Source organism: Paraburkholderia aspalathi, from assembly GCF_900116445.1.
GTDB lineage: Bacteria > Pseudomonadota > Gammaproteobacteria > Burkholderiales > Burkholderiaceae > Paraburkholderia > Paraburkholderia aspalathi.
This window is the reverse complement of record NZ_FPBH01000009.1, coordinates 172,458-229,179: the sequence shown is the minus strand read 5'-3', so window position 1 is coordinate 229,179 and position 56,722 is coordinate 172,458. Positions and strand designations below refer to the sequence as shown.

Here is a 56,722-nt window from a genome sequence, read left to right as displayed (position 1 = left end):
GATCTCGATCGTCGCGTGCTTGTTCATGCCGCCTGCGTAATAGCCGGCGTGACCGGCGATCGTCACTCGCACCGGCGCATCCACACCAACCGCGAGGTTATGCGCGCCGTTCGGTGAGACGATGGTCACCGCCTGACCCTCCAGTTCGCTCGCCGGTTTGTGCAGGAACTGGTTCAGCTCACGGACCGTCGTACGCTCCAGATCGAAAGTCAGGCTTTCCATACATACACCTCCTCAGGTGCGGGTTCGAAGACCCTGGCGTTCTTGATGTCGGGCAGATGCGCGAGCGAGCGGAACTCGGATGCGATCGCGACGTAGTCGTCGTTTTCCGCGACCACCGCCGGCTTGCACGCGAACGGATCGCGAATCAGCGCAAGTTCGGTCGAGGTGCCCATCAGGAACGTGTAGAAGCCGTCGAGTTCTTCGAAACCCTTCTGCAAGGCGACCGGCAACGTGTCGCCTTCGCGCAGCCGCCATTCGAGAAAGCGGCAGGCGGCTTCGGTGTCGTTGTCGGTATCGAAGTGAATGCCTTGCGGTTCGAGCTTGCGGCGCACGCCATGCGCATTCGAGAGCGAGCCGTTGTGGACGAGGCAGAAATCATCGCCGGCCGTGAACGGATGCGCGCGGTCGGGCGTCACCGCCGATTCCGTCGCCATGCGTGTGTGGCCGACCAGGTGCGAGCCTTTCAGGTTCGCAAAGTCATAACGCTCGGCGACTTGCGACGGCGAGCCAATATCTTTGTACAGATCGATCGAGCGGCCGCTCGACAGCAGATACAGCTTCGGATAGCGCTCGCGCAGCCACGTCTTCACGCGCTCGACATTGCCTTGCACCGTCAGTACCGCATGATTGCCCTTCGCATCCACACGGGCGGTCACGTCCATCGCCGCGTTCAATGCGTCCAGCAGCGGTTGCCATGCAAAGTCCGCGCCTTCGTCGGTGAAGCCCGCGTAGATGCTCAGCTTGCGCTGGCTCGCATCCACCTGTTTGCCGAACACCGCGAGGCCCGCCGAATCCGGTCCGCGCTCGGTCATGCCGATCAGCATCGGCACCATCAGTTCGCCGAGCCGTTCGCGCAATGCCGGCGTCTTGACCAGCAAGCCCACAATTCCGCACATGGTGCTTCTCCTTAGAAGAATTCGAGGTAGGTCTTCAGTTCCCAGTCCGAAACGTGGCGCATGTATTCGATCCACTCCATCCGTTTGAGCTTGAGGAATTCATCGGCAACCGGGCCGAGCGCGTCGCAGATCACGCGGTCGCTTTCCAGCGCGTCGAGTGCTTGCTCGAGGTTTTGCGGCAGCACGCCGATGCCGTGTTCGGAGAGTTTCGCGGGCGACCACTCGTAGAGATTCTCGTTAGCCGGTTCGCCCGGCGACAAACCACGGTCAACGCCGTCCAGCCCCGCGGCAATCACAGCCGACGTCGCGAGATACGGATTGCACGCCCCATCCGGCAAACGCAGTTCGATACGCTCGCCGGGCATGCGCACCATCGTCGAACGGTTGTTGTCGCCGTAGCTGATGTAGGCCGGCGCCCACGTTGCGCCTGTCAGCGAGCGGCCAACCACGAGGCGCTTGTACGAGTTCACCGTCGGATTGCACAGTGCGGCCAGCGCGGGCGCATGCGCGAGCAAACCGGCGGTGAATTGATAGCCGAGCGTGGACAGGCCCATGCCGAGCTTGTCGCTCTTGTCAGAGAACAGGTTGCGTTCGCCGTCGCCGATCGACATATGCATGTGCATGCCATTGCCTGGACGGTTCGCGAACGGCTTCGGCATGAACGAGCAGATCATGCCGAGTTCATTGGCGATCTCGGAGGCGGCCATCTTGAAGAACACGTAGTGATCGCACGAGGTCAGGCAATCGGTGTACGTGTAGTTGATTTCGAACTGACCGTTCGCGTCTTCGTGATCGATCTGATAGACGTCGATGCCGACCGCGCGCATCGATTCGGTGAGCGTTTCCAGGAAGACGCGCGTACGCGAGAGTCCCTTGTAGTCGTAGCACGGCTTGGCGAGCGTATCGCTCGGATCGCATGGCTCAAGCGTGCCGGACGCCGAACGACGCAGCAGCGAGAATTCCGGCTCCAGACCTGTGAAAAGCGTCCAGCTGCGCTCGGTCATCCGTGCGACCTGTTTCTTCAAGGTCACGCGCGAATCGTATTGCCATGCTTCGCCATCCACATGACCGTCGCAGACGATCCGTGCCAGGCCCGGCTGCCACGGCACCGGCGTGAGCGTCGCCAGATCGCCGACGGCCATATAGTCGGGACCGTTCGGCTCGATCCCTACTCCCCAGATCGCAAACCCCGCGAAACCGGCACCCGCCGTCAACACGCTCTTCAGATGACTGACCGGCACCGACTTCGCCTTGGCCACGCCGTGAATATCGACAAACTGCGCCAGCACGTACTTCACGCCCTGCTGCGTCAGATACGCTTGCGCCTCTTCCGCCGAGCCGAAACGCGGCACGCATCCGAGCTCGTTGACCGGCAGCTTGCTCGCATCGTTCAGGTTCATCGCCACTCCTTGCAACTGCATCTTTCGTGGTTTGGAAAGCCACACGCAGCGCGTGTGACCGGGTTGCGCAACACGCTCCCGAACGCCGCTTGTGCCGCGCTTCGAGCCTGTTTTCAATCGGTCGGATATTTTATTGGTGAGAAACAAAGATTCTTTTTGTGAAACTCTTTGCGCGTGACTCAGCGCTGCAATCTGCTACGCTTTCGTTTTACGTGAGGCTTACATGCAAATCGGTGAAGATAATAAAACGCCGCTTGAACGCTATCTCGGCAACACCCTTCGCGAATTACGCCAGCGCCACGGTCTGACCATCGCTCAGGTTTCAGCTCAGGCCGGCATCAGCCGCGGCATGCTCTCGAAGATCGAAAACGCGCAGACTTCCGCAGGTCTCGAGGTCCTCAACCGCATTGCACAGGCGCTCGGCGTTTCGCTCTCCATGCTGTTTCGCAATTTCGACGTGCCACAAGGCGGTGCACAGCTCGTCAAAAAAGGCAGTGGCATGGAAGTGGTTCGCAAGGGCACCAAAAGCGGCCACACCTATCACCTGCTTGCCTATGACCAAGGTCCTCGTAAGCTTTTCGAACCCTTCCTGATTACGATGGAGGACGAAGCCGAACGCTTTCCCGTGTTTCAGCATCCGGGCACCGAGTTCATTCACATGCTCAAGGGCGTGATCGAATACCGTCACGGTCAGCAAACCTACATTCTTCATCCTGGCGACACGCTCACTTTCCAGGGCGAGATACCCCACGGTCCGGAACGCCTCATCAAGACGCCCATTCAATTCCTGTCGATCTTTGTCTATCCGCAATCGAGTGCAGCTGACTGATCGCTCGCCGCGGCCGTCCCAGTCAATGCCTTTAACAATGCAACGTTTGTGCCATGTTTATCTAAGTGAATCAAAGATTCCCACCAATAAACGCTTTGGACGCCATGCGTCGTTCCTGATTTCGATACTGAAAGGTTCATCAGCCTGACTCCGGTGCACATCGTCGCTGTGACTGGTGCGACTTTGCACAAAAACGAGGTGGGCGGTTAAGCAGCGTTAAAAGCAACGCTTATACAAACGCGTGCTATGGCGCCTGAATCAGCGCAATGCATCGTCCGGCAGATCGGGTAGCGCCCGCGCGAGCGACGGTTGAATCGCGTTGTCCAGCACGCCGCGCGTCAGCATGACGATGTCGCCGGCGAACTGTTCCCACTCGCCCTGGCGATGCAGCAGAAAAAAATCGCGCCGCCCGAGGCGGCTCGGCGGCAACGGCATCACCGCGATATCGTCCAGATAGTGCCGCGCCTGCCACAGACACAAAGGCGTCGAAATTGCGAACCCCGCCCGCGCGGCCACCAGACTCAGCAGCGGATCGGTCGCATCGAACTCGTAACGCCGCGGACTGTTAATGCCCAGATGCCGCACGAAACGTTCGATCTGCTGGCCGATCACCGAGCGCGCCGTATAGCGGATCAGCGGCAGCTCGAGCGCAAGTGTGCGCCAGTCGATATTGCGGCGTCCGTTCAACTGGCTGCGCGCAACCACCACCACGAATGCCTCGGAAAACAGCGGCACTTCGACGATCCGTGGGTCGCTCAGCGTGGTCTGCGTGCAGATCGTGATATCCAGTTCGCGGTCGTGCAACTGCTTGCTCAAGCCCGGCGTGAGACCGGACCACATCGAAATCTGCCGCTCTGAATTCGACACCGCACGAATCAATTCCGGCCCGACAGTGGCCGCGAACGAATCGACGCAACCCAGGCGCACCGGCATCTTGCCGGTATGCGAGGCATCGCCGATCCGCGCGCTCACCATCTGCGCGTGTTCAATCAACGGCCCTGCCAACTCCAGCAACGCGCGCCCCGCTACATTCGGGCGCGGCGGACGGCTCTCGCGATCGAACAGCGTCAGGCCCTGATCTCGCTCCAGCGCGGCAATCGACTGGCTGATGGCGCTCTGGCTCACGCCCAGCTGCTTCGCCGCGCCCGTCATCGAGCCGCTGTCGCAGACAGCCACAAACGCCTGCAACGCGCGCAGATCGATCGGGGTCGGGGTTCGTCTCATGAGATGCTCCGCTCGCATGGGTGACATGCAGGTCATCCCGTGCGGTACGCGCGGCTCGGTGCCGAGGTTCGCAGGCTTGCTGCACAGGATGAGAAATTGCATTGGCTCGCCATAAGTTTGCCTAATACAAAATTGGCGCGGCCAACGTTTTCCTAGAATTCGCCTCATTGCCTACACAGAGGTCCACATGAGCCACTACGATTTCATCGTGATTGGCGCTGGCGTCATCGGCGCGTCGGTCGCCCATCATCTCGCCGCACTGGGCGCGCAAAGCGTGCTGGTTATCGAACAGGGCACGATCGGCGCGGGCACCACGTCACAGTCGTCCGGCCTGTTGCGCACGCACTATTCGGTGCGCCAGAACGTGGAACTCGCGCGCTCTTCGTGGTGGGCATTCAATAATTTCGCTGACTATCTCGGCGACGACGAAGCGTCCTGTGGTCTCGTCAAGTGCGGCTATCTGATCTGCGCGCCCGACGGCGACAAGCTGGAGCCGCTGCGCGCCTCGCTCGCCGCGCAGCAGGATATGGGCATCGAAGTGCAACTGCTCGACAAGGCTGAGGCGCACGAGCGCCTGCCGATTGCGCACTTCGACGACGCCGCGCTGATCGGTTATGAACCTGAGGCGGGTTTTGCGGATGCCTATCTGGTGGCGACCGGCTTCGCCCGCTCTGCGCGCCGACGCGGTGTCAAGATCATGGAAGGCGTGACGGTTATGGGGCTCGTGCGCGAAGGACGCCGGATCACCGGGGTCGCAACCAGCGCGGGTAACTTCAGCTGCGGCACGCTGATCAGCACGCAGAACATCTGGACGTCGGAACTCGCCGGCTGGATCGGTGTGCCGCTGCCGGTCAAGCCGGAGCGACACACGGTGCTTGCGCTCGAGTGCGACGGTGCCGCCTACTCGTTCAAGATGCCGGCGTTCAAGGACCTGGGTTCGGACGGCATGCTCTATTACCGCAGTTACGGCGGCAGCCAGATGCTGGTGTCGGAAGGTGTGGTCGGCGAAACGTTGAACTCGCCGGAAACCGAACAGGGCGATATCTCGCTCGACTATGTTGCCGAAGTCGGCGCTCAGGTGGTGGAACGCTTTCCGGCTTACGAGGCCGCTGGTCTCGCTTCGTCATGGACCGGTGTGTACGACGTGACGCCCGACTGGAATCCGGTGTTAGGCAAGGTCGGCGATATCGACGGACTCATTGTCGGCTTTGGCTTCTCCGGGCACGGCTTCAAGCTGTCGCCGGGCATCGGCAAGATCCTCGCGCAGCATGCGCTCGGTCTGCCCACGGATGTTTCCCTTGCGCCCTATGCGCTCGACCGGTTCGCCAGCGGCGAGCTGCTGGTGGGCAAGTACGGTTCGGGCGCAGTCTCCTGACTCCGAATCCCGATCTCTGAATCGCTCGCCATCGGATTCGGGCAGCGCATCGCGTTGCACATACGTCACGTCGTCTCACCACGAGCGATCGGCTAATCGCGCAACGCGATTCCAGCGCCGAAAGAACGTTCACACCCTCCCCCTCCGATTTGCACTCAGGCCACAAACCTGATGTGCGAGTGCCGACTTTCCCTCCGTTATCGACGCCGAAAAAAAACTTGGCTATTTTTTTTGTTGCAGTATAGTCCGGTCTAGACCGCATCGCGAATGGATTTCATCGAGGTATCGCGGACGCGCACAACGTTTCCCCAGCCGTTCCCTTTCTGACCGGAGTGTTCGCCATGAATCGTCTGATCGCGTTATGTGCCGCCGCCGTCCTGTCCAGCTCCGCATTTCCGGTCGCCGCGGGCTGTCTGGACGACGTGAAGTCGAGCGGTGTCCTGACAGCGGGCAACGGCCTGATGGGTACCCGCCCTTTCGTCTGGCAAAACGAAGACGGTAGCTATGGCGGCTTCGAGGCCGATATGCTGAAGGAAGTGGGCAAGCGCATCGGCGTGCCGAAGACGGACTTCGTCGTCACCGAATGGAGCACGTTGATTCCCGGGCTGAAATCGAAGCGCTGGGACATCATCTTTTCATCGATGTCGGCCACGCAGGAGCGCATCCAGAGCGCCAACGTGCGTTTCTCACGGCCCTACTTCCTGCTCTACGACGAAATCATTGTCAAAACCGATTCGCCGATCCAGTCGTTCGCAGATCTGAAGAACCGGAAGGTTGCCACAACGCTCGGCACCAACGATTCGGTGAACGCACACCGGCTCGCGACCGAAGGCCAGATCGGCGAAGTCATGGACTTCAATTCGTTCGGCGAGCCATTCATGGCGTTGCAAAACGGCCAGGTCGACGCGGTACTGCTCGATCAGGGCACCCTGCTCGGCCAACGCGAGAAGATGAAAAATCTTCGCGTTGTCGGTCAGCCGATCTACTACCACCCGAAGCCCGAATGGGTCGACGCCGAGAACAAGGCGAACTATAAATTCGGCACGAGTGCCGCAGCGGTGCGCGCAGAGTGCAGCGATCTGCTCACCGCGATCAATGGCGCGCTGCAATCGATGGATCAGGACGGCACGCGCCAGAAGATCCTGACGAAGTACGGTGCATGGTCGCCGGAGCAAGCGGTGCTGACGAAGTAATCGCGCCGATCATGAGCGAGTTCTTCTTTACGCTGATTCCGCGCTACTTTCCGTTCCTGTTGAAGGGCGCGTGGGTGACGATCGAACTGTCGGTCATCAGCATGACGTGTGCGATTGCGCTCGGACTCGCGGTCGCGCTAGGCCGGCTGTCGTCACGGCGCTGGCTTGACTGGCTGCTGCGTGCCTATGTCGAGATCTGGCGCGACGTACCGCTGGTGGTTCAATTGCTGGTGATCTACTTCACGTTGCCGCAGGTCGGCTTGACCTTGCCGGGATTCTGGGCGGGCGTGCTCGGCCTCGCGCTGAACCTCGGCGCGTATCTTTCGGAAGTGTTCCGCGCGGCGATCCAGGCGGTAGACAACGGCCAGCGTGAAGCGGGACTGACCATCGGCATGTCGCACACGATGATCTACCGGCGGGTGATTCTTCCTCAAGCGCTGAAGGTTGCGCTCCCCACGATCGGCGGTTATTTCATTTCGTTGCTGAAGGATTCGTCGTTGGTGTCGTTCATCGCGGTCAACGAATTGCTGAGGCACGGCACGATTGTGATCGCCGATACCTTCATGAGCATGCAGGTCTATCTGATGGTGGCGATCATCTACTTCGCGATGAGCTTTGCTGCGGCACGCGGCGTGCGATGGATCGAGCAGAAGTTCACCCCGGTACACCGCGGCGGCAAGCGCGTGTCGACACAGATTCCCGCAAGCAAGGCCGGCGCAACGAGCACGGAGCCCAATCTTGAAACCTGATCTGAACGGGACGGCGAACCCTTCAACGTCTATTCTCGAAGTGCGCGCACTCGAAAAATCGTTCGGCGCGGTACGGGTGCTCAAAGGCATCGACCTGCGTATCCGGCCCGGCGAGGTGAGCTTCTTCATCGGTCCGAGTGGCGGGGGCAAGTCCACGTTGCTCCGTTGCATCAATTTTCTGGACATGCCGACCGGCGGTGAAATCCATTTCGACGGCGAACGGCTTTGTCATCAGGATGGCGCCACGTTTCGCACGAAGCCGGAAGCGCAACTGCGCATTGCACGGCGCAAGATGCCCATGGTGTTTCAGCAATTCAATCTGTTCGCTCATCGCACCGTGCTCGAAAACGTGATCGAAGGGCCGATCCACGTGCAGCGTCGCCAACGCGACGAAGTCATCAGTGAGGCCTCGGCGATCCTGCATCAGGTTGGCCTCGGCAATCGCCTTGGCTACTACCCCGACCAGTTATCGGGCGGCCAGCGCCAGCGCGTTGCGATTGCACGTGCACTGGCGATGAAACCGAAAGTCGTCCTGTTCGACGAGCCGACCTCGGCGCTCGATCCGGAGCTTGTCGCGGGCGTGCTCGACACGATTCGCACCCTTGCCGATGCGGGTTTGACGCTTGCCATCGTGACCCATGAGATGGCGTTCGCACGCAAGCTCGCCGACACGATTCATTTTGTCGCCGACGGCGTCATTCTGGAGTCAGGCACCCCTGACTCGATTCTCGGCGCGACAGGAAACAGCCGCATCGCCGATTTCATTCGGGCAGTTGAGCGGTGAGCAGCGTGCAATGTCAATCACATATAAAGGAAACGGAGATGTCTGAAACCATTCAACAGCGCGTCGCGCGCGCGGTGACCGACGATCTGGTGCGGGCGTTTCGCGTCGACGGCGCGGTGTGTATTCGCAACATTTTCTCCGAGGATGAACTGGCGATGTTGCGCGAGGCCATCGACCACAACATCGCTCAACCGAGTCCGCGTGCAAAAGTGGCGAGCCGGCCGGACGATCCAGGCTGGTTTTTCGAAGACTTCTGCAACTGGCAGGATAACGACGGTTATCGCCGTTTCATCATGGAGTCGCCTGCGCCGAGCGTTGCGGGTGCGTTGATGGGCGGCGAAGCGGCCCGTTTCTATCACGATCATCTGCTGGTGAAGGAGCCCAACACGCGCCAGCGCACGCCGTGGCACCAGGACCAGCCGTACTACAACATCACCGGCAACCAGAACGTCAGCATGTGGATTCCCGTCGATCCGGTCGCGCGAGCATCAACACTCGAATTTGTCGCAGGTTCGCATCGCGGGCCATGGCTGATGCCGCGCACGTTCATTGCCAACGAGGCGAAGTGGTTTCCCGAAGGCAGCCTGACCGATTTGCCCGACATCGAAAGCAATCGCGACGCGTATCCGATCATTGGCTGGGAACTCGAACCTGGCGATATGGTGTGCTTTCATATGCTGACGTTGCATGCCTCGGGCGGCGTTGGTGGTAACCGTCGGCGCCGCGCGTTTTCGCTGCGCTTTATCGGCGACGATATCCGTCACCAGCCCCGCCCGTGGCGCACATCGCCGGAGTTTCCGGGTCTGCGCGAGACGCTAGCCGAAGGCGCGCCGATGGCGCACCCGCTGTTTCCGATAGTGTGGCGCGCAGAACAAGGACAGGTGGGCGTATGAGCGAAACGAAAAGCGAGTTGGACGATACCGTGAAAAACGCACCGGTGCCCGCGCATATCCGTGCGTTGCCGCTCTATGTACCGGGCCGCTCCGAGCAATCGGTTGCGCGCGAATATGGTCTTGCACGCATCATCAAACTGGCGTCGAATGAAAATCCGCTCGGCTGCAGCCCACATGTCGCGCAAGCGTTGGCCGAGCAGTTCAGCGGCGCGGATACCGCTCTCGCGCGCTATCCGGATAGCGATGCATTCGATCTGCGTAACGCGCTTGCCCGCTATCATGGTGTGCCGGCCAACCACATCGCGGTGACGAACGGTTCCCACGAACTGATCGATCTGTGCGCGGCGTTGAGTTTGCGTGCCGGCACCGCCGGACTCTATTCGCAGTACGCATTTCAGGCCTATCCGATCAGTATCAAGGCGCGCGGCGCCACCGCAATCGAAGTGCCGGCGTCCGATTACCGTCACGATCCTGCCGCGATGCGCGCGGCGTTGACCCCCGCAACGCGCCTCGTCTACATCTGCAACCCCAACAATCCAACGGGCACGCTGCTGTCCCCGGCAGAGATCGAAGTCATTCTGGATTCGGTCGGTCCGGATACGCTCGTCGTACTCGATGAAGCGTATATCGACTACGTCGACCCCACGCTGCGCCCCGATTCGATTTCACTGCTTGCGCGTTATCCGCAACTGGTCGTCGCGCGAACGTTTTCGAAGGCGTACGGGTTAGCGTCGCTGCGAGTCGGCTACGGCATCATGCATCCCGATCTTGTCGATGCCATTGCTCGAATCCGCCCGACGTTCAGCGTCAATGCACTCGCGCAGCGCGCGGCACTGGCGGCGCTCGCCGATCGCGTGTTCCTGCAACGCACGCAGAGTCTGAATCGTGCAGGCATTGCGCAAATCACCCAGGCGCTGGAGCGTCAGGGCATTCCGTTCATCCCTACACACGCGAACTTCATTGCGATTGGCCTGAACGACGCAAAAACGGTGGCCCAACGGCTGCTACAAGCCGGCATCGTGGTCCGGCCGCTCGGCGCATACGAACTGGACGACCTTGTCCGCGTGACCGTCGGTACCGAAGAGGAAAATGATATGTTTCTGCGCGCGCTGTTCGCGGCGCTTGGGCGAGACTGAAAGCGTAATAGAATCGGTGTCGCTCAATTCGGAATCGAAGGGTAGTACATATGGCTCAAAAACCCGGTGCGCCGTTTCAGCAGATCAAGGCCGTTGTACGCGACAAGGTTCGTGCAGGCGAATGGGGCGTTGGCGAGCGCATCCCGTCGGAGATCGATCTGGCGACGGCGTTCGGGGTCGCACGCATGACGGTCAATCGCGCATTGCGCGAACTGACCGCCGAGGGTGAACTCGAACGCGTGGCCGGCGTCGGCACGTTTGTCGCCGAAGGCAAACCGCAGTCGAACCTGCTGATGATCGCTCATATTCGCGATGAGATTCGCTCGCGAGGGCACGAATATGCGTGCAAGGTCATTACGCTGGTGCGCGAAGCCGCTTCGATCGAGGTCGCCGCGGCGTTCGGGCTGCCGAGGAATACGCCGGTGTTTCATCTGACCTGCGTACATCTGGAAAACGGGCGGCCCATTCAGTTCGAAGACCGGTATGTGAACCCCGCCGCCGCACCGGATTTCCTCACGCAGGATTTCACGGCCGAGCCGCCATCGCAGTATCTCTACAACAACGTGTCCCACTACGAACTGGAAATCGAGCATATCGTCGACGCCTGTTTGCCGACGCCTGAACAGGCAGCGCTGCTCGAGATGCGAACCGACGAGCCTTGCTTGATGCTGACGCGGCGCACCTGGACCGGCGGCACGCCGGTGACACTCGCTCACTTCGTGCATCCAGGAAAGCGGTATCGGCTCGGTTCGCGCTTCAAACCGAATTCGATGCCGAGCCAGGGGTTGGCGAGAGGCCGCTGAAGCGCATGCAGGCGTCAGTCGAGTTTGTTGGGCTCGAGAAGCGCCAGCGCCGGCCGTACAACGCCCTCCAAGAGCGCACGTTCCGGCCTTGTCCGGGCAAGCACCCGTATGCCGAGATGGAGTCCTAGCAGCAAGCGCGCAAGATCGTCCGCAGACTGGGCAGTCGAAATCTCGCCAGCCTGCTGACCCGCGTGCACACAGCGCCGGAAAAACGCTTCTACCGCCACCAGCACATTGGCGATCATCGTCTGGAAACCAGCGTCGTGTGGTGCAACCTCAAGTGCCGAATTCACCAGCAGGCATCCCTTACGGTCCCTGTCGCCGACCGATCGCTCGACGATTTCCCGAAAGAATGCCTTGATGGCATCAAGAGGCGGCAGGCTCCGCTCGAATCTCGACACCCGGTCGCCGAAGCTATTTTCTATGTAGTGGGCCAGCGCCCGTTGAAACAGCGAACGTTTGTCCCCGAACGCGTTGTAGAGGCTCGCCCCCGTAATGCCCATGCACTGCGCAAGATCCCGCACAGAAGTCGCCTCGTAGCCATAGACCCAGAACTGGTGGGCGGCTGCATCGAGGACCGCATTTTCATCGAATTCCCGTGGTCGGACCATGCTTACTCCAGCCATCGCGCAACGTCTTCCCGGTCGGGATTGCAACGTCACACACGTTGCGATATTCTAAATCATCCGATCTAAAACAACCTGGAGCCTTAGCAAACCTGCTTTGGTGCCGCACGACAGCCAGCACGCGCGCATCAGGCGGTCTGAGAACGCAACGCACAGGAACATCATGACCGTGTACTCCGCAGAGGAGCGTCTGAAAACGTTGTTCGTCTCGGGCCTGGCAGGCAACGCATCCGAGTACCGCGCGTTTCTGTCCGAACTGACGCGTCACCTGCGTGGCTATCTTCGCAAACGGATTCCCCAACTTCACGATGACGTCGAGGATCTCGTTCAGGAAATCCTGCTGGCCGTGCATAATGCACGTCATACATACCGGCCGGATGAGCCTCTGACCGCGTGGGTTCACGCGATCGCGCGCTATAAACTGATGGATTTCTTCAGAACGCGTGCGCGACGGGAGTCGCTGCATGACCCCCTTGACGAGCACGACGACATTTTCGCCGAGTCCGCCGACGAACCGACCGATGCCCATCGCGACATCGGGAAACTGCTCGATCACCTGCCCGACAAGCAGCGGCTCTCGATCGTGCACGTCAAGCTGCAGGGACTTTCAGTCGCCGAAGCCTCCCGCTTGACGGGGCTATCGGAGTCGGCCGTCAAGGTCAGCATCCATAGGGGTCTCAAGGCTCTGGCCACATACGTCCGGAGAATGGCATGAGAACAGATGACCTCGTCGGATTGCTCTCGACCGGCATAGCGCCCGTAAAAAGCGGCACGGTGGCCCGTCGGTTCGGCATCTCATTGCCGGTTGCCGCCCTTGGCGCGACGGCGTTGATGGCTGCCGTATTTGGCATTCGCCCCGATCTGAGCACCATCGCCAAAACCGCAATCTTCTGGGAAAAACTCGCGTTTCCGCTGTGCCTCGCAATCGGCGCCCTGATTGCAACCGTTCGGCTCGCGCGCCCCGGCGCCAAGGTCGGAACTGGATGGCCCGTCATCGCTATACCGGTTGTAATCGTCTGGATTGCAGCCATAGCGGTGCTCATCAGCGCCGCACCGCAAGAGCGGTTGCCCGCAATACTCGGGCAGACCTGGCGCACATGCCCATTCAATATCCTTCTGCTGGCCGTTCCAGGCTTCATTGCGATCTTCTGGGCTGTCAAAGGACTGGCGCCGACCCGTCTACGGCTCGCCGGCGCCATCTCGGGTCTGCTCGCAAGCTCAGTCGCCACGGTCGCGTACTGCTTTCATTGCCCCGAGATGAACCCTGCGTTCTGGAGCATCTGGTATGTGGTCGGCATGCTGCTTCCAGTCGCGCTCGGAGCGGTGCTGGGTCCCAAACTGCTTCGGTGGTGAATGCTCAGGCCTCTCGTTGATCGAGCGGCTTGATTTTGTTGCGCGCAAGTCGAAAGCAAAAAAAAGATGACTTGCCTGTAACCGGACGTCTCCAGTCCACGAATTAGATGATGTATCCAGCACGGGTACTCCTCTATCTCAACTTCTGGAGAAATTCCATGTCCGCTAAAGCCACTGTCAGTTCCGCCCTCCTCGCCGGCGTAGTCGCTAGCCTGCTCGCATCAGTCGCCCACGCAGCACCGCTTACGAGTGCGGAGGCAAGCGCCGCGGTCGCCGCTCACAAGGAAAAGTGCTATGGCGTCGCCCTGAAAGGGCAGAACGATTGCGCCGCCGGTCCTGGCACCACGTGTCAAGGTACGTCCGCAATGGATTTCCAGGGCAACTCATGGAAGTTCGTTCAAGGTGGCACCTGCACGAGTATCGCCGTGCCGGGTGGCGGCCATGGCTCGCTCACCGCTCTGAAGTCCTGATCCGGCAAACGACAACAGGAAAGGGGGCGGCCATGACCGATTTCACCCGAACAACGCCAGTCGGAATCGACGAGCGCGGCTGCCCCTCCGGTGTGACCGCTGCGGAACGGCAGTTTGTCGGCACCAGTTTCAAGCATGAACATCTCGCCGCGATTCTCGCGGACGAACTGAAAGACGGCTTCTTCGAAGTCCACGCTGAAAATTATATGGGCGCTGGCGGTCCGCCACATCGGGCGCTTGCGGCTATCCGCGAGAACTACCCGATCTCCATTCACGGCGTGTGTATGTCGATCGGCGGCCCTCATGCGCTGGACGCTGCTCATCTCGCACGCTTTCGCGATCTGCTTGCACGCTACCAACCCAAGCTGGTGTCCGAGCATCTGGCGTGGTCTTCACATGGCGGAACGTTTTTTAACGACCTTCTGCCTTTGCCGTACACGAAAGAAACGCTCGAGCATGTGTGCGAACACATCGACCAGGTTCAGCACGCGATCAAACGCCCCATGCTTCTTGAGAATCCGTCGACCTATGTGGCTTTCGAGTCGTCGACAATGAGCGAAACCGAATTCATCGGGGCCGTCGTTCAGCGTACCGGCTGCGGCCTGCTACTGGACGTCAATAACGTTTTTGTTTCGGCAATCAATCATGGTTTCTCCGCCGCAGCGTACCTTGACGGATTGCCCCTTGAGGCCGTGGGCGAAATACATCTGGCCGGGCACAGCGAGCAACGCGACGACGAAAACGAACCGCTGCTTATCGATAGCCACGACCGCGCCATCGCCGATCCGGTCTGGAATCTTTACAGGCATGTCGTATCGCGGATTGGCCCGAGGCCGGCATTGATCGAATGGGATAGCAATCTTCCCGCGTGGCCCGTGTTGCGGGATCAGGCAACGACAGCACGGCGAATCATGGCTGAGCACGGAATGTCACTCGCGCAGGAGCTCAGCCATGACGCCTGAAAATCGTTCGTGCCAGTACGCCACAGCGTTTGCACCGGGACTGATAGACCCAGCGATCGCAGCGCCTGAAGACCTAGTGGCCGCACCAGGGAAGCGTGTAGTGAAGCGCTACAACGTTTATCGCAACAACGTCACGGTCAGGCTCATTGATGCACTGGCAGCGATCTACCCTGCTATCCAGCGCATCACTGGCGTCGACTTCTTCAGGGCGATGGCCCGTTTCCATATCCGCGAGACGCCTCCCGTTTCGCCGTTACTGTTCGAGTACGGGCGGGATTTTCCTGCCTTCATCGAATCCTACGAATACGCCCGCGAAATGCCGTGGCTTGCGGACACGGCGCGCGTCGAGCGTGCGTGGCTGGATGCCTATCACGCTGCGGACCTGCCTGTGCTCGCTACCGAGGCGCTAGGAGATATCGAGGCCGCGTCGCTGGCCGGGCTGCGTTTCAGACCGCACCCCGCGGCGCGGATCGTGCGCTCAGCCTATCCGGCCGTCGCAATCTTCGCGATGAACCGCACGGATGGTCCTGTTTCCCCGCTACGGTCAAACGAACCCGAGGATGCACTTGTGACACGACCGGAGCAGGACGTCATCGTCTCGCGTCTGCCGGCGGGCGGTGCAACGTTCCTTATCACCCTTCTCGCGGGCGCCTCACTGGGCGAAGCGGTCGCTGCTGCATTTGAAGAAACCTCTTCCTTCGATCTCCAGGCCAACATGGCAGGGATGATCTCGGCTGGCGTTTTTTCTGCCATTCAACATGGAGATTGATCAAGATGACACCGGACACTCAACAGGCAAAACTGCCATTTCCAGGCGTAGTGATATCCGCGATTGGTGCGGCGAAGCGGCTGATCCAAAACCTCGCGCAACCGTGGCTCGTTCAACTCGTGCTTCGTATTGCGCTGGCCGTACCGTTCTGGAAATCGGGCATTCTTAAATGGCACGGCTTCCTTCAACTGAACGACACGGCAATCGATCTGTTCACTCAGGAGTTCCAGTTGCATCTGCCAGGCGGCCCGTACCCGTTTCCCGCTCCGGCCGTGTTTGCATTTCTGTCGGGCTGCGGCGAGGTGACATTCCCGGTGTTGCTCGTGCTGGGCTTTGGAACGCGATTCGCCGCGGCCGGCCTGATACTGATGACGTGCATCATCGAGCTGACGGTCCCGGACGGCTGGCCTATCCATCTCACCTGGGTAGCCATGGCATTGGGAATCGCAGCCTGGGGACCAGGCCGGATATCCATTGACTATCTGCTGGGTGACAGGTCGTTCAGACCCTGACCCGAAGTTTTCGTCGAATCGTCGGCCTCCCCACTGAACAACATGAGAACTTCGGATCTGATACTCAGGCTGACGAGTGGTCTTACGACGATTGAGCCGAATTCCGTTTCGAGGAGACTCAATCGGTCGTTGAGCGTGGGGCTTGCCGGCAGCATGGCGATGCTGGTGATCATTTACGGCATCCGCAGCGACATGCCGGAATTGCTGTTGACGACGATGTTCTGGATACGGCTCGCGTTCCCGGTAGCAACGCTCATCACCGCATTGAAACTGGCCGGACGTCTTGGACGCCCCGGCGTACCCGTCAAGCTCGCATGGTTCGCGGTCACGCTGCCATTCATTGCCATGTTGTTCGTCGCCTCGCTCATGCTGATCGCGACTCCGCCGGGCTATCGCCTGGAGCTGATGCTGGGCACAACATGGCGGGTCGCCACAGCGAATATCGTGCTGCTCTCCCTGCCTTCACTTGCCGCCGTGATGCATGCCATGAAGGGGCTTGCACCTACCCGCCTGGCACTGGCGGGCGCCGGCGCCGGGCTGCTCGCCGGCGCGCAAGGTTCGCTCGTGTACTCCCTTTACTGCTCGGAGATGTCCGTACCGTTCTGGGGGACCTGGTACGTACTGGGCATTGTCATAACCGCCGGTATAGGTGCTGTATTTGCTCCGCTCTACTTGCGGTGGTAGTCCAGCGTCTCCCGGCGGCGCCCGTCAGACAAATTACCCAGCCCATATTATTCGGGCAAATCGCTCAGGCGACGTGATGGACCCAGCCGAACGGATCGGCGATCCTGCCACGCTGTATGCCGGTGAGCCTGGTGCGAATCAGTTGCGTGACGGGGCCTTCGCCACCATCGCCGATCCTGAACTCGCCGCCGGCATGACGGACCTCGCCGATCGCCGTGACGACCGCCGCGGTGCCGCAGGCAAATGTTTCCTTAACGCGACCGCTGGCGGCGTCCGCTTGCCATGCTTCGAACGAGTACGGCGACTGGTCGACAGCGATGCCTTCACGCGCGGCCAATTCGATGATCGAGGCGCGCGTGATGCCCGGCAGGATCGTGCCCGACAGGGGCGGGGTGCGCAGCGAACCATCGTCCAGCACGAAGAACACGTTCATGCCACCCAGTTCTTCGATCCACTTGTGTTCCGCGGCGTCGAGGAACACGACCTGGTCGCAGCCCTTGTTAGACGCTTCGGTCTGCGCAATCAGGCTGGCAGCGTAGTTGCCGCCGCATTTCGCGACACCGGTACCGCCCGAAGCGGCGCGCGTGTATTTATCCGACACCCACACGGTGACGGCCGATTTGCCGGGCTTGAAGTACGGACCCACCGCACAGGCGATCACGCAGAAGATGTACTCGTGCGCTGCGCGCACGCCCAAAAAGCTCTCCGAAGCGAACATGAACGGGCGGATGTACAGGCTGGCACCTTCGGCGGCTGGAATCCATGCGCGGTCGATGTCAACCAGCTTCTCGACCGCTTCAAGGAACGCGGCTTCGGGCAGTTGCGGCATCGACATGCGTTCGGCCGATTCACGGAAACGCCTGGCGTTAGCTTGCGGCCGGAATAGCGATATCTTGCCGTCCTCACCGTGATACGCCTTCATGCCTTCGAAAATCTCCTGCGCATAGTGCAGCACCGCGCAGGCTGGGTCGATCTCGAACGGACGACGGGCTTCGACCTTGGCGTCATGCCAGCCCGTACCCTCGGTCCAGCGGATCGTGACCATGTGATCGGAAAAGACGCGCCCAAACGCCGGGTTGACCAGCTTGGCGGCGATCTGGTCAGCGGGGGTAGCGTTGGCGTGCGGCTCAATGACAAACTGCAGTTGATTCTCAGTGCTCATGTCTCGGTACCTCCAAAAAAATTCGCGCCCTGAATTCTGCCATCGTAAACGGCATCCGTGCCATTGGCCACGTCTCATCGCCGCGAAGTCGCCGATGTGCTGAAGCGGCTGCAGACGCAGCAGCAAGCATCGGCGACTCTCCCGCAAGCCGCCGAGTTATCACGGCAAACCATCCCGCGCGTCCAGAAGCGTGAGGCCCCTTGTACTGCGTCGCTCAACGGCTTGAGACGCACCCGTCGAGTTTCACGACTCCAATATGCGCTTCGAAACCCGTTGACTTTATACTAGAACGATCTATATCATTTGATCGACGGGAAATGTCTGAACATTCAAATCGAATGTATTTTTAACATTTCAGGCGTGGTGCCATGCAAACCGCTGACGGAAAAATTAGCTAACCCGGATTCAATAAGGGCTGCGGCAATTCTATTCAGGATCGGCGGCGGGGTCGCTTTGGTCATGGCGATACCAAAGGCTACAGCTCCATAAATACAGGTGAGCTTCATCGGCTCAGCCTGAATCAATTTCGTCCGTAATAGATTGCGCTGCGCCAGGAGATCAACAAATACGGCTGAAAGTCCGAAGACAGTTGATGCGCGAATACGCCGGCAACGAGCGGGAGTATTCGTGCGCCCAAAATTTAACAGTAATCAGAACAAGTAATGGAGGGTTTATGCGGTCTGCAGGCGTTTTACTCATAGGCATCATGGTTTCAGTGTTATCAGCCTGTTCAAGCATTGCCAGCAGTACAAACATGCTGACCGACGACAAGATTAAATCGAGCACCTCGGGCACGCTGGGGTACTCGCCTGACGATATTGCGATAACCAGCCGTCGCACGGAAGGGACGAACACCTATGTCAATCTGAAAGCGAAAGATGGCAAAGAATACACATGCACTATCAACGGCGGAAACATACTCACTTTCGGCATGACTAATCCGCCATCTTGCAACCGGAAAGGCCAACCCCGCCAGGCAGGACCGATGCAGTGAACGCGATGTTCGACTGCAGCCGCGCAACCTGATTCGGGCCACGACACCGTTCGCATTCATCCTGCCGCGTGATCTGCGGCACCCGATAACGAATGTGCAATACCCGCGAGAGCTGTTTGGCCTGACGCGCATGTAACCCACCATCGCCGTTGATCTTGACGACTTGTGAAGACGGTGGGTGCTGCATTACACGATTAGGATTACCAATAAATAAGTATCTGGCGCACATGAAAATGATGTGCCGTATAGCCCCTGCTTGCCTTTCAGTTGAGGTGATAGAGCAAGCAATCGAGCAACGGGTGTCCCGATTATCGATAGATGTCGTGCTTTGTGTCAGTTGATAGCTGGGAAGAACCAGTTGGGATTGAATAAAAAAGGACTTTTATGAAACCCATAGCGTGGATTGTTATGGCTACCTGCCTCACGTTGACAGCGTGCGGCGGTAGCGACGTTTCAAAAGACGGCGGTTCCTCGTCATCGGCGACCAACCCCGGATCGCCCTCCACGCCGTCGTCGCCCGGGGACGGAGGCACCTCCAAAGCGCAGGCCGGCTGGTCGAAAGTAGCCGCAATAGACGGCAAAGCCCCGGAAATCGAGCCCAGCACAACCATCGATACGAACGGCAACACGCTCGTCACGTGGATGACGAGTGGTCCCTCGGGCGGCCTCGGCAACGAGATGTGGGGCGCGCGTTATGTGCCCGGGTCGGGCTGGGGAACGCCGACGCGTCTGGATACGGGCGATGGCAGCCATTCGATGACAGGGCCAGGCACGATTCAGCCGCAACTGGTCGGCAACGCCAGCGGCCAGGCGGTTGCGTTCTGGACGGAATGGATGCCGGGGCCCAATGCCTATGCGCTGTGGGCGCGCCCATATAGCCCAACTACAGGATGGGGAACGCCATTCGAAGTGGCGCCGAGCGTCACGAGCTCCACGTATACAGCAGGGATCGACGACCAGGGCAACGCCATCGTCGCCTGGCCGCAGGCGATTGACCTGCTCAATTCCCGAATCGCATGGACGCGCTATACGACGGACGGGACGTGGTCGACGACGGCACTGATTCAAATGCCGGCGCAGACCGGCCCGGGTGCCGTCACCGGTGATACCAACAATGTAAGGCCGATGATTTCGGTCCTACCGTCCGGCAGCGCGGTGCTCGCGTGGAGGCAGACCAACACGACGCAGTCGGCGCTCTGGACGGCCACGTTCGATGCGACCAACGGCTGGACCAACGTCAATCAAGCCGTATCGGACACGAGTCTGTTCACGACGATCGAGTTCCCCGCGGCTGGCATGGATACGAAGGGCAACATCACGCTGGTGTGGGGGCAACTCGATGTGACGAGCGGGAAAATCTCCACCACCACCATGTCGCAGCGCTACGTAGCGGGAACCGGCTGGCAGGCGGCTCAGGCCGTCGCCCCGGAGATTACGGAGCCGAGTGGCTTCATCGCCACGCCAATGCTGACCGTCAATGCAAACGGTGTAGCGGCCGTCATGTGGGCAGAGGGCGGCGTCGTTCTGCAGGCGAGTGTTGCGGACGCCAGCGGGACCTGGGGGCCGCTGCATCAACTGACGGAGCACCTGGATACGACGGCGCAACAGTATCCGCCCCTTGTGATCGATGCGGCAGGCAACGTGACGGTTGCGTGGCAGGACGCGAGTACGGCGGGTTCGTCGGACGTTCTCGCTGCCAGCTATCGGAACGGTGCGTGGAGTACGTCGACATTGTTCGGGCAGGACCCGCAGGACGCCTCCTGGCCCGCGCTGGCCGTCAACGCATCCGGGGCGATGGCGCTCATCTGGCAGTCGTACATCCAGAACGTCGGCTCGGAACTGCAGGCCAGCTTTTATACCCCGGGGACGTAATTGATTCGTAGACGTCATCCAACTGCCTTCGCCGGATGCCTCGGCGAAGGCGGAATGCATCGCCGTTAGCGAGCAAACGCACAGAGTGAAGATTCAACAAATCGATAAGGAATGACCATGCAAAAAGAACTGTATCCCGCGATGCGGACTGTCATCGGAATGGCGGCCGTCAGTTTGGTTTTGTCGGCCTGCGGAACGACGCAGATGAACATGATCGATGTTCAGGCGTCCACCGCCAAAACAATAGGGTTGGCTTCTTCGGACGAGATTGTCATTGCCAACGTCCAGTATGGGCAGAAGAACGGCCTGGGCGGCCAGCAAGTGAGTTACGACGCCACCACCGGCAAGGGACGGCGTTTTACCTGCACAGTGTTTATGATCCCCGGGCTGACGCCGATCGACAAACCGACTTATAACGATTGGGAATGCCATCCGCACCGTTGACTACCGCAATGAGGAAGACGGTGCACGCATCCGCCTCCCCGCCAAGCTGACAGACCCCTCCGCAAGCGCTATTTGCGCTGAACTGGAATGACCGGCGTGGTGCTCGTCGGCGTCGTCCCGGATCAGAAATGCTGCGACGATGCGCTGTCGGTTTCGGGGAGCAGTGCGAATTGCGGGCCGTTCGCGAGAGCGAAGTCGAGCATGACGGTGAGCGCCAGTCGCGCGATTGATTCTGGCAACAGACTGTCCGGATGACGGCGATACGCGGCGATCAATGGCAATGCCGGAACGCGGTGCGTGACTTTCAGCATCTGCAGCCGGCCGGCGGCGAGGTCTTTCATCACGAATGCGCACGGCAGCACCGCGATCCCGAAGCCATCGGTCACCATGTGAATGATCGCGGCGACAGACGACATGCAATTGATCTGCGCAGCCGGTTCGCCTACCGATTCGAATAGCCCGACCAGGAAGGTATGCGGTAGCGAGTGCCGCGCAAATCCGATGATCGGAAACGCGGCGAGTTCCGCTTCAGTCAGGGTTTCGTCCGAAATATTGAGCGACGGGCTCGCGATCCAGCACATCGGCAGACTGCCGAGTGCAATGCCTGACGTTTCCGCGGCGGTTGTCGGTGTGAGCTGCAGCGCCACGTCGATATGACCGCTGGCTAGCTGGGCAACGAGATGCGACGAGGTATCCCCGGTCAGCTCAATGGTGAGGTTCGGGTATTCCTCGCGCACGCGCTTGAGCAAATCGGGCAGCCACGTATGAATGATCGATTCCACTGCCCCGAGCCTCAGCAGCCCGGAAACCTTCGACCGGTCGCCGACGCTGTCGAGCATGCTCTGGTTCAGCTTGAGTATCTGCTCGGCAAATGGAAGTGCTTTCGTGCCCACCTGTGTCAGCGTGACCTCGCGTGACCCCCGATCGAACAGTTGCACGCCCATTTCCTGCTCGAGTGCAGAAATGCGGCTCGATATGGCGGCCTGGGTTGCATGCATGCGCTCGGCAGTCAGGCGGAAGTTGCGCAGGCGCGCCAGCCAGACGAAGGTCTCCAGAAAACGTATGTTCATATCGAATCGACCCAACTTTATGCGGGATTGAGCCGCAGTTTAGCCTGACGCACCGGCTGACGTAGTAAAAAAGGCTTCCGGCTTACCCATAGAAATTCTTGTCGAGCGCGGCCAGGACTGCCGCGCGCGATGGTTATGTGACGTCGGATGAGATGGGCGATAAATTTTATTTGTCGATGCTGAACGGAATTTCTTGCTGGACGCTGAATTTCGGCGATCAAATACTGGCCCGCTTGCGGTCGAGGGAAGGGAGGGACCTGCAACACGGTGACGAAACGGATTTTCAGATCCGTCTCGGGTGAACATTGAGCTGAATATAGATCCATAAACATTGTCCATAGTTGGGAGACACAATGCCGGCAGCAGGAAGATCAATCAATGTTCGCGAATTCATCGATGAGCGCAGAGTTAGTCCATTTCAATGGCTGGTCGGGTTTTTAGCGTTCCTGATCATCTCATTGGACGGCTGGGACACCGTCATTATCGGTTTTGCCGTACCGGAGCTCATCAGGGAATGGGGCGTGACCAAGCAAGCACTGGCTCCGATACTCAGCGCTGCATTGTTCGGCCTCGCTCTCGGCGCTTTTGTCGGCGGCCCGGTGGCGGCCCGGTGGCGGACCGGTTTGGACGCAAACGCGTCCTCACCACCAGTGTTTTTATCATTGGCATTGGGACACTTGCCACTGCGTACGCTACATCTCTCGGGATGATGTTGCCGATCCGGTTTGTCACAGGGCTCGGCCTGGGCGCAGTCATGCCAAACGTAGTGGCCCTGTGGTCCGAGTACGTTCCGGAACGCCGGCGCTCCTTCCTTGTGACTGTTGTGTATAGCGGTTTCACAGTTGGCGCCGCCCTGTGCGGATTCATCGCAGCCTGGATCATTCCAGGCTACGGATGGCGCACCATGCTCATGGTCGGTGGCACGCTTGCAATTTTTTGCGTGCCTCTTCTCATACTCTGGCTACCCGAATCAGTTGCATTCCTGACAGTCCAGAACAGGCGCCCCGAACTGATTGGCAAGATTCTTTCTGCTATCGGTCGTACAAACGTGCCTGCTGATACGCAATTCTTCTTGCCAGCACAACCCGTGGTGAAAGGTGGCGCTATCGGGACAATCCTTTCGAAGCGCTACGTAGCCGGCACGGTCCTCATCTGGCTTTGCTATTTCGTCGGGCTGTTCGTTACCTATCTGCTTTACAACTGGCTACCCACAATGGCGAAGGAGGCGGGATATACGAGTGCCGAGGGCGCCGTCATGGTAGGGGTTTTGAATTGGGGCGGCACACTGGGCTCGATTGCCATCGGCTGGCTGATGGATCGCTTCGATCGATACTACACGGTCGCAGTGAGCTTTTGCATGGCGGCAATTTCGCTCTGGGCAGTCCATAGCGTGGAGTCGACATTCTGGGCTTCGCAGATACTTGCATTCGCCTGGGGATGGTTCATTCCGGGAACAAACACAGGAATGAACGCATTGACAGCGCGCTTCTACCCGACCGTTGCCCGATCCACCGGCTTGAGTTGGATGCACGCGTTCGGGCGATTTGGAGCCATTGGCAGCGCGTTTGCCGGCGCAGCAATCCTAAGTGCGGGACTGGGGCTCGGTCAGATTCTCCCGATGATGGCCTTTGCGCCGCTGACAGGTGCGGTAGCCGTACTCATCATCGCTGGTCTCGTGAGGCGCTGGGCGCTCGCCGATGAGTCGGCGACAAAGACCGAGCCGTCGAGTGCTGAAATTTCGCCAAGCGCTTGACGGGCTGTTGAACCCAGGAAGCAGGGACCTGAGATCAGATCCCTGACCAGGACGGGATCATGCCGGTCAGGTTTGGTAAGGATCAACGACGCTCGGTTCAATGTGGAATCTGTACTATTGCGCAAGGAGAATTCGACGCATAAGGCAGCTTCAAATTGACACGACTATCTACGTTGCTTCGCATCCAGCTACTCGGGAAGGCTTCAATTTTTGCCACCTGTTTGCTGGCTGCCGCAGTTGCACACGCCGATTGTCGACTCAAAGCCACAGCGCCACAGGATCTTGTACTCCCGTCGAAAACGCTTACTGCGTCTCCGGATATGCCCGTGGGGTCGACGATAGGATCGGTTCGCGTCGCAGCGGAGCGCGATATCCCGTTCGCCTGTAGTGGCACATCGAATGTACGCGAAGCAAAACTCACTGACATCTTCGCGCCCGTGCCGGGCTTCAGCCGGGTGTTTGCTACTAATGTTATCGGCGTAGGTCTGCGTGTCAGCGCAAGCGGCGGAAACTTTGCGGGCATTGACGATACTTCGCGCCCCGTACCCTACAAAGTTTCCGTCCCCACTGAAGCGGACCGTCTAACCGGATTCGCACTCCAGGTGGACTTCGTCAAGACCGGTCCGATACAGGACGGCGTGCTTGCGGCGGGAAGGCTTCTGAGCGTTCGTGTCGGCGAGACGGATATCGTCGATGTCGACATCCCGGTCAACGCCATCGTTTTCACCTCATTCCAGTGCGATGTGGTACGTGCCAACGGCATGGTCGCCACAGGCATAGGCACGAGGGGCGCATTTTCCGAAGAAAGCGTTGTAGTGCATAACGGCTGCAATCCGGGCGTCAGTGTCATGATTCAAGCGACCCAAATAAACGCCTACGGCCATTGGCCCAACCTTCCCCAACCGGATTCAGATCGAGGCCGCCCTGTGGGTGCCATCAGTGTGCGTGCTAACGCCTTCTCGCGAAATCTACCGGACGGAAGTTCCGCCGCCTTTGACGGTGTTGGAGGTGATTTCGGAGTCGGCGCAACCGGCGGAGCGGGCCGGGTCTCGAACTTTCGTCGGTAGCGCAAACAACGCGCACTACACATCTGCCGCTGAGTTCGTGATGCAAAGTCGTGCCATCAAAACAGAAGCGTAACGACTGGCGGCCCTTGTTCCGGGCTACGAAGCGACTGTTCGAATCCGATAAGCAGAATAGAAGTGAAGTGCGAGTGTTTTCGATAATCACGCTCTTTCCGCCATGGGAGAATCGCCACGTGAGCGGGGCCTTGTGCCTTTTGCGGTGAGCGCCACTCATAGCTACTCACGGGAGACTGTGGCTTGCCGGAGCGATGCGTTCCGTGACAACCGCGCTTAAGGAGGCGTCTTCCGGCACACAAGAACATACACGCCATCGACGTGCTCTCGGGTTGCATTCCATGCACCTGTCCAGCGATCGAAGGCAAAAGCCAACATACGGTTCGGGCAATATCCATGTCAACCAATAAAAAGACGCCACATGCTACGGCCGGCCAGTCCTCCACACACGCCCCTTCTCTCCTTCTCAGGTCGGCATTACGCCGCTGGAACCTGCGGGTACAGTGGACGATCGCTGCACTGAGCGCCATCGGCGCCGTCGTGGCAACGCGCTGGTACGGCAGCTATGGCGCCGCGTTGGGATTGGCGCAGTTCCTGGTGATCTTCGGGTTGTTCGGGGCGGGCCTGATCCACGCGATCTCGACCTTGCGAGCTCAGTTGAATGCACTGTGCGATGGCGATCTGATGCAGGACGTGTCTTTGCCGGGACGCGACGAGCTGGCGGCACTGGGTGAACAGGCGCGCTTGCTCGCTTACCAGTTATCGCAGGTAGTTGCGCGCATCCGCAGCGAAGCCGAACTGATCGCGATGGGCGGCGCACAGGCGACCGAACATGCCACCTTGCTGTCGCAGCGCACCGAATCGCAGGCTGCCAGCCTGGAGCAGACCCGTGCCTCGCTTCAGGCCTTGCTGGAAGCCGTGCGCTACAACACCGATCAGACGCAGCAAGCCGATGAGCGCTCCACCCGTGCGCATGCCGATGCAGTCGCGGGGCAGGCAGCGGTGCGCGCTTCGGTCGAAAGCATCGAGCGCATCGAGCAACGTTCGCACGAGATGGGGGAGATACTCGGTGTGATCGACGGCATCGCATTCCAGACCAATATTCTCGCGCTTAACGCGGCAGTCGAGGCCGCCCGAGCCGGTGATTCCGGCCGCGGTTTTGCCGTGGTCGCCACCGAAGTGCGGGCATTGGCGCAGCGCAGCGCGCAAGCGGCAGCGGAAGTCAAGAAACTGATCCAGCATTCTCGCGACGAGGTGAGCGACGGCGTGCAAGCCATCGAAGGCAGCCGGAATCTGCTGTCGCGCGCAGTCGACGCGGTCAGCGAAGTGGCCGCTTTGCTGCGCGACGTCGCCCGCTCGAGCAGCGAGCAGACCACCGGCTTGCAGGAGATTGCCCAGGCGGTCGAGGTGCTGGACGACATCACTCACAGCAATGGCGAGATGGTCGGCGGGTCGGTGGAAACGGCGAGTCTGCTGCAAGCCCGTGCCGATCGACTAAGCGACGGGGTTAAATATATCCGGCTGCGGCAGGGCTGCGCCAACGAGGCCCGGGCCATGGCGGAGCGTGCGGCCCGACTGGTCGACACCGAGGGGCCGGAAAATGCCGTGCGCCAATTTCACGACCCCAAGGGCGGCTTTCGCGATCGCGATCTCTATATCGTGGTTGCGGACCGGGACGACTATTTCCGTGCCTTCGGTTCCGATCCGGGCAAGGCAGGCAAGCTGCGCAAAGAGGCGCTGCCGGGCGACGACCAATCCGCGATCCGCGAGGCCAGTTGGCGCGCGGTCGAACAAGGCGGCGGGTGGATCGAATTCAACGGACGCCATCCCGTCACCAGGCAACCGGTGGAAAAGATCGGCTATATTGCGCCCGCGCTCGGCGGCCGCTGGGCGGTCCAATGCAGCGTCAACCGCGGCGATGGCCTGAAGCCGTTCACGAGCGCTTGAGCGCGGCGACTGCGATTGATCATTCGCAGTCGCATCTATCGGGAAGCGCTGCAGGAATACTGTTGACGATGCTCAATGGCACCCGATAGCGCAGGTGATCAGACCGAAAGCGCCGACTATCCCCACACCCGCGCCGAGCCCGAACGTCTCGAGCGACGTGGCACAGCCTTGCAGACTGCAGGCAACCGCAAGCGCAGCGGCCAGAAGAATTTGCCGGACCTGGTTGCGCCCAACCAGGCAGTGTCGACTAATGTGAATCATGTTTTTCCCCTCTGTCCTCGATGGTCAGCAAGCGCGAAAACGCAGAGGCGAGTGTAACCAGCGCGCTTCGGCGCAGAATGGACAAATACCCGGGACAAAGACGGTGTTGATTACCAATGCTTCCACGCCGGTAATCACTGTTGTTGCCGAACGGCTTCCTGCGTGATGACGTGATGGATAAATCTGGATCAGGCCTGGCCGTGTACGGTCTACGTTTTATGACTGGACCTCCGCGGCGACATCAGCTTCAAAAGCCCTAGGCGATTCGGAGTGGTTCGAATTATGGGAAATCAACGAAACCTGATCTTCTGCAAGCCGTCCCGGTAAAGCAGCCTTCACGAACTCGAACCATGTCTGAACCTTGGGCTCGCCATAGTGGGCAGAAGGACACAACACGTACGCGTTTCGGGCTGCTAGCCGATACTGCGGCAAAACCCGAACGAGCACACCGCTGCGCAATGCCGGCAGCGCCCGCGATAGAGACAGCTGACCGATGCCGCCCCCCTCCTGTATTACGTTGACCAGTACGTCGGTCGTATCAGTCAATACCCGCGCCTGATCGCAGCAAAACACTTCGGGTCCGGCAAGTCCTTCGAACAGCCATTGCTCGGAGGCGTCGTCCATATGTCTGACTTGCAAGCACCTATGACGGCGAAGTTCGCTGACTGTTTCAGGGACACCATGGCTTGCCAGATAAACCGGTGATGCGCACAGCACGGTACTGGTTGCGCCGACGCGCTCAAACACCATGCGCTCCATTTGCGGGACGGGATTGCAAAGAAGTATCGTGTCGTGAATATCCAAAGCTGCATCCAAACTCCCGCTCAGGAGCGACGTTTGGACCGTTACCTCAGGATAGCGCGCTTGATAGCCGTGAATAAGCCACGCGAGATGGTGAGCATCGAACGTCGGATCCGCACCGATTCGTAACGTACCAACGGGCTTGGCGCACAGACCAGCCGCCTCGGCTTCCGCCAGTTCTAACCGGTCAAGGATGAACTTGCAGTGCGCAAGATATCGGTCACCTGCCGCGGTCAATGCCACGCTGCGGGTTGTGCGGCTTAGCAAGCGCAAACCCAGGTGTGTCTCCAGCTCTGCGATGGCGCGCGATACCTGCGGCGTCCCAACTCGCATCTGTCGCGCTGCTGCGGTAAAGCCGTTTGCATTTGCGACGGCCACGAAGGCGCGGATACTTTGCAACATGTCCATTCACATCCTTCTGCAATTCAGGTAAGCCACAACCTCATGTCCGATCGATCGCACAGCAGGCAGTAGGCGACTATGCAGACTCCGCGCTCTCACTCCGTGTCAGATTGGAGACCAAGTTTGACAGAACAAAAACACCTCTCACCATTTTGCGTGATGTGATTCTCACTCTCTCGTTTACTTGATCCAAGCAGGTGTGGATGATTCTTTTGTAGGGATACCCTGACCAACGACAATCCAGACTCCTTAGGAATGATCTTACTTACGCTAAGGAAATCCTTCGGCGAAGCCGAGAGAGTTAAGAAAGGTACGTTGCATAGCCTCTTTTGCATGTCGAAAAAATACATATAGTTTCCATTCCTAATCGACGGTTGTTTTTTGCCAACACTTTTTTGTAAGAATTTCGTGGCCGCTATTCTGCACCCCGCACTTCAACCAAAACCCAAGGATGCAGATGAAGACGACCACACTGGCAACTCTTTCGCTGGCCATGCTCGGCGCAACCGGCGTAGCTCACGCACAAAACAGCGTCACGCTGTACGGCATCATCGATACCGGCCTGACCTACGTTTCGAACGACGGCGGCAGCAAGTCCTTCAGCATGAGTTCGGGCAACGAGTCGGGTAGCCGTTGGGGCTTGAAAGGCTCAGAAGACCTCGGTGGTGGCCTGAAAACAATCTTCCAGTTGGAAAACGGCTTCAACTCGACGAACGGCAAGCTCGGTCAAGGTAGCCGCATGTTCGGTCGCCAGGCGTTCGTCGGCCTGAGCAGTGACAAGTTGGGTACGCTCACGGCCGGGCGTCAATACGATCCGCTGGTTGACCTGGTGCAGCCGGTGCAGGGCGACGGCTTCCTCGGTGGCGTATTCATCTCGCCGGGTGACATCGACAACGCCGACAACAGCGCGCGGGTCAATAACTCGATCAAGTACACGTCGCCGACCTGGTCCGGCTTCCAGTTCGAAACCATGTACTCGCTGGGCGGGGTGGCTGGCGCGACGGGCTCGGGTCAGAGCTACGCTGCCGCAGCGGCATACAGCAATGGTCCGGTCAATCTGGCAGCAGGCTACTATCACCTGAGCAACGGCAGCGGCGCGAACCGCGGTACGACGACGTGGGATTCGTTGTTCAACACGGCTGTCAACGCAGCGTATTCCACTGCGGCGTCGATCAACAATGCGCGTATCGGCGGCAACTATGTGTTCGGCTCGGTGACCCTGGGTGGCTACTACAGCTATGCCGAATACACTGCAGATGCCAGCTCGACATTCAAGCAGGCGGAAAAGTACAACACGGGTTCGGTGTACGCCGTGTGGCAGGTATCGGCGCCGCTGCAGACGCAGATTGGCTACGTGTACCTGAAGTCGGGCGGCAATTCGTCGGCAAAGTACAACCAGTTCGCTGTTGCAGCAGACTACTCGATCAGCAAGCGTACGGATTTCTACGCATGGGCCGGCTACACGACCGCATCGGGAACACAAGACTCGTCGGGCACGGCCGCTGTCGCTGTTATTGGCTCGGCAACCGGCGACTCGGGTTCCAACAAGCAGGCTACCGTGACAGTGGGTATTCGCCACAGGTTCTGATTGAGTCCGGCTTAGCGAAAAGCCCGCTTTGTTAAACGGCTCTCGCGAAGCTGGATGATTCGCAGAGCCAAAGTTGACTGGGCTGAGTCCTGTACCGTACAGGACTCAGCCTTTTCGCTTGAATACTGGCTTTTTTCTAATAGATATACTAATTATCCATATTTGAATTCGGATCTTCGAACGTAAGACCCAGCGGCGGTTACCCCGTTATCGCCTTGATAACGTCGTCCTGAAGTCCGCGAATGTGGCTGATCATCGCATTGCGCGCTTCCACCTTGTCATGCGACTTCAGCGCGGCGAGGATCGCTAGGTGTTCGACGTGATTCTCCTGCTGCCGGTGAAGATGGCTCGTCACGCGAAAGAGCCGTGCATTCAGCCGCATCATCGTGATCATCTGGACGAGAACGGCATTGCCCGACGCCTCTGCAATCGTCCTGTGCAGCAGATCATCCAGTTCACGATGCTCGACTTCCGTATGCTTGCCGACCTCGAGCGCGTGAACCTTCTCTTCCAGCGCCTCGATCGCCGCGGGCGTGAGCCGCTGGATGCCGAGATCGATCGCCTGTGCTTCGAGTACTTCACGAACCCGCATGCTTTCGAAAAACTCGCGGGTAGACACTGTGCGCACCGCAAAACTGCGCGCGTCGGCGCGCACCAGCAGACCTTCGCCGGTGAGCCGGATCAGCGCTTCGCGAACAGGTGTACGCGACATTTCCAGTTGGTCGGCGACACGCAACTCATTGAGTAGCGCGCCCGCCTCCAGCTCACGATCCAGGATCATCTCGCGCAAACGCCGGTAGGCGCGCTCGCCGAGGCTCGCGACACGCGTTTCGGAGAGCGTTTCCTCTGTCTGTATGGACGGCGTATCCGGCTGCGGCAGCTTGCCTGTTGATTTCCTCGTCGCCTTCTTCACGCCCGTTACGGCTGCCTTCGTGTCTGTTTTTTTCATGATTGCGGGTAGTTCTCTTTTCCGCCGGATCCGCCTTCAGATGGCGGCAGTCCCGGCTTTGACCTGCGATGTTACAACGTCGGGGCGCTCGCATCGCAGGAACTGTCCATGACCGGCCTGCCCGCGGAACTGCCCATCCGCCCACACGGTCACGCCTCGACTCAGCGTCATCGCGGGCCACGCACGCACTTCGCGCCCCTCGTAGGGCGTGTAATCGGCTGCATGGTGAAGCTCGTCGTTGCGGATCGTACGTTCAATACCCGTATCCCATATCACCAGATCGGCATCGCTGCCGACCGCGATCGCGCCCTTGCGCGGATACAGTCCGTACAGTTTCGCCGCGTTCGTCGACGTGAGCTGCACGAAGCGGTTGATGTCGATCCGGCCTGCCAGCACTCCTTCCGAGAACAGCAAAGGCAGCCGTGTTTCGAGGCCCGGAATGCCGTTGGGCACCTGATGGAAGCCGCCAGCGGCACCGTGCAGCATCTTGCCGTGCGGATCGTCGTAGTTAAAGGGCGCGTGGTCCGACGACACGATCGTGAACATGCCGTTCTGCAATCCGGTCCATACGGCTTGCTGGTTCGCCTTGTCGCGCGGCGGCGGGCTGCAGATGCACTTCGCGCCGGCGCAGCCTTCGAGCGCGAGGTCTTCTCCGCTGAGGAAAAGATACTGCGGGCAGGTTTCCGCGAAGATTGGCAGACCCCGGCCGCGCGCCCAGTGAATCTGCTCGATCGCCTCCCGTCCGGAGACATGGACGATCAGAATCGGCGCCTCCGTCACCTCGGACAACGCAATCGCCCGATGGGTCGCTTCCCGCTCGACCAGCATCGGCCGCGAATCGCCGTGATACTTCGGCGCGGTGAGCCCGGCCGCGAGCAGCCGTTCGGTCAACCAGCCAATGCAATCGCTGTTCTCCGCATGGACCATCGTCATCGCACCATGAACACGCGCGCAGGCGAGCACGTCTATGATCTGACGATCGTCGAGCTTCATGTCGTCGTAGGTCATATAGACCTTGATCGACGTATAACCGTCCGCGATCAGTGCCGGCAGTTCGTCCTTCAGCACACCCTCTGTCGGGTCCGACACAATCAGGTGGAACGCATAGTCAATCGAGGCCTTACCGTTGGCCCGGGTGTGATAGTCCTCGACCGCCGCGCGCACGCTGCGCCCCTTGAACTGCAGCGCGAACGGGATGACCGTCGTGGTGCCGCCGCAGGCTGCTGAGCGCGTGCCGGTCAGAAAATCGTCCGCCATTTTTGAGCCGTCGGACGTGGGCTGGTCGAGATGGACGTGCGCGTCCACACCGCCTGGCGTGACGAAGCGGCCCTTGGCGTCGATCGTCTCGCGGCCGTTGGGCAAATCGCGGCCGATGGCAACAACGACGCCATCGAGGATGCCGATATCGGCGGTGTAGAGATCGGCCGCCGTGGCGATGCGCGCGTTGAGAATCACCGTGTCGAAGCTGGACTGGTACATAGCGGTCACGAGTGTTTCTCCGAAATCAATGAGAGCGTGCTGCTACGCGCAGCGTACGGCGCGCCGAGAGCCATGCGCGCCAGCCGCTTCGGTGTGTGGCGTGCCCAGCATAGCCACGCCCGTAATAGGCTTCGATCTTGCGCTGGAAGAAGTTCCAGACTGTCGTCATCAGCAGGTAGTAAAGCGCGGCCACGACAAACAACTCGAGCACCATGAAGCGTTCCTGGATGAGTTCCTGCGTGCGTCTGAGCAGTTCTTCCATCGAGATCACCGACGTGATCGAGGTCGTCTTCAGCAGGCTGTTCACGCTATTGCCAAGCGACGGCACGATGAGCCGCATCGCTTGCGGGAAGACGATCTGGCTCATAGTCTGCACACCATTCAGGCCGAGTGCCTTCGCGGCGCTGGTCTGCCCGCGCGGCACGGCGATAATGCCCCCCCGGATAATCTCGGCCAGATATGCCGCCTCGTTGAGGATCAAGCCGATGAGCGCCGCCTCGATCACGGAGAAACGCAGCCCGACCTGCGGCAGCCCCGTGTACAGGATGATCAGTTGCACCAGCAGCGGCGTCCCACGAAAAACCCAAACGTAGAACGCAGCCGGCGCTGACAGCCAATGCTTCCCGGACAGCCGCGCGAACGCGATAAGCGAACCGAGAACAAGGCCGCCCGCGATCGCCACGAGCGTCAGCCAGATGGTCTGAAACGCGCCGCCGATCAAGTACGGGCTGATCAGATACGAGGCGAAACCGTCCCAGCTCCATCCTTTGCTCATTGCTCGACTCCTGCAGGTGTAGTCAACGTGTTCGTGCGGCGATCACTTCGGTTGTGCGACTGCGATTGGCGCATCGAGCGGCTTCATGCCGTACTTCGCAAACAGCTTCTGGTAGCTGCCGTCCTTCTGCATCTCGTCGAGCACGCCGGCGATCGCGCTCGCGAGAGCCGGGCTCTTCGCTGCAAGCGCGACCGGCGTCGGGTGAATGCCGGACACGACACGCGCAAAGCCGCCGCGCTTCTGGTATTCGCCGGCCACCGCGTCGATCGAGACGACCGCGTCCACCTGGCCGGCGGCCAGCGCCTGATAAGCAATCGAAAACGTGTCGAAGGTGCGCAGCGTGAAGGGCGTCAACCCGCGCGCCGTCATATCCTTCATCATCGCGCGCGCCTGCGCCTCCTCGAAACCACCGATCTCGACGGCCACCGTGTGCCCCGCGAGGTCGTCCGTCTTCGTGATCTTCAACGGATTCGACGAGGTGGCGGAAATGCTGATCGCCTGGTTCTCGTACGGGATCATCTGCATGATGCGAGTACGCGCGTCGGTCACGAAAATGCCGGTATTGATGACATCCCAGCGGCCGCCTTGCAGACCCGGCACCATCGCGTCGAAATCGATCTTCACGTATTCGGGCGTGAGGCACAAACGCTTGGCGATCTCTTCGCCCAATTCGATGCGCATGCCCTTCAGTTGCCCGGAACCGTCGGTGTATTGCAGCGGCGGCAGCGTCGGGTTGGTCGACATGATGAGCGCGCCTTTCTTGATCAGCGCGTCGGCGGGAATCGACGACGTGCACGCGGCAGCGGCCGGCTGGGCGGTCAACGCGGCAGCAAGCGCGAGTGCGCCTGAAAGCAGAAACGGACGGGCAAACGAGCGGAAGGACATGAAATTCTCCAGGGGGAAAAGAATCAGGACAGCGTGTTCAGGACGCCGAGCGCCGCAAGGTCGGCGCGTAGCAGTTCGCGATCGGCCTGCGGCAGCGGCAGACGCGGCGCGCGCGGCGCGCCCACGGGCAAGCCCATCATCTCGAGGCCGGCCTTGCTTGCCGAGACATAGCGATGACCACCAACCCAACGCACGATCGGCAGGATTTCGCGATAAATCGCGAGTCCCGCGTCGAGATCACGCTCGACAGCAGTGCATTCGTAAAGCCGGGCGGAAAGTTTCGGCAGCAGGTTCGAACACACCGCCACCCAGCCCTGCGCACCGACACACATGGATTCGTAGCCGAGAACCCCCGCAAACACGGTCATGCGGTCACCGCACAATTCGACGATGTCGCGCACCCGCGTGACCTCCAACGTCGACTCCTTGATGTAGCTCACGTTGTCGATGTGCGACAGGCGCGCGACGAGTTCCGGCTTGAGGTCGACGTTCGCCGTGGCTGGATTGTTGTAAATCATGATCGGCAGATCGATCGACTCGCCGATCCGACGGTAGTGCTCAAAGAGTTCGTCTTCGGTAGGCGTGCTGTAGAACGGCGGAATGACCATCACGCCGTCCGCACCGAGTTCCTGCGCTTCCCGCGAGCGGGCAATGGCGTCGTCGGTCCATTCCATCCCCGTACCGAGCAGCACCGGCACGCGGCCCGCCGCCGCCTCGATCACGGTCTGCGCCACTTCAATCCGCTCCGCGTCCTTCAGCGAAAGGAATTCGCCCGTGCTGCCGAGCGGAATGAGCCCATGAATCCCCTCTTCGATCTGCCAGTTCACAAGCTTGCGCAGAGCTGGCACGTCGACATGCTTGCCGTCGGCGGTAAAGGGCGTGATCAGAACGGTGTAGGTGCCGCGAAAAGTTTTCATCGTAGAGCTGGAATCCGGTTTTTTTGAGCGCTTTGAGTTTGCATATTGTTTGTATAGCATTTGTATACAAATTCCATACGTCAAGTTTTTCAAATTCCGGCCTCCGTCTGGAAGACGTGCAAAGCCCAATGCAACAAGGTTTCTGATGCGTCTAAAAAAATCGCACATCGCGCCATCCGGCAAGCTCATCTCGTTCGAATACGACGGCGAGCGCATCCGCGCGCTGGAGGGTGAGTCCATTGCCGCGGCGCTTGCCGACGCCGGCTGTGGGGTGTACCGGGAGACACGCGATGGGGCGCGGCGTGGGCTGTATTGCGGCATGGGCAACTGCTTCGAGTGCCTCGTGTGCGTGGACGGCAAACAGGGACAACGCGCCTGCATGACGAAGGCGGCGGACGGCATGCAGGTCACCGCGCAAGGCACTGAGCGCGCCAACGCCGGCGCTCATGTGCCGCTCGCCCCGACGCCTGAAGGCACGCAGCCGCGCGAGGTCACCGTCGACGTGCTGGTGGTAGGCGCCGGCCCCGCAGGACTATCGGCGGCGTGCGCGGCCCGCTCGCGTGGTGCATCGGTCGAGGTGATTGATGAGCGCCCCATGGCGGGCGGCCAGTTTTTCAAGCAGATCGCGCCGAGCCAGCAGGCCAGCAAACTCGATCGACAGTTCCGCGAAGGCGCAGCGCTGATCCGGCGTGCTCGAACGATGGGCGTCACGCTCACGTCGGAGGCGTTCGTCTGGGGCACATTCGGCCCGCACGAAATCGGCGTGATCGTAAATGGCGCAAGCGTCGTGTTCCGTCCGCAGCAGATCGTGCTCGCTCCCGGCGCATACGAATACACCACGCCCTTCCCGGGCTGGACCCTGCCCGGCGTGATGACCACCGGTGGCGCACAAACGCTGGCGCGGGCGTATCGCGTGGCGCCGGGCGAGCGGATCGTCATTGCGGGCAACGGGCCGCTGAACCTGCAACTTGCCGCCGAGTTGGTGGCCGGCGGTGCGAACGTCGTGGCGGTTCTCGAACGTGCGCCGCGGCCCGGCTTGCGCCTGTGGCGCGAACTGCTTGTAGCGACCCGCGAAGCACCCAGCCTGATTCGCGACGGCGCCGCTTACCTCGCTACGCTGCGCGCCGCGAACGTGCCGGTGGTCTGGAACGCACGCGGGCTCGAGGCGCATGGCAAGCAGCGGCTCGCGGAGATTACCTACATTTGCGACGACAAAACCGTCACCCTCTCCTGTGACACCCTGTGCGTTGGTGACGGTTTCGCACCGACGACCGATATCGCACGGACGCTCGGCTGCACGCATTCGTTCGTCGACAGAGGCATTGGACATCTCGCCACTGACATCGACGCAAACGGGCAGACGAGCATCGCAGGCGTGTTTGCGGCAGGCGACGGTGCACGCATCGGTGGCGCCCGGGTCGCGCTCGCGCGCGGGACGCTCGCGGGCCACGCGGCGGCGGATGCGCTACGTCTTCAGTCAACGGCGGACGCCGAGAGATCGCGTGCTGCGGCACGCCGCGCGTTGGGGCGCGCGGACCGGTTCCAGACCGCGCTGTGGAAGATTTTCGCCGCACCGACGCCGCATATCGCGGATGTGCCGCGCGACACGATCGTCTGCCGATGCGAGGACGTGACGCAGGGCGTGATCGTCGACCAGCTCGCCGCCGGCCACGACACGCTTGCGTCGATCAAGCGCAACACCCGCCTCGGCATGGGCCGCTGCCAGGGCCGAAATTGCGCGGCGAGTTGCGCGAAGCTCATCGAGGAATCGACCGGCCGTGCGCGCGAGGTCATGCATTTTCTCGCACCGCGTGTGCCAATACGTCCCACGCCGCTCGCCGCGCTCGCGTTCGAGAAGCCCGAATGGGGTGGCCATCGCAAGGCGTCCACGCCGAACATTGCACGGCCTGTAAAAGAACCCGCACTGGGCGATCAGACGACCGACGTTCTCGTGATCGGCGGCGGCGTGATGGGTGCATGTCTTGGTCATTTTCTGAGCCGTGCCGGCCGCGATGTGCTGGTGGTAGACCGCGACGATCTCAACCTGCAAGCGTCCGGCGCAAACGCGGGCAGCCTGCACGTGCAACTCCTGTCGTTCGATTTCGGCAAGAAGGCGCGCGCGGGCGGGATGCCCGCAGCCAACACGCTTGCGCTCGGCCCTGCGTCAGTGCGGCTCTGGCAGCAGCTCGAACGCGAAAGCGGCGACAACCTCGAAATTCGCGTGACGGGCGGTTTGATGGTGGCCGACAGCGAGGCAGGCATGCGCTTCCTCGAACAGAAGATCGCGCTCGAGAAACAGTTCGGCATCGAAGCGGAACTACTCGATACGCGCAGCCTGCTCGCGTTGTCGCCACATCTTTCGCCCGCATTGCTCGGCGCGGAATATTGCCCGATGGAAGGCAAGATCAATCCGCTGCGCGCAACGTATGCCGTCATGCGCCTTGCCAGCGCGCAGGGCGCGCGCTTCCAGCGTGCGACCAACGTCACGGCGATCATGCGTGATCGCGACGGCTTTTCTGTCGACACGAGCCGCGGCTGGATTCGTTCACGTGTCGTGGTCAACGCCGCCGGCGCGTGGGCGAAAGAAATCGGTGCGATGCTCGGCGTGCACGTCCCGGTGGCGGGCACGCCGTTGCAGATGATCGCCACGGAACCCGCGCCGAAGCTCGTCGACCATCTGATCGCCCACGCCGACCGCCACTTGAGCCTGAAGCAGACCGCGACCGGCGGCATCCTGATCGGCGGCGGCTGGACCGCCGCGTTCGACCCCGCGCGGCGCATGAATCACGCAATGCGCGAGAGCATCGAAGGCAATGCCTGGGTCGCAAGCCACGTGCTGCCCGCGCTCAAAGGAATGCACATGGTGCGCGCCTGGGCCGGCATGAATATCGACATCGACGGCGCGCCCATTGTCGGCCCCGTTGAAGGTGTTCCCGGCTTCTTCAATGCCGTGACGTCGAACGGCTACACGCTTGCTCCAATCGTGTCGCAGTTGGTCACCGATCTCATTCTCCAACGTACGCCCGAACTTGACGTCGCGCCCTTTTTGCTCAGCCGCTTTGCGTCAGCGTGAAGCATATTCAAGTTCACTTGCCCGAAAAATCCTGACTACCCAAGAGCGGGATTAACTGACATAAATTTCAGAAAACACCTACGTAAATCGCCCTTGATTGCAACTTCCCCTGGGTCGTAAACCGGTTCTTTCTTCTCTGCGTTCTGAATGTTCTGCGGATACCTAAGCTGATCGCCGGCTCGTCGTATCGCCGTCTGGTCTCCTGAGACTAAAACTGCGTAGCGATGCCCGCAAACGCACCAGAAAGCGTGTACAACGTTGCATTTCCGTTTCCGTTGTTCGCATTGGCGTGGTACACCGCGCCGGTCAGAGACGTTGTGCGCGTCAACGTCGTATCCGGGATGATTTTTCTGTATTGCGCTTCGGCCGCGCATATTGAGAATCAGGTGCGGTTCTCACCGCTGCGACGGACGCGATCGAGGGCCACGGCCGCGATGATGACAAGGCCCTTGATAATGAATTGCCAGATGTCAGATACACCCAAGATGACAAGCCCATTGGAGAGTACTGCGATAATCAAAGCTCCAACCAGCGTCCCCCAGATAGAGCCCACGCCACCCACGAAACTTGTCCCGCCGAGGATAACCGCTGCAATCGCGTCAAGCTCGTAGCCCTGGCCGATCTGAAGACCATTCGCAGCATAAAGCCGCGCTGCGGACATCACGCCACCGAGACCGGAGAGCAGCCCGGAGACGGCATACACAAAGAGCAGAATCAGAGGGACCTTGATGCCCGAGAGGCGGGCTGCCGCAGGATTTCCACCAAGGGCATATATCCAGATGCCGAGCACCGTACGACGAAGGACGATCCAGGAGATCAGGATAACGGCGAGCGCGATGATTGCGAGCACGGGCACGCCCAGGATACTTGCATTGCCTATCCACGCGAAGCTCAGGTTGGGATTCATCACCGTGCCGTCGTTACCGAACAATCGCGCTAATCCTCGCACTGCGGTGAGCGACCCGAGCGTAACGATGAACGGCGGCAGCTTGAAATAGGCGATCAACCCACCGTTGAGCAAGCCCAAAACTATGCCGGTAATGAGTCCCACTGGGAGCGCAAAGGCACCGAATGTGGGATTGACGGAACACAACATGGCAGTCATTGCCGCGGTAGCCAGCATTGATCCCACTGAAAGGTCAATGCCTCCCGTTAGGATCACGAACGTCATGCCGGCGGCCAATACCGTATTGATGGCGGCCTGCTGCGACACAATTGCGATGTTTTGGCCGGTGAAAAACGTGCCTTCTGTCGCAAAATTAAATGCGAAGCAAAGGATGATCAACACCGGCAACATGCCGATTGCGCTAATCAGTCTTCGAATGTGCACCTTACGCGCCGACATTCCGATGCGCTCTGTCGATGTCTGGGCCGCGGCTGGGCCTCCGATCGTTGATTTGCTCATTTCCGTCTCCGAATCTGTTTCAAGCGGCATCAAGGGTTGCATCCGCCCCTGCCGCCAGAGCCATGATGTTTTCCTGCGTGATCGCCTCCTTGTCCGGGCCGCCGACCTCGCCGACGATATGCCCCGCCCGCATCACAAGGGTGCGATCGCAAACCCCGATGATTTCCGCCAGCTCGCTCGATATCACTACGACACCGATTCCCTGGCGAGCCAGGTCGTCGATAAGGCGATATATCTCTGATTTAGCGCCAATGTCCACACCGCGCGTCGGCTCGTCGAGAATCAGCACCTTGGGTCCGATTTGCAGCCAACGTGAAAGCAAAACCTTCTGCTGGTTTCCTCCAGAGAGACTACCCACGTTGACCATAGGGCTCGCCGCCCGGATACGAAGTTGTTCAAACGCCGAATTTGCGCGACTCTTCCCTTTTGCAAGGTTGAGAAAGCCGCCTTGGAGTGAATCTGAAGCAATGACGCCAATATTGAGGTTTTCGGCGCACGACATGTCGAGAAAGAGGCCAAGTGCCTTACGGTCCTCCGTCAGGTATGCCAACCCGTTCCTGAGTGCGTCCGACGGTTGACGAATGTTCACCTCGAGGCCGTTGATGAAAACTTTCCCGCCCGTTTTTTCATCGGCCCCATAGATCAGTCGCGCAAGCTCGGTACGGCCAGAGCCGACCAGCCCGGCAATTCCCAATACCTCGCCTTGATGGAGCTGAAAGCTGCTTGGCTTGACTTTGTCGCCGTCTGAAATGTCTTTTGCTTCGAAGATGACAGGACCACGGCTACCGCCTGAATCGTGCTCTTTCATGTAAAACGTCGAGAGATCCCGACCGACCATCATCTTGACGATAGTCTGTGCCGATAAATCATGACGCTCAATCGTTCCCACAAATCGCCCGTCGCGCAGCACGGAGACACGATCGGAGAGGTCGTAGACCTCTTCCATACGGTGGCTGATGTAAATGATGGCGATGCCTTCGGCACGCAATTGCCTGATCAACGCAAACAGCCTCTCGCTCTCGCGAGACGACAGGGCCGTAGTGGGCTCATCCAGAACCAGGATTCTGGACTTCGCGTGCAACGCGCGGCCAATCTCCACCAGTTGCTGCTCTGCAATCGAAAGCGTGCCGACGATCGTGCGAGCATTGAAGGGCACGTCGAGTCGCTCCAGGACGTCGCGACATCCGGCATACATCGCCTTGCGATTGGCCATTCCGCGAGCTGAAACCTCGCGCCCCAAGTAAATGTTTTCGGCAACCGTCAGATTGGGGGCAAGGCTCAATTCCTGATAAATGATCGATATGCCATGATTCTTCGCCTCCTGCGGATCGCCAATGGTGACGGGCTGACCATCGATTAGAATCTCGCTTCCCGAGTCGGCCTCATAGGCCCCCGAGAGGATCTTCATAAGAGTCGATTTTCCTGCGCCGTTTTCACCCATCAGCGCAAGAACTTCACCACCCCATGCGCGCAGTTCGACGCTGTCAAGAGCCTTGGTGCCAACAAAGGTCTTGCTGACGTTCCGCATTTCGAGCAGAGGAATTCCGTTATCCGATGGCATCATGTCTCCTTGTGTGTGCTGGCCGGCGCGCGCCGTACGCCGAAGCGCGCGCGGTGCCCAATGCAGCGCTCACGCGCTGCATCGACAGAGGGTTGATTAGCCGCCCCAGCCCTTGTACGACGCGACGTTGTCACGCGTGACCAGTTTCGGATCAAGCAGAATCACAGGCACATCGGGCTTTTTCCCCTTTGTCAGGATGTCGTTGCCAATATCGAAAGCCCTCATTGCCATCGAGTACGGGCTCTGGGCCACCGACGCCTGGACCGACGAATTCGATTTCAGCAACGTCTCCACTTCCGGCGAGCCATCAACGCTGAAGATCATGACGTCCTTCCGGCCAAACTGTTTGGCCGCCAGATCCGCCCCGATGGCTTCCTGATCACAGACCGTGAACACACCATCGACTTTCGGGAACCGGGTCAGTAGCGACTGCATGACCGTCAGACCACCTTCACGCGTTGCCTTGGCGTTCTGGTTGTCGGAGAGGACTTCGAATTTGCCTTTGCTTAGAACCGACTGGCAACCCTTGACCCGATCCTGGATGGACGATACGGCCGGCCCATTCAGGATGACCACCTTGCCTTTCCCGCCGAGCTTGTCCGACAGGTACTGGCAAGCCATCTCGCCCGCCTTGAAGTTGTTGGTCTGTACAGTCGCCACCGCACCCTCTGCGGAAACATCGACCGCGATGACCGGAATGCCTGCTGCTTCGGCGCGTTTGATTGCCGGCAGAATCGCCTTAGGATCATCCGCAGTCAGAATGATCAAATCCGTCTTGGCGGAAATGAAATTGTCGATCTGAGCGAATTGCTTGTTCAGGTCGTAATCCGATGCGACTGTCGTGACCTTGGCGTTTGGATTGATCTGCTTTGCGCGATCGGTAACGCCCTTGGAGATTGCGATCTGAAAGGGATCGCCGAGGGAATAGATTGCAACGCCGACCGAATTGATATCCTTCGCTGACGCCACGCCTGTAAGCAGACCCATGGCTGCCAGACCGAGTACAACTTTCTTTAACATCATTGTCTCCATTTCTGATTTAAAAACCACTACGACGTCACGCTCGGCAGAGCGTGACAAAAGTCGGAATTGGAAGGCTCGCAAGCTCGATCATCGGGTTTGCGACGACTTTATTCATCGAGTAAGCGTGGTCCAGGCTCCACCCTTCTCGTTAGACCGAACAGCCGCATCGATCAACGCCATGGTGTCCACTCCGTCCGCAATGCCTGGTATGCCGTCGAGGTAAGACTGGTACGGCAAATCGAGACGTTTGGCGATCAATGCCTTCGCGAAATCTGCGTACAGGTTTGCGAAGGCAAGCGCGTAACCTTCGGGGTGCCCAGCCGTGAATCGCGTCGCAGCGGTTGCAGCCGGCGAGAGGCTGCTGTATCCCCGAGCCAGCCGGACAGCGGGCTTACCAGGCGGCTTGAACCAAAGCACCTCCGGTTCTTCCTGAACCCAGGTGAGACTGCCTTTCTCTCCAAAAATCCGGAATGAGAGGCCATGGTCGTTTCCCGTTGCGACATAGCTGCCCCAGAGCCGCCCGCGAGCACCGCCTTCGAACCGTGCCGTCATATAAGCGTTGTCGTACACTTCGCGACCTTCGGCGAAGGTCGTCATCTCAGCAGAGACTTCCTCGATGCGGAGTCCGGTGATGTATGAAACGATATGGTGAGCGTGGGAGCCAACTTCGCCCAAGAGGACGCCCTTGCCCATCGCAGACTCGCGAAACCGCCAATGGCGGTCCGGATTTTGCGGGTCAGCCACAAAGCCCGCGCACAGTTCGCCTTCAATACATTGAATCTTGCCGAGTGCACCCGACGCCACCATCGCACGCGCTTCCCGAACCATCGGATAACCCGTGTAGCAATGCGTGAGGAGAAACAGCCGATTGTGTTGTTTGACGAGGTCATTGAGGCGTTGGGCTTCGCCAAGATCGCGGCTTAGTGGCTTTTCACAGATGACGTCGATCCCTTTCTCCATGAATGCGCTAGCCACTTCAAAATGCAACTGTGGCGGGGTGGCGATTACTACCGCGTCGATGCGGTCTTCGCGCGCTGCTTCGCGCTCTGCCATCACACGAAAATCGGTGTAGATCCGGTCCTCGTCGATCAATTCCGCTCGCGCAGAAGCTTTCGCAATCTCCGGGTCAATTGACATCGCGCCAGCGACCACATCGTAAAGACCGTCGGTTCGCATCGCGACAAGATGGGTGCGACCGATGACAGAATCTTTTCCACCGCCGACCAGACCAACTCGAACGCGCCGGCCAAATTGAGTAAGAAGATCAGTAGACATGTGTTTCACCTGCAATATGCCTGCAGTACGAGCTGCAGGCTGTTTGGAGTTTCGCCGACCATGCGAGGAGCGCACGGCCCACGTCAATAGAAGCAGCTCTTTTGAATCGATGATGCGATCCGTTACCGCATCCTTGCATCTCGGCTACTGGGCGAGATATCCGCCGTCGATCACCAGTTCGCTACCGGTCATAAACGAGGACTCATCACTCGCAAGGAACAGACATACATTCGCGACTTCCTCGGACGTGCCCATGCGTCCCATCGGCGTCTTCGCGATGATCTCGGCGTTCATGTCATCCGACTGGTGCTCAACGAGTGGCGTTCTGATCAATCCGGGATGCACAGAGTTCACTCGAATATTCTCGGGCGCGTAGGTCACGGCGGCGTTCTTGGTCATGTTTCGCACCCCGCCCTTTGCTGCGGCGTATGCCGCGGCCCCCGCGACACCAACAATGCCCCACATGGACGAGAAATTGATAATCGAGCCTTTGCGCATCGCGCGCATAGACGGCAACACGGCCTGGATGCCAAGGAAGCTGCCAGTGAGATTGACGTTGAGCACTTTCTGCCAGCTGTCCAGATCGGTGCCGTCCAACGTTTCATAACACCCGACAATGCCTGCGTTGTTCACGAGCACGTCGATGCGTCCGTGACTGGCAATCGCCGACTCGACAACGCGTGTCCAATCTGCTGGCGAGGACACGTCAAGTTGCTGAATGTCGAAGCCACGTGAATCACCCGTTGAATTGATATCAGCCGCAATGACCGTAGCGCCTTCGCGTGCGAAAATTTGCGCTACCGTCAATCCGATGCCCTGTGCAGCACCGGTGATCAAAGCGACTTTGCCTTTAAGGCGGTCCATTTTCTATCTCCTTTCTGATGTCCGCTATTCGCAGTTCTGTTTTCGACTTCCTCAACACGTTCCGTGGCCACCTACTGTGGCATCGCCACTGGTATCTCTAGCCCGGAACTGTTTTTATCTATCAGCGTCTCTCAGCACTCGAACGTTCTGGGCCGAAGATAGCGATCCTGAGGTCCGGTCGGCGGCCCGATGGAACCGCGGCCCGCGAACTCGCGGCCAGTAATCTGTGGAAGGGAAGCGCTGATGTGGGGGACGGGCTTGCGGACGTCCACGCCGGGCCGTGATCATATTCATGAGGACCGGTGCCGCAGATGCCGCACGGTGTTGCTATGACAAGCACCTGTCCCAAGCTCGGTTTTCGTGGGGCATACTTCATCGGCGCAAAGATCGCGCTTACCATGAACCCGGACTGCTTTCATCGATGGTCTCCTACCAGGCCGCCCGGGCCAGGTGAATCGGTGGGTTTGCCGACTTCGTTGTCACCTTTGCAACGCCGCGTTGCGTTTCGTGGCATGGCTGTAGACTATTCGAACGTGCGCTAAAGAAATATGCGTGCCCGCGAAATCATATTTCCGGCAGGTGGAAATATCTTTGCGGTGACCACCTTGAAGGGGAAAGTCCATCCGGATTTCCCCGGGAATGGGACGACGACACGACGGCATCCGAGAAAATCTGGCCATCGTTCATTAGCGTCAAAACAAATAATTCGATTTCGGTCCAACGATCGTTACGGCTGATTCATCCACCTAGCGGAAATGTCATTTCACTTTGACGCATTTCTTTTCCGTTATGAGGTCGTTAACCTGTCGTCTCATGCACACGCGCACAACGGAGACGACAGCGATGCGCAACATCAACGAGGACACCATTACGCAGGCCGTACTTGCGTCAATGGACGATCGCTGCGACAGCAGACTACGCACGATCATCACCAGTCTGGTGCAGCATCTTCATAGCTTCGTGCGCGATATCAAGCTCACCGAGGCGGAGTGGCTCAAGGCCATACAGTTTCTGACTGAAGCTGGACACATCACGGATGACAAGCGTCAGGAATTCATTCTGCTTTCGGACACGCTTGGCCTGTCGATGCTCGTGATGGCGCTGAACCACAAAAAGCCGACCCACTGCACGGAAGCAACCGTATTTGGTCCGTTCTATGTCGAGGGCGCGCCGGAATACGAAAACGGCGCGGATATCGCGAACGGCGCGCGAGGCGAGCCGTGTTTTGTAAGCGGCCAAATCCGCGGTCTTGACGGCACGCCGGTGAGCGGCGCACGGATCGACGTCTGGCAGTCCGACGAAGACGGATTCTACGATGTCCAACGGTCGTCCGATGGTTCGGGTTCCGCAGCCCACCAGGCGCGCGGCAGGCTATACAGCGGCATTGACGGGAAATTTCAGTTTCGCTCGATCCTCGCTGAGGCATATCCGATTCCCCACGACGGCCCCGTGGGCCGAATGCTGGAAGCGCTCGGGCGGCATCCATGGCGGCCGGCACACCTGCATTTCATGATTGTGGCGCCCGGCTACGAAACGCTGATCACCCATGTATTCCGCGATGGAGACAAGTATCTCGACTCTGATGCGGTGTTTGGTGTTCGCTCAACGTTAATCACCGACTGGGTCGAGCACGATCCTAGCGTGGCGCCGGACGGTACAAAAATGAAAAAGCCGTTCTATACGGTCAATTACGACTTCGTACTAAACCCCGCGGAGGTTCATGCATGATCCGACATATTGTCATGTGGCGAGTTAGCGGTGAGACCCCGCAAGAACATCAGAAAGCCCGCCGGCTCGTCAAGGAGAGCTTTGAAGGGCTACGTGGTCAAATTCCAGGCATGCTGAAGCTTGAAATCGGACTCGATTCGAGTGCGGTCGACTATGCCTGTGATGTCGTTCTCATCACGGAGTTTGATTCACAGGCCGCTCTTGACGCCTATGCGACGCATCCGGAGCACCTGCGAGTGCGAGAGCTACTTGGCAATATGAGAACAGCGCGTTTTCAGGTCGACTATTGCGTCGAGACGACAGCCGACTCCGCTGGACCGCGGATAAGCGCGATCAACGCCTGAGTTGGCGCACGTGCATGCCCGAGCATATGCAGCATTGGGCATCAACCTGATCGTATCGATACACATGGTCCCTCAGGGCCATCACATAACTACTTCCTAAGGAACATCATGTCTGATCAAAACCCCCTGCGTCTGGTGACGCTTGTCGGAAGCCTGCGTCGTCTTTCTTTCCACGCAGCCATCGCCGACTCCCTGCAGACGTTAGCGCCGGAGAATGTCCAGGTGACGAGGTTACCCTCCGTTGGGTTGCTCCCCCACTACGACGCGGATGTTCAGGCCGAGGGTTTTCCGCAAACTGTGCTTGAACTTGGAAACGCAATTGGTGAAGCGGACGGAGTCATCATCGTCACGCCTGAATACAACTATTCGGTTCCCGGTGTGCTGAAAAATGCGCTGGACTGGCTTTCGCGTCTCCCGACAGCCCCGTTTGCAGGCAAGCCCGTTGCGATCCAGTCGGCGTCCCCTGGCATTTTTGGAGGCGCCCGCGCGCAATACCATTTGCGCCAGAGCCTGGTATTCCTCGATTCGCAGGTGCTGAACAAACCCGAGGTTATGGTAGGCGGAGCCGCAAGCAAGCTAGACGTAGAGGGCAAGAGCGTCACGGACCCGCAGACGCGCGAAATCATCTCCGCTCAACTGAAATCCTTTGCTGCCTTTACCATGCAGCACAAACTGGCAATCAAATAAGCCCGTTGTGGCGGCGAGGCGGCGACAACAAATTCGCCTTACCGGGATACAGCCCACTAGAACCAGGGAGACGCGTTGATGAAGATGCTGATTACAGGCGGTCATGTAGTCACGATGGACCCGGCCATCGGCAATGGCCGCTTCAACTTATTGATCGAGAATGACCTGATTGTCGCTGTAGGACCGCAGGTCCAGGCGAACGATGCTGAACAACTCGACGCTACCGGTTGCATTGTCATTCCGGGGCTCATCAACGCGCACATGCACACGTGGCAGACCGCGCTGCGCGGGGTGGCGGCTAACTGGACATTGCCCACCTATTTCCGTAGCGTCCATGCGGGACTAGCAACGCTGTTCAACCAGGATGACCTTTACATCGGGACGCTCGTGGGTGCGCTCAACCAGCTGAGTCTTGGCACGACCACGCTGGGCGACTGGTGCCACAACAATCCGACGCCCGAACACACGGATCGCGCGATCGACGGACTGCTCGAGTCAGGGATCCGCGCCGTGTATTTTCACGGTTCCCCAAAGCCAGATCCGAAACCTGGGCAGAAGCACTTCAGCGAGATTCCCCATCCACGTAGCGAAATCGAGCGCCTGCTGAAGAACAGGTTCACAAGCCGCGACGCGCGCGTCACGCTCGGCATGGCGATCCTCGGCCCTCATTACTCGACCTATGAGGTAGCCGAGCATGATTTTCTGCTTGCCGCCGAGTACGAACTGATCGCCAGCATGCACTGCGCAGGGCTCGAGCCGAAGACGCCCGATGGTTGGGAACGTCTGGCCGAGCGCGACCTTCTTGGCCCGACCACCAACATCGTCCATGGTAACAATCTGAGCGACGCGCAACTCCGGATGATGATCGGCCGTGGGGTGACCTTCTCTGTCGCGCCCGAGACGGAAATGACTCAGGGACACGGCCATCCGATCACTGGCCGATTGCGTGACGCGGGCGGGGCGCCGTCACTTGGTGTCGATCTCGAGTCAGCCATCGCAGGCGACATGTTCACGGTGGCGCGGGTCGCGTTGGCCTCGCAGCGTGCGTTGGACAATGCGCAGGCTCGGGTCGACAGCGGGCAGTTGCCGAGTCATTCGACGATTTCCACGTCGGACGCACTCAGTTGGATAACGATTCGCGGCGCAGAGGCACTTGGCCTGCAGGATCGAATTGGGTCGCTCACGCCGGGCAAGCAAGCCGATGTCGTGTTGATTCGTGCAGACGGTTTGAGTATGCGACCGGTGCACGACCCTGTTTCGTCAGTGCTAATGCAAGGAAGTGCCGCAAACGTCGACACGGTGTTAGTGGCTGGCGAGTTCAAAAAGCGCGCCGGAAAACTTCTTTACGAGCAGTTGGAGCAACGGCTCGACGAACTGGACGCCTCGGGCAGCCGTATCAACGAGCGTTTCGCGGAACTCGCTACAAGCACGGGTTGAAGCGACGTCCAAAGCGGACCTTTGGTCTGGTCGCTCGACGCTCGCTCATCACCAGTTGCGCATAACGACAGGCAAGGACGCGACGCTGCGCCTGGTGCCATGTCCCGGATTTCGCGAGCCCTCGGAAGTGAAAGCGCAGCACTGGCGCATATGACCAATCACGCAGCCTCCGTCAGCCATCGTTTTTCCAAATCCAGATTCTTCACCCGTTCGATGAGGAACTCTGTGAAAGCCCGAATTTTCGCCGGCTGATACTTACGACTCTGATACGCAAGATTGATCGTGAGTGGCGGCAGCTTCCAGTCCTCAAGAACCGGAATGAGCCTCCCCGAAACGATGTCATCGTAGATGATGTACAAAGGCTGGATGACCATTCCAAGGCCAGCTCGGCCAGCGCCAACGATGACCTGACCTTCGTTCGAATCGAGCACGCTTTCGATCCGGATGTGACGCTCATCTTCGCCCTTGCGCAGGTGAAGCATATAGGGATCTGCTGCGAGGTTATATACCAGCATCTGATGCGTATCGAGATCCTCCGGTGTGCGAGGACGTCCATGCAGTTGCAGATAGCCCGGTGAAGCAGCGATCACTCGCCGTGTTTCGGCGAGCCTCCGCACTGTGATTCCGGAGTCGTGTTCATGCTCCTTGGTACGTATTGCCACATCGATCCCCGCCTCGATGAAATCCTGATACTGATTCGCCGTCACAATCTGCACGGAAAGGTCCGGGTACCTCTTCCTGAGTTCGGGGAGTGCTGGAGCAATATGCATCATCGCGAACGAGACTGAACTCGTTACCCGCAAAACGCCACGAGCGACCACGCATTCGTCGGAGACGATTGATTCTGCCTCTGCCATTTCTGCAAGCATTGCAGAACATCTCTGGTGGTAGTCATGCCCAACATCAGTCAGCCACATCCTCCGGGTAGTCCGCTCTATGAGGCGTGCCCCCAAACGTTCTTCGAGCGCGCTCAGCGTGCGACTTGCCGAAGCGTTCGACATATCGAGTCTATCGGCGGCTTTCGAGAGGCTGCCCAGTTCGCCAGTCAGGACGAACAACTCTATCTCGCTCCACCGATCCGCCATTTTTTGTTCCTCTACAAGGAAAACTGGGATCTGATTATTGCGGAGGGGCAGACAAAGACAAAGCGCGCAGGTGTCCACTTTGAGAAAAGTTCATTTTGGACTTTTTTGAAGGTGCCGCGGCCCAACGCGAGACTGTGCCAGGCATCTCATGGGGATTGGCAAGTACGCATCGCATTCCGACCATCTTCGCGTTCGACCGGGTGCCTCAACTCTCGCGCGCTTGAAGGATGCGGTCGATACGCTGTTGAGACCGGACCAGCGCTTCTTTCGGTTTGATCTCGCCGCGCATCATTCGATGAATCTCTTCGCCGAGGATCGACGTCATTCCTGAAAACTCCGGGATTGGGGGGCGTTGCCAATACTTCAGTTGATCGTTTTGCGCGAGTCTATCTATGATCTCGATGACGCCACTCATGCCTTTGACCTCAGGATCTGCGCTGACACTAAAGCGCGGACTGACCAGACAGCCATTCTGGACGTAATACTTGATCAGCTCGGGGGACGTAAGATATTGGGTAACACGCCACGCCATATCAACACGTTTCGGATCAATGTTCCTGGGGATACCGAGCGCGTATCCGCCCATTGGCGAGATGCATTGTGTTCCCACCGCGCGCGGATGAGGAAGAAAACCGGACCGTTTGTGGGCAGGCGACCCCGAATCAAATTCGAAGCGCGCTGCGCGAACCGACCAGACATATCCGGTCGCAATCTTCCCTTCGGCATAAAGTTGGCCGACGTCGTCCCAAGCGAGGTGCAGCAGGTTTGGTGGTGCGAAATTCTGGAGAGCGAGAAGATACTCTGCCGTCGCAAGACCTTCCGGGCTGTCGATCATGCATGCGATCCGCTCGCCAGAAAGTTGTGAAAGATCGAAATCTCCGTCGATCACCGGCAGATCAAGCGGTGACCTGCCGAAGTCACCCAGTAGTTGTAAGAATGTATGCCCGATGGGGGTTCCACGCGCAGCACAGAAAGCAACCCCAGCGATGTCCGGTCGCCGCTTCTTAAGTAGACGAAGAGCATGCAACGTTTCGTCGACGGTTGTGGGGGGCGCGAGACCGAGAGATTCAAAGATATCTGTCCGATAAAAAAATAGCTCGGCGGTCGGCTCGATTGGAACGCCGTACCGGACTCCATCGTAGCTCGCGGCATTCCAGCTCGCAGGATGGAAGTCGGAGGGGTTCATGTTGCTGCTTTCGAGCAGAGCATCAATCGGCATCAGTACACCCTTCTGCGCATACTCGCCAATCTGTGGCATATCGAAATCGATGATGTCGTAATGAGAGACTGCTCGCTGGGCATCGTTAAGGGTCAGTGTTCGAACATCATCTATCGATGCACAAGTGATCTCAACCTTGCCACCCAACCATTGTTCGAGCTCCTTTTGAGCACGCGCGAGGATGAGAAACGTCGGGTCGTCGGTGAACAAAAAACGCATTGTATTCTTGACCCCGATCCCCTGACGCAGGATTGCGGGCCCTGAGATAATGTTGGCAGCCATATAGGACGCACCGAAATAGTAGCTACTACGTCCCTCGGCATCAGTTGGAAACCCAAAGGTCTGAGCGACTATGTCCTTCATTCGCAGCGCATAGTCGTGAAAGCGGGCGATCATGTCCTCACTGGGATGCAGGGAGAACGATTTCCCGGTCGTAGTGCGCTCCCGCTTGATGATCAGTTCCTCCTCCAACATCTGATCGATCTTTCGCACCGCCGTGCTGTAGGGCATGTTCGCGGCGTGTGCCAGGCTGGTTACTGTCACCAGCTTGTTCTCCAGATGCCTGCGGATTACGAAAAGCAGAATATCCCACGTTGCCTCATTGATCCCTAGACACTCGTTTGACAACGCCCGCGCCTTCTCGGCGAAGGAAATGATCGTCAACAGTTCTTGCTTCGTCACCGCTCTCGCTCCTTGTCTCCATGTGCCTGACTCAACGGCCGGCTTCAGTTTTTTTTGCAGCGACAGAATCGCGTTGACTACCGGAAGGTTGTTTGGCTTCTAGTTTGCTGCCGATGCCCGCGTGCTGCTGATAGGAAGTATATTGTGTTTCTACAAGTGGACCGGCGAACTAAAGGGGCCTCGCCGGAAGCGGGTGACGGCAGGTCTGCCGTATCCTGGAGGGCCCGAGTGGCGGCACGGCGCCTGACCACCCGCATCATAGGCACCGCAGATTCGAATGCCGTGCCGGTTCGCGGCCAAACTAGCGCTCAAGCCCGATGTGACGGAGGCAGCATACGAACCGCTCCTCAGTCGCATCGCCACAATGACTACGTCGTCACGGGTCTTTGCGCGCCCCCGTCCCAGCAATCGTCCGTTCTGACTGATAGAGTCTGTTTCTGGATTCTTTGCGTCGGTGTCTTCGAGAAGTCGTCCACGATGGCGATGAACCGTGGCACCTGGAATCGCGCCATGCGTTTCTCGCACCACGCAACGAACAGCGCGTAGTCAAACGTGGCCGGCTTGCTTTTCAGCTTGAGAAATATTTTCAGGTCTTCGTCGGCGAACTCGTTCACTACGCCAATAAGGCGCTCTCTTCGACATCTGGATGCGAGTTGACGACGTTCTCCACCTCCCAGGCTGACACATTCTTGCCCCTTCGCCGCAGGCTATCTTTCTTTCGAGCAAGGAAGAAGAGGTAACCGTCTTCGTCCTCCCGCCCGAGATCGCCGGTATAAAGCCAACCGTCGCGGATTGTTTCGGCAGTCTTGTCCCGAAGTTGCGCAGCGGCGCCCGGGATCGTCTGGCGGAAGGCAGCCGATTCCAACAGTTGCCCGCAAAGCGCGGCCAGGTTTGACTCCCGCTCTGCCTGAACAAGGTCTACCCATCATCCTACCCATACTACGACTGCAACACCTCATCCAACACAGGAACGCTATCTGCCGACGCGTGTTCGTGCAAGGAACTGTTCGCGGACGCGCGCAAAAAACAGGCGAGTCTTGACGGGTGAGTATTACAGGCGGCGGTCAGCGTGAAACCTCTGCTCCCTTAAGTTCACATCGTGAAACTCGATCACGATCTCCCTTCAGTGAGCCTCGTTCTTCCTGCAACAATTCGCGCAAGATTTTCGTCGACGATCTGTCCTTCTATCCGATCGCGCCGGTGACGAAAAGAAAGGGGCGTATATGAAAATCCTGGTGCCAGTGAAGAGAGTGGTCGATTACAACATGAAAGTCCGGGTGAAGTCGGATGGCACGGGCGTCGACATCGCGAACGTGAAGATGTCGATGAATCCGTTCGACGAAATCGCGGTTGAAGAAGCCGTTCGTCTGCGTGAAGCGGGCGTGGCGACCGAAGTGATCGCCGTGTCGGCCGGCGTGACGCAGGCGCAGGAAACGCTGCGCACGGCGCTCGCGATCGGCGCGGACCGCGCGATCCTGATCGAGTCGAACGAAGAACTGCAGCCGCTGGCGGTGGCCAAGCTGCTGAAGGCGCTGGTCGACAAGGAACAGCCTGGGCTGGTCATCCTCGGCAAGCAGGCCATCGACGACGATTCGAACCAGACCGGCCAGATGCTGGCTGCGCTGGCGAATCTGCCGCAGGCCACGTTCGCTTCGAAGGTTGTCGTTGCAGACGGTAAAGCCACCGTTTCGCGTGAAGTCGATGGCGGCGCGGAAACGCTGTCGCTGAGCCTGCCGGCCGTGATCACGACCGATCTGCGCCTGAACGAGCCGCGCTACGTGACGCTGCCGAACATCATGAAGGCGAAGAAGAAGCCGCTGGAAATCGTCAAGCCGGAAGACCTGGGTGTCGACGTGACGCCGCGCCTGAAGACGCTGAAAGTCGTTGAGCCGCCCAAGCGCTCCGCCGGTGTGAAGGTGCCGGATGTGAAGACGCTGGTCGAGAAGCTGAAGACCGAAGCCAAGGTGCTCTAAGGACAACGCAGGAGACGGACGAAATGACGAATCTGGTAATAGCTGAACACGATAATGCGTCGATCAAGGCCGCGACGCTGAACACGATTGCAGCGGCGCAGAAGATCGGTGGCGATATTCACGTGCTGGTGGCAGGTCACAACGCGCAAGCCGCAGCGGATGCCGCAGCGAAGATTGCAGGTGTTTCGAAGGTCCTGCTGGCCGACGCGCCGCAACTCGAAGCAGGGCTGGCCGAAAACATCGAAGCAACGGTGCTGAACATCGCGAAGGACTACACGCACATCCTCGCGCCGGCGACTGCTTACGGTAAAAACATCGCGCCACGTATCGCCGCGAAGCTCGACGTTGCACAGATCAGCGACATCACGGCTGTAGACAGCGCCGACACGTTCGAGCGCCCGATCTACGCGGGTAACGCCATCGCTACCGTTCAATCGGCTGACCCGATCAAGGTCATCACGGTCCGCACGACGGGTTTCGACCCGGTCGCAGCCGAAGGCGGCAGCGCAACGGTCGAGAAGATCGAAGCCGCAGCGGACAGCGGCCTGTTGCAGTTCGTGAGCCGTGAAGTGACGAAGCTGGACCGTCCGGAACTGACCTCGGCGAAGATCATCGTCTCGGGTGGCCGGGGTCTTGGCAATGGCGAGAACTACACCAAGGTTCTGGAGCCGCTGGCGGACAAGCTGAACGCAGCGCTGGGCGCATCGCGCGCGGCAGTGGATGCGGGCTTCGTGCCGAACGACTATCAGGTCGGCCAGACCGGCAAGATCGTCGCGCCGCAACTGTACGTGGCAGTCGGCATCTCGGGCGCGATCCAGCATCTGGCCGGCATGAAGGACTCGAAGGTCATCGTGGCGATCAACAAGGACCCGGAAGCGCCGATTTTTAGCGTCGCCGATTACGGTCTGGTGGGCGATCTTTTTACTGTTGTGCCAGAACTGACTGCCGAGGTGAACAATCTCACGCTCAAACAGGCCTAAAGAATGTAGCCACCAATCGGCCGCCACTTTCTCGAATCTGCCCAGAGGACCAAACATGCGTCCGATCGTTGATCATAAGCACGGCTTTTCGGCAAAGCGTGGTGCCAGACTAGAACGTTTTCGAACACAGCGCAGCTCACACACCGCCGTTCAACGACCGCGCATGTTCCCCTCAACATGTGGTCAATCGCACAAACACTGGCTAGTCATCAAGCCGGTCACATCGATCAATGTGCCCAAGATAAAAGGCTATTTCACGAACCTGTACAAACGTATTCACACACTGTTGAGAGACATGGTTCTGCACGCAACAATATCTTGGGATCTTTTAATCTCCACCTCAACGCCTTACGGTTTTGCAGAAGCTGCTGGCTGGTCGACTAGTTTCCGCCAGTCTGCGAATCATTCCAGTCGCCATTCGACGCCGGGTTATCAATCAGGAAGATAGGGACTGAGAAAGCGCCGTTACCGCGGCCTCATCGGCGCGCATGCTCGCCGGCAAATCCTCGCGAAGCAGATCGACCCAGGTCTTTATCTTCGCGTCGACATACTGGCGCGACGGATAAAGCACGTAGACATTCAACTCCTGCAATCGAAATTCGGGCAGCAGACGCACCAGAGTACCGTCGCGCAACCCCGGCAACGCACATGGAAGCGGAAGTGGCGCGACGCCACCGCCTCGCCGCAACCACGCGGCAAGCGCTTCAGCCGTATTGGCCTGAAAAGTCGAACCTTCGAAGGTGACCCGTTCGGTAATGCCGCCTCCCGACAGGGTCCAGCAACTCATCGGAAACAACGTGGAATTCAGACGGACGCAATTGTAACGAGCCAGATCGGCGGGCTCACGTGGAAAACCGAGCCGTTCCACGTAGTCCGGCGCAGCACACAGGACGCTGTAGGTCGTGCCCAGTTGATGACCGACGAGTCCCGAATCCTGTAGTGACGACGCGATGACGATCGCCACGTCGTAGCCTTCATCCAGCATATCCGGAACGCGCTGCGCGAGCGTCAGTTCAATCGACACAGCGGGGTAACGCTCCTGATACCGCGAGATAGCCGGGACAATGTAGTGCTGACCGAAGCTGGTCGTCGCATGAATGCGCAAGCGTCCGTGCGCGACAGCGTGCGCATTCGACGCCTCCGCTTCCGATTCGTCGACGCGCACCAGGATGTCTTCACACCGCTGGCGAAACCGCTCGCCAGCTTCGGTCAAGGCGACGCGGCGAGTGGTCCGGTTTAGCAGCCTCGCGCGCAGATGCGATTCGAGCTGCGAGACGGCTCGCGACACATAGCCTGGTGAGAAACCCAACTCTTCTGCCGCGCTACGGAAACTGCCGGTGTCGCATACGCGGACGAATACGCGCATGGTCTGGAATTTGTCCATTCGAGAGCGGCTAGATAACTGCCGACATACCTCCGTCGACGTTGATCGCCGTCCCCGTAATGTACGAAGCGTGGTCCGATGCTAAAAAGCATGCGATGTCGGCGAACTCCCCCGGCTCACCAATTCTTCCAAGCGGAATCTGCCGGTTGCCGATCTGCTGCTGCGCAAAATCCCCTCCGTCGCGCGGCACGTTATGGCCAAGCAGCCGCTGAATCTGGTCGCTCTGAATGAGTCCCACAAGCAGCGCATTGGCCAGCACATTGTGCGGCGCGCCTTCCTTCGAAAGTATTTTTGTCAGCGCCAGTTGCGCGGCCCTCGTCACAGCAGTTGGTGCCGTGCCAGCGGCCGGCGCTTTCGCGAAGGTATTCAGAACGTTGATCACCCTGCCCCATCGCCGCTCGATCATGTCTGGCCACACAAGGCGCGTCATTCGCACGGTTGCCATCAGTTTGACATCGATATCGTGTGACCACATCGCGTCGGTGATGTCGTGAAAGTGGCCCAGTGCGTGGCCGCCGGCGTTATTGATCAGGATGTCCAGTGGCCCGAGCTGCGCCCGTACTGCGTGAAAAGCCGCGTCAATCTGGGTAGGTTGCGTCACGTCGCACACATGCGCCGCAACGCGACGCGGCCCCGCTTTCTCTTTGATCGCCTCGTAGGCTTCGTCTAGTGCCTCACGCCCGCGAGCGACGATCGCGACGTGCGCGCCGCTCGCCGCCAGCCGCAGCGCGGTCGCAAGACCCAG

At 59.3% G+C, this 56,722-nt stretch carries 55 protein-coding genes (2 of these 55 only partly in view); 31 read left to right on the top strand and 24 right to left on the bottom strand.

Translation table 11 applies throughout. From position 1 onward, the window contains the following. The 3 genes in view from BM438_RS16705 to glnT are tightly spaced (at most 11 nt apart) and all read right to left on the bottom strand, a layout consistent with a single transcriptional unit that may run on beyond the window. On the bottom strand, positions 1 to 222 hold the 5' portion of the coding sequence (locus BM438_RS16705) for a GltB/FmdC/FwdC-like GXGXG domain-containing protein (protein WP_093635334.1). The gene continues 468 nt to the left of window position 1, outside the view; 222 of the gene's 690 nt are visible here — the first part of the coding sequence; the start codon lies at positions 220 to 222; its stop codon lies beyond the left edge, outside the window. Beyond that, entirely contained in the window at positions 210 to 1,118 is a 909-nt protein-coding gene (locus BM438_RS16700) for a class II glutamine amidotransferase (protein WP_093635333.1), read from the bottom strand. The genes BM438_RS16705 and BM438_RS16700 overlap by 13 nt, the downstream gene beginning before the upstream one ends. A gap of 11 nt (positions 1,119 to 1,129) precedes the next feature. After that, positions 1,130 to 2,518: a type III glutamate--ammonia ligase gene (gene glnT / locus BM438_RS16695; protein ID WP_244179389.1), complete on the bottom strand. Its 1,389-nt coding sequence runs from the start codon at positions 2,516 to 2,518 to the stop codon at positions 1,130 to 1,132. Positions 2,519 to 2,741: 223 nt separating this feature from the next. Here glnT and BM438_RS16690 point away from each other — a divergent pair, with 223 nt between their 5' ends. Further along, positions 2,742 to 3,347, top strand: coding sequence for a helix-turn-helix domain-containing protein (locus tag BM438_RS16690; protein WP_093635332.1), 606 nt, complete (start codon positions 2,742 to 2,744; stop codon positions 3,345 to 3,347). A 258-nt stretch (positions 3,348 to 3,605) separates the two neighbouring features. On the opposite strand, the gene BM438_RS16685 is transcribed toward BM438_RS16690, so the two are convergent. Next, positions 3,606 to 4,571 (bottom strand): LysR family transcriptional regulator, encoded by a 966-nt coding sequence (locus BM438_RS16685; RefSeq protein ID WP_093635387.1) that lies wholly within the window; start codon positions 4,569 to 4,571, stop codon positions 3,606 to 3,608. Positions 4,572 to 4,758: 187 nt separating this feature from the next. Here BM438_RS16685 and BM438_RS16680 point away from each other — a divergent pair, with 187 nt between their 5' ends. The 7 genes from BM438_RS16680 to hutC all read left to right on the top strand — a co-directional run bounded on the left by BM438_RS16680 (position 4,759) and on the right by hutC (position 11,504). Further along, entirely contained in the window at positions 4,759 to 5,946 is a 1,188-nt protein-coding gene (locus BM438_RS16680) for an NAD(P)/FAD-dependent oxidoreductase (RefSeq protein WP_093635331.1), read from the top strand. A 341-nt stretch (positions 5,947 to 6,287) separates the two neighbouring features. Further along, positions 6,288 to 7,139, top strand: coding sequence for a substrate-binding periplasmic protein (locus BM438_RS16675; RefSeq protein WP_054041182.1), 852 nt, complete (start codon positions 6,288 to 6,290; stop codon positions 7,137 to 7,139). Then, positions 7,106 to 7,888, top strand: coding sequence for an amino acid ABC transporter permease (locus BM438_RS16670; protein WP_208620667.1), 783 nt, complete (start codon positions 7,106 to 7,108; stop codon positions 7,886 to 7,888). The genes BM438_RS16675 and BM438_RS16670 overlap by 34 nt, the downstream gene beginning before the upstream one ends. Next, positions 7,878 to 8,672: an amino acid ABC transporter ATP-binding protein gene (locus BM438_RS16665; protein ID WP_244179388.1), complete on the top strand. Its 795-nt coding sequence runs from the start codon at positions 7,878 to 7,880 to the stop codon at positions 8,670 to 8,672. Before BM438_RS16670 ends, BM438_RS16665 begins: the two co-directional genes overlap by 11 nt. Before the next feature lie 38 nt (positions 8,673 to 8,710). Further along, positions 8,711 to 9,565: a phytanoyl-CoA dioxygenase family protein gene (locus BM438_RS16660; RefSeq protein WP_093635330.1), complete on the top strand. Its 855-nt coding sequence runs from the start codon at positions 8,711 to 8,713 to the stop codon at positions 9,563 to 9,565. Further along, a complete protein-coding gene (hisC, locus tag BM438_RS16655; RefSeq protein WP_093635329.1) occupies positions 9,562 to 10,701 on the top strand; it encodes a histidinol-phosphate transaminase in 1,140 nt (379 codons plus the stop codon). The genes BM438_RS16660 and hisC overlap by 4 nt, the downstream gene beginning before the upstream one ends. 50 nt (positions 10,702 to 10,751) lie before the next feature. Continuing rightward, a complete protein-coding gene (gene hutC, locus BM438_RS16650) occupies positions 10,752 to 11,504 on the top strand; it encodes a histidine utilization repressor (protein ID WP_093635328.1) in 753 nt (250 codons plus the stop codon). A gap of 14 nt (positions 11,505 to 11,518) precedes the next feature. Here hutC and BM438_RS16645 read toward each other — a convergent pair whose 3' ends face one another. Further along, entirely contained in the window at positions 11,519 to 12,115 is a 597-nt protein-coding gene (locus BM438_RS16645; RefSeq protein WP_093635327.1) for a TetR/AcrR family transcriptional regulator, read from the bottom strand. Positions 12,116 to 12,293: 178 nt separating this feature from the next. Here BM438_RS16645 and BM438_RS16640 point away from each other — a divergent pair, with 178 nt between their 5' ends. The 7 genes from BM438_RS16640 to BM438_RS16610 all read left to right on the top strand — a co-directional run bounded on the left by BM438_RS16640 (position 12,294) and on the right by BM438_RS16610 (position 16,880). Next, positions 12,294 to 12,845 (top strand): sigma-70 family RNA polymerase sigma factor, encoded by a 552-nt coding sequence (locus BM438_RS16640; protein WP_093635326.1) that lies wholly within the window; start codon positions 12,294 to 12,296, stop codon positions 12,843 to 12,845. Further along, a complete protein-coding gene (locus tag BM438_RS16635) occupies positions 12,842 to 13,483 on the top strand; it encodes a DUF1109 domain-containing protein (protein WP_093635325.1) in 642 nt (213 codons plus the stop codon). The genes BM438_RS16640 and BM438_RS16635 overlap by 4 nt, the downstream gene beginning before the upstream one ends. A gap of 158 nt (positions 13,484 to 13,641) precedes the next feature. Then, a complete protein-coding gene (locus BM438_RS16630) occupies positions 13,642 to 13,953 on the top strand; it encodes a BufA1 family periplasmic bufferin-type metallophore (RefSeq protein WP_054041172.1) in 312 nt (103 codons plus the stop codon). Positions 13,954 to 13,985: 32 nt separating this feature from the next. Beyond that, the gene (gene bufB, locus BM438_RS16625; protein ID WP_093635324.1) at positions 13,986 to 14,915 is read left to right on the top strand and encodes an MNIO family bufferin maturase; all 930 of its coding nucleotides are present in this window, start codon (positions 13,986 to 13,988) and stop codon (positions 14,913 to 14,915) included. Next, positions 14,905 to 15,684, top strand: a complete 780-nt coding sequence (locus tag BM438_RS16620; RefSeq protein WP_093635323.1) for an HvfC/BufC N-terminal domain-containing protein — start codon at positions 14,905 to 14,907, stop codon at positions 15,682 to 15,684. The genes bufB and BM438_RS16620 overlap by 11 nt, the downstream gene beginning before the upstream one ends. A 5-nt stretch (positions 15,685 to 15,689) precedes the next feature. Next, a complete protein-coding gene (locus BM438_RS16615) occupies positions 15,690 to 16,196 on the top strand; it encodes a DoxX family protein (protein WP_093635322.1) in 507 nt (168 codons plus the stop codon). A 42-nt stretch (positions 16,197 to 16,238) separates the two neighbouring features. Then, positions 16,239 to 16,880, top strand: coding sequence for a DUF1109 domain-containing protein (locus BM438_RS16610; protein ID WP_093635321.1), 642 nt, complete (start codon positions 16,239 to 16,241; stop codon positions 16,878 to 16,880). 64 nt (positions 16,881 to 16,944) lie between these two features. On the opposite strand, the gene BM438_RS16605 is transcribed toward BM438_RS16610, so the two are convergent. Together BM438_RS16605 and BM438_RS45530 are read right to left on the bottom strand one after the other, a co-directional pair. Further along, on the bottom strand, positions 16,945 to 18,042 hold the full coding sequence (locus BM438_RS16605) for a branched-chain amino acid aminotransferase (protein ID WP_093635320.1): 1,098 nt from the start codon (positions 18,040 to 18,042) through the stop codon (positions 16,945 to 16,947). Positions 18,043 to 18,371: 329 nt separating this feature from the next. Next, positions 18,372 to 18,548, bottom strand: a complete 177-nt coding sequence (locus BM438_RS45530; RefSeq protein WP_167378411.1) for a hypothetical protein — start codon at positions 18,546 to 18,548, stop codon at positions 18,372 to 18,374. 248 nt (positions 18,549 to 18,796) lie between these two features. Here BM438_RS45530 and BM438_RS16600 point away from each other — a divergent pair, with 248 nt between their 5' ends. The 3 genes from BM438_RS16600 (at position 18,797) to BM438_RS16590 (ending at position 21,352) form a co-directional block, all read left to right on the top strand. After that, the gene (locus tag BM438_RS16600; protein ID WP_200620220.1) at positions 18,797 to 19,036 is read left to right on the top strand and encodes a hypothetical protein; all 240 of its coding nucleotides are present in this window, start codon (positions 18,797 to 18,799) and stop codon (positions 19,034 to 19,036) included. Positions 19,037 to 19,420: 384 nt separating this feature from the next. Beyond that, the gene (locus BM438_RS16595; protein WP_093635318.1) at positions 19,421 to 20,908 is read left to right on the top strand and encodes a hypothetical protein; all 1,488 of its coding nucleotides are present in this window, start codon (positions 19,421 to 19,423) and stop codon (positions 20,906 to 20,908) included. A gap of 117 nt (positions 20,909 to 21,025) precedes the next feature. Next, on the top strand, positions 21,026 to 21,352 hold the full coding sequence (locus BM438_RS16590) for a putative periplasmic lipoprotein (protein WP_093635317.1): 327 nt from the start codon (positions 21,026 to 21,028) through the stop codon (positions 21,350 to 21,352). 122 nt (positions 21,353 to 21,474) lie between these two features. Here BM438_RS16590 and BM438_RS16585 read toward each other — a convergent pair whose 3' ends face one another. Further along, on the bottom strand, positions 21,475 to 22,422 hold the full coding sequence (locus BM438_RS16585) for a LysR family transcriptional regulator (RefSeq protein WP_093635316.1): 948 nt from the start codon (positions 22,420 to 22,422) through the stop codon (positions 21,475 to 21,477). Between the two features lie 353 nt (positions 22,423 to 22,775). Between BM438_RS16585 and BM438_RS45525 the strand changes: the two genes are divergently transcribed. From BM438_RS45525 to BM438_RS16570, 4 genes are all read left to right on the top strand, one after another. Continuing rightward, a complete protein-coding gene (locus BM438_RS45525) occupies positions 22,776 to 23,132 on the top strand; it encodes a hypothetical protein (protein WP_167378410.1) in 357 nt (118 codons plus the stop codon). Continuing rightward, a complete protein-coding gene (locus BM438_RS16580) occupies positions 23,033 to 24,175 on the top strand; it encodes an MFS transporter (protein ID WP_167378409.1) in 1,143 nt (380 codons plus the stop codon). The genes BM438_RS45525 and BM438_RS16580 overlap by 100 nt, the downstream gene beginning before the upstream one ends. 320 nt (positions 24,176 to 24,495) lie before the next feature. Continuing rightward, positions 24,496 to 25,242: a hypothetical protein gene (locus BM438_RS16575; protein ID WP_093635314.1), complete on the top strand. Its 747-nt coding sequence runs from the start codon at positions 24,496 to 24,498 to the stop codon at positions 25,240 to 25,242. 408 nt (positions 25,243 to 25,650) lie between these two features. Next, on the top strand, positions 25,651 to 27,201 hold the full coding sequence (locus BM438_RS16570) for a methyl-accepting chemotaxis protein (RefSeq protein WP_093635313.1): 1,551 nt from the start codon (positions 25,651 to 25,653) through the stop codon (positions 27,199 to 27,201). A 477-nt stretch (positions 27,202 to 27,678) separates the two neighbouring features. On the opposite strand, the gene BM438_RS16560 is transcribed toward BM438_RS16570, so the two are convergent. Beyond that, positions 27,679 to 28,671 (bottom strand): LysR family transcriptional regulator, encoded by a 993-nt coding sequence (locus BM438_RS16560; RefSeq protein WP_093635311.1) that lies wholly within the window; start codon positions 28,669 to 28,671, stop codon positions 27,679 to 27,681. A gap of 451 nt (positions 28,672 to 29,122) precedes the next feature. On the opposite strand from BM438_RS16560, the gene BM438_RS16555 reads away from it, so the two are divergent. After that, positions 29,123 to 30,253, top strand: a complete 1,131-nt coding sequence (locus tag BM438_RS16555; protein WP_093635310.1) for a porin — start codon at positions 29,123 to 29,125, stop codon at positions 30,251 to 30,253. 199 nt (positions 30,254 to 30,452) lie between these two features. On the opposite strand, the gene BM438_RS16550 is transcribed toward BM438_RS16555, so the two are convergent. Genes BM438_RS16550 through BM438_RS16530 form a run of 5 tightly spaced genes read right to left on the bottom strand, consistent with a single transcriptional unit; the run spans position 30,453 to position 35,258 of the window. Beyond that, positions 30,453 to 31,202 (bottom strand): GntR family transcriptional regulator, encoded by a 750-nt coding sequence (locus BM438_RS16550; RefSeq protein WP_093635309.1) that lies wholly within the window; start codon positions 31,200 to 31,202, stop codon positions 30,453 to 30,455. Between the two features lie 36 nt (positions 31,203 to 31,238). Further along, positions 31,239 to 32,681 (bottom strand): dihydropyrimidinase, encoded by a 1,443-nt coding sequence (hydA, locus tag BM438_RS16545; protein WP_093635308.1) that lies wholly within the window; start codon positions 32,679 to 32,681, stop codon positions 31,239 to 31,241. 25 nt (positions 32,682 to 32,706) lie between these two features. Continuing rightward, positions 32,707 to 33,456, bottom strand: coding sequence for an amino acid ABC transporter permease (locus BM438_RS16540; RefSeq protein WP_093635307.1), 750 nt, complete (start codon positions 33,454 to 33,456; stop codon positions 32,707 to 32,709). 42 nt (positions 33,457 to 33,498) lie between these two features. After that, complete coding sequence (locus tag BM438_RS16535; protein WP_093635306.1) at positions 33,499 to 34,341, bottom strand: ABC transporter substrate-binding protein; 843 nt, start codon at positions 34,339 to 34,341, stop codon at positions 33,499 to 33,501. Positions 34,342 to 34,364: 23 nt separating this feature from the next. After that, positions 34,365 to 35,258, bottom strand: a complete 894-nt coding sequence (locus BM438_RS16530) for a dihydrodipicolinate synthase family protein (protein ID WP_093635305.1) — start codon at positions 35,256 to 35,258, stop codon at positions 34,365 to 34,367. A gap of 145 nt (positions 35,259 to 35,403) precedes the next feature. On the opposite strand from BM438_RS16530, the gene BM438_RS16525 reads away from it, so the two are divergent. Next, positions 35,404 to 38,331 carry an FAD-dependent oxidoreductase gene (locus BM438_RS16525; RefSeq protein ID WP_093635304.1) on the top strand — a complete coding sequence of 976 codons (2,928 nt, stop codon included), beginning with the start codon at positions 35,404 to 35,406 and terminating at the stop codon, positions 38,329 to 38,331. Positions 38,332 to 38,713: 382 nt separating this feature from the next. Here BM438_RS16525 and BM438_RS16520 read toward each other — a convergent pair whose 3' ends face one another. The 5 genes from BM438_RS16520 to BM438_RS16500 all read right to left on the bottom strand — a co-directional run bounded on the left by BM438_RS16520 (position 38,714) and on the right by BM438_RS16500 (position 44,459). Then, the gene (locus BM438_RS16520; RefSeq protein WP_093635303.1) at positions 38,714 to 39,736 is read right to left on the bottom strand and encodes an ABC transporter permease subunit; all 1,023 of its coding nucleotides are present in this window, start codon (positions 39,734 to 39,736) and stop codon (positions 38,714 to 38,716) included. 19 nt (positions 39,737 to 39,755) lie between these two features. Continuing rightward, positions 39,756 to 41,300, bottom strand: coding sequence for a sugar ABC transporter ATP-binding protein (locus BM438_RS16515; RefSeq protein ID WP_208620666.1), 1,545 nt, complete (start codon positions 41,298 to 41,300; stop codon positions 39,756 to 39,758). Positions 41,301 to 41,393: 93 nt separating this feature from the next. Beyond that, a complete protein-coding gene (locus tag BM438_RS16510; protein WP_372342314.1) occupies positions 41,394 to 42,320 on the bottom strand; it encodes an ABC transporter substrate-binding protein in 927 nt (308 codons plus the stop codon). A 111-nt stretch (positions 42,321 to 42,431) separates the two neighbouring features. Further along, positions 42,432 to 43,595 (bottom strand): Gfo/Idh/MocA family protein, encoded by a 1,164-nt coding sequence (locus BM438_RS16505; protein WP_093635301.1) that lies wholly within the window; start codon positions 43,593 to 43,595, stop codon positions 42,432 to 42,434. A 144-nt stretch (positions 43,596 to 43,739) separates the two neighbouring features. Continuing rightward, the gene (locus BM438_RS16500) at positions 43,740 to 44,459 is read right to left on the bottom strand and encodes an SDR family NAD(P)-dependent oxidoreductase (protein ID WP_093635300.1); all 720 of its coding nucleotides are present in this window, start codon (positions 44,457 to 44,459) and stop codon (positions 43,740 to 43,742) included. Positions 44,460 to 45,302: 843 nt separating this feature from the next. On the opposite strand from BM438_RS16500, the gene BM438_RS16495 reads away from it, so the two are divergent. The 4 genes from BM438_RS16495 to BM438_RS16480 all read left to right on the top strand — a co-directional run bounded on the left by BM438_RS16495 (position 45,303) and on the right by BM438_RS16480 (position 48,655). Further along, positions 45,303 to 46,187 carry an intradiol ring-cleavage dioxygenase gene (locus BM438_RS16495; protein ID WP_093635299.1) on the top strand — a complete coding sequence of 295 codons (885 nt, stop codon included), beginning with the start codon at positions 45,303 to 45,305 and terminating at the stop codon, positions 46,185 to 46,187. After that, positions 46,184 to 46,531 (top strand): Dabb family protein, encoded by a 348-nt coding sequence (locus BM438_RS16490; RefSeq protein ID WP_093635298.1) that lies wholly within the window; start codon positions 46,184 to 46,186, stop codon positions 46,529 to 46,531. The genes BM438_RS16495 and BM438_RS16490 overlap by 4 nt, the downstream gene beginning before the upstream one ends. Positions 46,532 to 46,639: 108 nt before the next feature. After that, a complete protein-coding gene (locus BM438_RS16485) occupies positions 46,640 to 47,218 on the top strand; it encodes an NADPH-dependent FMN reductase (RefSeq protein WP_093635297.1) in 579 nt (192 codons plus the stop codon). Positions 47,219 to 47,296: 78 nt separating this feature from the next. Next, on the top strand, positions 47,297 to 48,655 hold the full coding sequence (locus BM438_RS16480; protein WP_093635296.1) for an amidohydrolase family protein: 1,359 nt from the start codon (positions 47,297 to 47,299) through the stop codon (positions 48,653 to 48,655). A gap of 158 nt (positions 48,656 to 48,813) precedes the next feature. Here the strand turns inward: BM438_RS16480 and BM438_RS16475 are convergent, their stop codons facing one another. From BM438_RS16475 to BM438_RS16460, 3 genes are all read right to left on the bottom strand, one after another. Continuing rightward, a complete protein-coding gene (locus tag BM438_RS16475) occupies positions 48,814 to 49,740 on the bottom strand; it encodes a LysR family transcriptional regulator (protein ID WP_093635295.1) in 927 nt (308 codons plus the stop codon). Between the two features lie 205 nt (positions 49,741 to 49,945). After that, positions 49,946 to 51,640, bottom strand: a complete 1,695-nt coding sequence (locus BM438_RS16470; RefSeq protein WP_093635294.1) for an ABC transporter substrate-binding protein — start codon at positions 51,638 to 51,640, stop codon at positions 49,946 to 49,948. 613 nt (positions 51,641 to 52,253) lie between these two features. Further along, on the bottom strand, positions 52,254 to 52,505 hold the full coding sequence (locus tag BM438_RS16460; RefSeq protein ID WP_093635292.1) for an AMP-binding protein: 252 nt from the start codon (positions 52,503 to 52,505) through the stop codon (positions 52,254 to 52,256). Between the two features lie 358 nt (positions 52,506 to 52,863). On the opposite strand from BM438_RS16460, the gene BM438_RS16455 reads away from it, so the two are divergent. From BM438_RS16455 to BM438_RS44860, 3 genes are read left to right on the top strand one after another with little or no spacing between them, the layout of a single operon-like run. Further along, complete coding sequence (locus tag BM438_RS16455; RefSeq protein ID WP_093635291.1) at positions 52,864 to 53,613, top strand: electron transfer flavoprotein subunit beta/FixA family protein; 750 nt, start codon at positions 52,864 to 52,866, stop codon at positions 53,611 to 53,613. 23 nt (positions 53,614 to 53,636) lie between these two features. After that, positions 53,637 to 54,593, top strand: a complete 957-nt coding sequence (locus BM438_RS16450; RefSeq protein WP_093635290.1) for an electron transfer flavoprotein subunit alpha/FixB family protein — start codon at positions 53,637 to 53,639, stop codon at positions 54,591 to 54,593. A 55-nt stretch (positions 54,594 to 54,648) separates the two neighbouring features. Next, positions 54,649 to 55,041 (top strand): hypothetical protein, encoded by a 393-nt coding sequence (locus tag BM438_RS44860; RefSeq protein ID WP_143131712.1) that lies wholly within the window; start codon positions 54,649 to 54,651, stop codon positions 55,039 to 55,041. Here BM438_RS44860 and BM438_RS16445 read toward each other — a convergent pair. Both BM438_RS16445 and BM438_RS16440 read right to left on the bottom strand, forming a co-directional pair. Next, positions 55,030 to 55,977, bottom strand: a complete 948-nt coding sequence (locus BM438_RS16445; protein ID WP_093635289.1) for a LysR family transcriptional regulator — start codon at positions 55,975 to 55,977, stop codon at positions 55,030 to 55,032. The two genes, BM438_RS44860 and BM438_RS16445, sit on opposite strands and share 12 nt — an antisense overlap. Before the next feature lie 10 nt (positions 55,978 to 55,987). Beyond that, a protein-coding gene (locus BM438_RS16440; protein WP_093635288.1) for an SDR family oxidoreductase crosses the window boundary here: on the bottom strand, positions 55,988 to 56,722 show its 3' portion. 54 nt of this gene lie beyond the right edge of the window; the window shows 735 of its 789 coding nt (coding positions 55-789); its start codon lies off the right edge, out of view; its stop codon occupies positions 55,988 to 55,990.

Bases quoted from the DNA above. Each gene is read 5' to 3' on its own strand.
- BM438_RS16700 (WP_093635333.1), bottom strand. From the start codon at position 1,118: ATGTGCGGAATTGTGGGCTTGCTGGTCAAGACGCCGGCATTGCGCGAA.
- glnT (WP_244179389.1), bottom strand. From the start codon at position 2,518: ATGAACCTGAACGATGCGAGCAAGCTGCCGGTCAACGAGCTCGGATGC.
- BM438_RS16690 (WP_093635332.1), top strand. From the start codon at position 2,742: ATGCAAATCGGTGAAGATAATAAAACGCCGCTTGAACGCTATCTCGGC.
- BM438_RS16685 (WP_093635387.1), bottom strand. From the start codon at position 4,571: ATGAGACGAACCCCGACCCCGATCGATCTGCGCGCGTTGCAGGCGTTT.
- BM438_RS16680 (WP_093635331.1), top strand. From the start codon at position 4,759: ATGAGCCACTACGATTTCATCGTGATTGGCGCTGGCGTCATCGGCGCG.
- BM438_RS16675 (WP_054041182.1), top strand. From the start codon at position 6,288: ATGAATCGTCTGATCGCGTTATGTGCCGCCGCCGTCCTGTCCAGCTCC.
- BM438_RS16670 (WP_208620667.1), top strand. From the start codon at position 7,106: ATGGTCGCCGGAGCAAGCGGTGCTGACGAAGTAATCGCGCCGATCATG.
- BM438_RS16660 (WP_093635330.1), top strand. From the start codon at position 8,711: ATGTCTGAAACCATTCAACAGCGCGTCGCGCGCGCGGTGACCGACGAT.
- hisC (WP_093635329.1), top strand. From the start codon at position 9,562: ATGAGCGAAACGAAAAGCGAGTTGGACGATACCGTGAAAAACGCACCG.
- hutC (WP_093635328.1), top strand. From the start codon at position 10,752: ATGGCTCAAAAACCCGGTGCGCCGTTTCAGCAGATCAAGGCCGTTGTA.
- BM438_RS16645 (WP_093635327.1), bottom strand. From the start codon at position 12,115: ATGGTCCGACCACGGGAATTCGATGAAAATGCGGTCCTCGATGCAGCC.
- BM438_RS16640 (WP_093635326.1), top strand. From the start codon at position 12,294: ATGACCGTGTACTCCGCAGAGGAGCGTCTGAAAACGTTGTTCGTCTCG.
- BM438_RS16635 (WP_093635325.1), top strand. From the start codon at position 12,842: ATGAGAACAGATGACCTCGTCGGATTGCTCTCGACCGGCATAGCGCCC.
- BM438_RS16630 (WP_054041172.1), top strand. From the start codon at position 13,642: ATGTCCGCTAAAGCCACTGTCAGTTCCGCCCTCCTCGCCGGCGTAGTC.
- bufB (WP_093635324.1), top strand. From the start codon at position 13,986: ATGACCGATTTCACCCGAACAACGCCAGTCGGAATCGACGAGCGCGGC.
- BM438_RS16620 (WP_093635323.1), top strand. From the start codon at position 14,905: ATGACGCCTGAAAATCGTTCGTGCCAGTACGCCACAGCGTTTGCACCG.
- BM438_RS16615 (WP_093635322.1), top strand. From the start codon at position 15,690: ATGACACCGGACACTCAACAGGCAAAACTGCCATTTCCAGGCGTAGTG.
- BM438_RS16610 (WP_093635321.1), top strand. From the start codon at position 16,239: ATGAGAACTTCGGATCTGATACTCAGGCTGACGAGTGGTCTTACGACG.
- BM438_RS16605 (WP_093635320.1), bottom strand. From the start codon at position 18,042: ATGAGCACTGAGAATCAACTGCAGTTTGTCATTGAGCCGCACGCCAAC.
- BM438_RS45530 (WP_167378411.1), bottom strand. From the start codon at position 18,548: ATGAAGCTCACCTGTATTTATGGAGCTGTAGCCTTTGGTATCGCCATG.
- BM438_RS16600 (WP_200620220.1), top strand. From the start codon at position 18,797: ATGCTGACCGACGACAAGATTAAATCGAGCACCTCGGGCACGCTGGGG.
- BM438_RS16595 (WP_093635318.1), top strand. From the start codon at position 19,421: ATGAAACCCATAGCGTGGATTGTTATGGCTACCTGCCTCACGTTGACA.
- BM438_RS16590 (WP_093635317.1), top strand. From the start codon at position 21,026: ATGCAAAAAGAACTGTATCCCGCGATGCGGACTGTCATCGGAATGGCG.
- BM438_RS16585 (WP_093635316.1), bottom strand. From the start codon at position 22,422: ATGAACATACGTTTTCTGGAGACCTTCGTCTGGCTGGCGCGCCTGCGC.
- BM438_RS45525 (WP_167378410.1), top strand. From the start codon at position 22,776: ATGCCGGCAGCAGGAAGATCAATCAATGTTCGCGAATTCATCGATGAG.
- BM438_RS16575 (WP_093635314.1), top strand. From the start codon at position 24,496: ATGCCCGTGGGGTCGACGATAGGATCGGTTCGCGTCGCAGCGGAGCGC.
- BM438_RS16570 (WP_093635313.1), top strand. From the start codon at position 25,651: ATGTCAACCAATAAAAAGACGCCACATGCTACGGCCGGCCAGTCCTCC.
- BM438_RS16560 (WP_093635311.1), bottom strand. From the start codon at position 28,671: ATGGACATGTTGCAAAGTATCCGCGCCTTCGTGGCCGTCGCAAATGCA.
- BM438_RS16555 (WP_093635310.1), top strand. From the start codon at position 29,123: ATGAAGACGACCACACTGGCAACTCTTTCGCTGGCCATGCTCGGCGCA.
- BM438_RS16550 (WP_093635309.1), bottom strand. From the start codon at position 31,202: ATGAAAAAAACAGACACGAAGGCAGCCGTAACGGGCGTGAAGAAGGCG.
- hydA (WP_093635308.1), bottom strand. From the start codon at position 32,681: ATGTACCAGTCCAGCTTCGACACGGTGATTCTCAACGCGCGCATCGCC.
- BM438_RS16540 (WP_093635307.1), bottom strand. From the start codon at position 33,456: ATGAGCAAAGGATGGAGCTGGGACGGTTTCGCCTCGTATCTGATCAGC.
- BM438_RS16535 (WP_093635306.1), bottom strand. From the start codon at position 34,341: ATGTCCTTCCGCTCGTTTGCCCGTCCGTTTCTGCTTTCAGGCGCACTC.
- BM438_RS16530 (WP_093635305.1), bottom strand. From the start codon at position 35,258: ATGAAAACTTTTCGCGGCACCTACACCGTTCTGATCACGCCCTTTACC.
- BM438_RS16525 (WP_093635304.1), top strand. From the start codon at position 35,404: ATGCGTCTAAAAAAATCGCACATCGCGCCATCCGGCAAGCTCATCTCG.
- BM438_RS16520 (WP_093635303.1), bottom strand. From the start codon at position 39,736: ATGAGCAAATCAACGATCGGAGGCCCAGCCGCGGCCCAGACATCGACA.
- BM438_RS16515 (WP_208620666.1), bottom strand. From the start codon at position 41,300: ATGATGCCATCGGATAACGGAATTCCTCTGCTCGAAATGCGGAACGTC.
- BM438_RS16510 (WP_372342314.1), bottom strand. From the start codon at position 42,320: ATGATGTTAAAGAAAGTTGTACTCGGTCTGGCAGCCATGGGTCTGCTT.
- BM438_RS16505 (WP_093635301.1), bottom strand. From the start codon at position 43,595: ATGTCTACTGATCTTCTTACTCAATTTGGCCGGCGCGTTCGAGTTGGT.
- BM438_RS16500 (WP_093635300.1), bottom strand. From the start codon at position 44,459: ATGGACCGCCTTAAAGGCAAAGTCGCTTTGATCACCGGTGCTGCACAG.
- BM438_RS16495 (WP_093635299.1), top strand. From the start codon at position 45,303: ATGCGCAACATCAACGAGGACACCATTACGCAGGCCGTACTTGCGTCA.
- BM438_RS16490 (WP_093635298.1), top strand. From the start codon at position 46,184: ATGATCCGACATATTGTCATGTGGCGAGTTAGCGGTGAGACCCCGCAA.
- BM438_RS16485 (WP_093635297.1), top strand. From the start codon at position 46,640: ATGTCTGATCAAAACCCCCTGCGTCTGGTGACGCTTGTCGGAAGCCTG.
- BM438_RS16480 (WP_093635296.1), top strand. From the start codon at position 47,297: ATGAAGATGCTGATTACAGGCGGTCATGTAGTCACGATGGACCCGGCC.
- BM438_RS16475 (WP_093635295.1), bottom strand. From the start codon at position 49,740: ATGGCGGATCGGTGGAGCGAGATAGAGTTGTTCGTCCTGACTGGCGAA.
- BM438_RS16455 (WP_093635291.1), top strand. From the start codon at position 52,864: ATGAAAATCCTGGTGCCAGTGAAGAGAGTGGTCGATTACAACATGAAA.
- BM438_RS16450 (WP_093635290.1), top strand. From the start codon at position 53,637: ATGACGAATCTGGTAATAGCTGAACACGATAATGCGTCGATCAAGGCC.
- BM438_RS44860 (WP_143131712.1), top strand. From the start codon at position 54,649: ATGCGTCCGATCGTTGATCATAAGCACGGCTTTTCGGCAAAGCGTGGT.
- BM438_RS16445 (WP_093635289.1), bottom strand. From the start codon at position 55,977: ATGGACAAATTCCAGACCATGCGCGTATTCGTCCGCGTATGCGACACC.